At 73.1% G+C, this 44,718-nt stretch carries 41 protein-coding genes; 32 read left to right on the forward strand and 9 right to left on the reverse strand.

From position 1 onward, the window contains the following. Positions 1-69 precede the first annotated feature (69 nt). The gene (locus ACSMHG_RS15505; RefSeq protein ID WP_435746709.1) at positions 70-1,359 is read right to left on the reverse strand and encodes a citrate synthase; all 1,290 of its coding nucleotides are present in this window, start codon (positions 1,357-1,359) and stop codon (positions 70-72) included. A gap of 289 nt (positions 1,360-1,648) precedes the next feature. Between ACSMHG_RS15505 and rplM the strand changes: the two genes are divergently transcribed. Genes rplM through ACSMHG_RS15535 form a run of 6 tightly spaced genes read left to right on the forward strand, consistent with a single transcriptional unit; the run spans position 1,649 to position 6,865 of the window. Continuing rightward, a complete protein-coding gene (gene rplM / locus ACSMHG_RS15510) occupies positions 1,649-2,092 on the forward strand; it encodes a 50S ribosomal protein L13 (RefSeq protein WP_435746711.1) in 444 nt (147 codons plus the stop codon). 38 nt (positions 2,093-2,130) lie between these two features. Next, positions 2,131-2,640, forward strand: a complete 510-nt coding sequence (gene rpsI, locus ACSMHG_RS15515) for a 30S ribosomal protein S9 (protein WP_435746713.1) — start codon at positions 2,131-2,133, stop codon at positions 2,638-2,640. Positions 2,641-2,648: 8 nt separating this feature from the next. Further along, positions 2,649-4,034 carry a phosphoglucosamine mutase gene (gene glmM / locus ACSMHG_RS15520; protein WP_435746715.1) on the forward strand — a complete coding sequence of 462 codons (1,386 nt, stop codon included), beginning with the start codon at positions 2,649-2,651 and terminating at the stop codon, positions 4,032-4,034. Positions 4,035-4,045: 11 nt separating this feature from the next. Continuing rightward, positions 4,046-5,083 carry a GNAT family N-acetyltransferase gene (locus tag ACSMHG_RS15525; RefSeq protein ID WP_435746717.1) on the forward strand — a complete coding sequence of 346 codons (1,038 nt, stop codon included), beginning with the start codon at positions 4,046-4,048 and terminating at the stop codon, positions 5,081-5,083. A gap of 22 nt (positions 5,084-5,105) precedes the next feature. Continuing rightward, positions 5,106-6,071: an ABC transporter ATP-binding protein gene (locus ACSMHG_RS15530; protein ID WP_435746719.1), complete on the forward strand. Its 966-nt coding sequence runs from the start codon at positions 5,106-5,108 to the stop codon at positions 6,069-6,071. Then, entirely contained in the window at positions 6,068-6,865 is a 798-nt protein-coding gene (locus ACSMHG_RS15535) for an ABC transporter permease (protein WP_435746721.1), read from the forward strand. Before ACSMHG_RS15530 ends, ACSMHG_RS15535 begins: the two co-directional genes overlap by 4 nt. Before the next feature lie 13 nt (positions 6,866-6,878). On the opposite strand, the gene coaA is transcribed toward ACSMHG_RS15535, so the two are convergent. Continuing rightward, entirely contained in the window at positions 6,879-7,871 is a 993-nt protein-coding gene (coaA, locus tag ACSMHG_RS15540; RefSeq protein WP_435746723.1) for a type I pantothenate kinase, read from the reverse strand. 66 nt (positions 7,872-7,937) lie between these two features. Here coaA and glmS point away from each other — a divergent pair, with 66 nt between their 5' ends. The 9 genes from glmS to tsaD all read left to right on the forward strand — a co-directional run bounded on the left by glmS (position 7,938) and on the right by tsaD (position 17,077). Then, entirely contained in the window at positions 7,938-9,782 is a 1,845-nt protein-coding gene (gene glmS / locus ACSMHG_RS15545; RefSeq protein ID WP_435746725.1) for a glutamine--fructose-6-phosphate transaminase (isomerizing), read from the forward strand. Further along, on the forward strand, positions 9,783-10,136 hold the full coding sequence (locus ACSMHG_RS15550) for a holo-ACP synthase (RefSeq protein ID WP_435746726.1): 354 nt from the start codon (positions 9,783-9,785) through the stop codon (positions 10,134-10,136). It abuts the gene before it with no gap. A gap of 73 nt (positions 10,137-10,209) precedes the next feature. Beyond that, a complete protein-coding gene (locus ACSMHG_RS15555; RefSeq protein WP_435746728.1) occupies positions 10,210-11,607 on the forward strand; it encodes an NAD(P)H-hydrate dehydratase in 1,398 nt (465 codons plus the stop codon). Between the two features lie 27 nt (positions 11,608-11,634). Next, a complete protein-coding gene (alr, locus tag ACSMHG_RS15560; RefSeq protein WP_435746730.1) occupies positions 11,635-12,777 on the forward strand; it encodes an alanine racemase in 1,143 nt (380 codons plus the stop codon). Further along, the gene (locus tag ACSMHG_RS15565; RefSeq protein ID WP_435746732.1) at positions 12,774-13,901 is read left to right on the forward strand and encodes an alpha/beta fold hydrolase; all 1,128 of its coding nucleotides are present in this window, start codon (positions 12,774-12,776) and stop codon (positions 13,899-13,901) included. The genes alr and ACSMHG_RS15565 overlap by 4 nt, the downstream gene beginning before the upstream one ends. Beyond that, positions 13,898-14,827 (forward strand): tRNA (adenosine(37)-N6)-threonylcarbamoyltransferase complex ATPase subunit type 1 TsaE, encoded by a 930-nt coding sequence (tsaE, locus tag ACSMHG_RS15570; RefSeq protein WP_435746734.1) that lies wholly within the window; start codon positions 13,898-13,900, stop codon positions 14,825-14,827. The genes ACSMHG_RS15565 and tsaE overlap by 4 nt, the downstream gene beginning before the upstream one ends. A gap of 11 nt (positions 14,828-14,838) precedes the next feature. Further along, the gene (tsaB, locus tag ACSMHG_RS15575; RefSeq protein ID WP_435746736.1) at positions 14,839-15,480 is read left to right on the forward strand and encodes a tRNA (adenosine(37)-N6)-threonylcarbamoyltransferase complex dimerization subunit type 1 TsaB; all 642 of its coding nucleotides are present in this window, start codon (positions 14,839-14,841) and stop codon (positions 15,478-15,480) included. Then, on the forward strand, positions 15,477-15,953 hold the full coding sequence (locus ACSMHG_RS15580; protein ID WP_435746738.1) for a GNAT family N-acetyltransferase: 477 nt from the start codon (positions 15,477-15,479) through the stop codon (positions 15,951-15,953). The genes tsaB and ACSMHG_RS15580 overlap by 4 nt, the downstream gene beginning before the upstream one ends. A gap of 68 nt (positions 15,954-16,021) precedes the next feature. Beyond that, on the forward strand, positions 16,022-17,077 hold the full coding sequence (tsaD, locus tag ACSMHG_RS15585) for a tRNA (adenosine(37)-N6)-threonylcarbamoyltransferase complex transferase subunit TsaD (RefSeq protein ID WP_435746740.1): 1,056 nt from the start codon (positions 16,022-16,024) through the stop codon (positions 17,075-17,077). 22 nt (positions 17,078-17,099) lie between these two features. Here tsaD and ACSMHG_RS15590 read toward each other — a convergent pair whose 3' ends face one another. Genes ACSMHG_RS15590 through ACSMHG_RS15600 form a run of 3 tightly spaced genes read right to left on the reverse strand, consistent with a single transcriptional unit; the run spans position 17,100 to position 21,043 of the window. After that, entirely contained in the window at positions 17,100-19,277 is a 2,178-nt protein-coding gene (locus tag ACSMHG_RS15590; RefSeq protein ID WP_435746742.1) for an MMPL family transporter, read from the reverse strand. Positions 19,278-19,331: 54 nt separating this feature from the next. After that, positions 19,332-20,480, reverse strand: a complete 1,149-nt coding sequence (locus ACSMHG_RS15595; protein ID WP_435746744.1) for a hypothetical protein — start codon at positions 20,478-20,480, stop codon at positions 19,332-19,334. Beyond that, complete coding sequence (locus ACSMHG_RS15600) at positions 20,477-21,043, reverse strand: SigE family RNA polymerase sigma factor (protein WP_435746746.1); 567 nt, start codon at positions 21,041-21,043, stop codon at positions 20,477-20,479. The genes ACSMHG_RS15595 and ACSMHG_RS15600 overlap by 4 nt, the downstream gene beginning before the upstream one ends. Before the next feature lie 115 nt (positions 21,044-21,158). Here ACSMHG_RS15600 and ACSMHG_RS15605 point away from each other — a divergent pair, with 115 nt between their 5' ends. Next, positions 21,159-22,271 (forward strand): S-(hydroxymethyl)mycothiol dehydrogenase, encoded by a 1,113-nt coding sequence (locus tag ACSMHG_RS15605; RefSeq protein WP_435746748.1) that lies wholly within the window; start codon positions 21,159-21,161, stop codon positions 22,269-22,271. After that, complete coding sequence (locus ACSMHG_RS15610; protein ID WP_435746750.1) at positions 22,271-22,921, forward strand: MBL fold metallo-hydrolase; 651 nt, start codon at positions 22,271-22,273, stop codon at positions 22,919-22,921. Before ACSMHG_RS15605 ends, ACSMHG_RS15610 begins: the two co-directional genes overlap by 1 nt. A 101-nt stretch (positions 22,922-23,022) precedes the next feature. Here the strand turns inward: ACSMHG_RS15610 and ACSMHG_RS15615 are convergent, their stop codons facing one another. Then, on the reverse strand, positions 23,023-24,198 hold the full coding sequence (locus ACSMHG_RS15615; protein WP_435746752.1) for a class I SAM-dependent methyltransferase: 1,176 nt from the start codon (positions 24,196-24,198) through the stop codon (positions 23,023-23,025). A gap of 223 nt (positions 24,199-24,421) precedes the next feature. On the opposite strand from ACSMHG_RS15615, the gene groES reads away from it, so the two are divergent. From groES to guaA, 14 genes are all read left to right on the forward strand, one after another. Beyond that, positions 24,422-24,718: a co-chaperone GroES gene (groES, locus tag ACSMHG_RS15620; protein ID WP_166195350.1), complete on the forward strand. Its 297-nt coding sequence runs from the start codon at positions 24,422-24,424 to the stop codon at positions 24,716-24,718. A 91-nt stretch (positions 24,719-24,809) separates the two neighbouring features. Next, complete coding sequence (gene groL, locus ACSMHG_RS15625; RefSeq protein ID WP_435746754.1) at positions 24,810-26,435, forward strand: chaperonin GroEL; 1,626 nt, start codon at positions 24,810-24,812, stop codon at positions 26,433-26,435. Between the two features lie 223 nt (positions 26,436-26,658). Beyond that, positions 26,659-27,564, forward strand: a complete 906-nt coding sequence (locus ACSMHG_RS15630; protein WP_435746756.1) for a GNAT family N-acetyltransferase — start codon at positions 26,659-26,661, stop codon at positions 27,562-27,564. Between the two features lie 92 nt (positions 27,565-27,656). Beyond that, positions 27,657-29,159 carry an IMP dehydrogenase gene (guaB, locus tag ACSMHG_RS15635; RefSeq protein WP_435746758.1) on the forward strand — a complete coding sequence of 501 codons (1,503 nt, stop codon included), beginning with the start codon at positions 27,657-27,659 and terminating at the stop codon, positions 29,157-29,159. Positions 29,160-29,213: 54 nt separating this feature from the next. Then, positions 29,214-30,320, forward strand: coding sequence for a GuaB3 family IMP dehydrogenase-related protein (locus ACSMHG_RS15640; protein WP_435746760.1), 1,107 nt, complete (start codon positions 29,214-29,216; stop codon positions 30,318-30,320). A 22-nt stretch (positions 30,321-30,342) separates the two neighbouring features. Continuing rightward, positions 30,343-31,134 (forward strand): carbon-nitrogen hydrolase family protein, encoded by a 792-nt coding sequence (locus ACSMHG_RS15645; protein ID WP_435746762.1) that lies wholly within the window; start codon positions 30,343-30,345, stop codon positions 31,132-31,134. Positions 31,135-31,173: 39 nt separating this feature from the next. Further along, on the forward strand, positions 31,174-32,904 hold the full coding sequence (locus ACSMHG_RS15650) for a glycerol-3-phosphate dehydrogenase/oxidase (protein WP_435746764.1): 1,731 nt from the start codon (positions 31,174-31,176) through the stop codon (positions 32,902-32,904). 111 nt (positions 32,905-33,015) lie between these two features. Further along, positions 33,016-34,176, forward strand: coding sequence for a phosphotransferase family protein (locus tag ACSMHG_RS15655; RefSeq protein ID WP_435746766.1), 1,161 nt, complete (start codon positions 33,016-33,018; stop codon positions 34,174-34,176). Positions 34,177-34,181: 5 nt separating this feature from the next. Next, complete coding sequence (locus tag ACSMHG_RS15660; protein ID WP_435746785.1) at positions 34,182-35,294, forward strand: Rv3169 family protein; 1,113 nt, start codon at positions 34,182-34,184, stop codon at positions 35,292-35,294. A gap of 43 nt (positions 35,295-35,337) precedes the next feature. Then, a complete protein-coding gene (locus ACSMHG_RS15665) occupies positions 35,338-36,792 on the forward strand; it encodes an aldehyde dehydrogenase (RefSeq protein WP_435746768.1) in 1,455 nt (484 codons plus the stop codon). A 124-nt stretch (positions 36,793-36,916) separates the two neighbouring features. After that, complete coding sequence (locus ACSMHG_RS15670; protein ID WP_435746769.1) at positions 36,917-38,539, forward strand: succinic semialdehyde dehydrogenase; 1,623 nt, start codon at positions 36,917-36,919, stop codon at positions 38,537-38,539. Next, on the forward strand, positions 38,539-40,275 hold the full coding sequence (locus ACSMHG_RS15675; RefSeq protein WP_435746771.1) for a GMC oxidoreductase: 1,737 nt from the start codon (positions 38,539-38,541) through the stop codon (positions 40,273-40,275). The genes ACSMHG_RS15670 and ACSMHG_RS15675 overlap by 1 nt, the downstream gene beginning before the upstream one ends. Before the next feature lie 351 nt (positions 40,276-40,626). Next, positions 40,627-40,809, forward strand: coding sequence for a hypothetical protein (locus tag ACSMHG_RS15680; protein WP_435746773.1), 183 nt, complete (start codon positions 40,627-40,629; stop codon positions 40,807-40,809). A gap of 10 nt (positions 40,810-40,819) precedes the next feature. Then, positions 40,820-42,400, forward strand: a complete 1,581-nt coding sequence (gene guaA, locus ACSMHG_RS15685; protein WP_435746775.1) for a glutamine-hydrolyzing GMP synthase — start codon at positions 40,820-40,822, stop codon at positions 42,398-42,400. 103 nt (positions 42,401-42,503) lie between these two features. On the opposite strand, the gene ACSMHG_RS15690 is transcribed toward guaA, so the two are convergent. After that, entirely contained in the window at positions 42,504-42,845 is a 342-nt protein-coding gene (locus ACSMHG_RS15690) for a DUF3140 domain-containing protein (RefSeq protein ID WP_435746777.1), read from the reverse strand. A 196-nt stretch (positions 42,846-43,041) separates the two neighbouring features. On the opposite strand from ACSMHG_RS15690, the gene ACSMHG_RS15695 reads away from it, so the two are divergent. Continuing rightward, positions 43,042-43,701 carry a UdgX family uracil-DNA binding protein gene (locus ACSMHG_RS15695; RefSeq protein ID WP_435746779.1) on the forward strand — a complete coding sequence of 220 codons (660 nt, stop codon included), beginning with the start codon at positions 43,042-43,044 and terminating at the stop codon, positions 43,699-43,701. A 30-nt stretch (positions 43,702-43,731) separates the two neighbouring features. Here ACSMHG_RS15695 and ACSMHG_RS15700 read toward each other — a convergent pair whose 3' ends face one another. Beyond that, complete coding sequence (locus ACSMHG_RS15700; RefSeq protein ID WP_435746781.1) at positions 43,732-43,875, reverse strand: GPGG-motif small membrane protein; 144 nt, start codon at positions 43,873-43,875, stop codon at positions 43,732-43,734. A gap of 91 nt (positions 43,876-43,966) precedes the next feature. After that, positions 43,967-44,718, reverse strand: a 752-nt coding sequence (locus ACSMHG_RS15705; protein ID WP_435746783.1) for a hypothetical protein, incomplete at its 5' end; no start/stop codon positions are given.

Below are 44,718 nucleotides of genomic sequence, written 5' to 3' on the forward strand. Positions count from 1 at the left end.
AAGGGCGGCACGGTCGCTCACGACCGTGCCGCCCCTCGTGGTGCTCGTGACGGGATCCGGGTCAGGGAGTCAGGCCCAGCGCTCCGAGGCGGGGACGAAGTCCAGCCCGCGCTCGCCGGTGTAGACCTGCTTCGGGCGGGCGATCTTCTGCTCCTTGTCCTGGACCAGCTCCTCCCACTGCGCCAGCCAGCCGGGGGTCCGGCCGATGGCGAAGAGGACGGTGAACATCTCCGGCGGGAACTGGAGGGCCTCGTAGATCAGCCCGGAGTAGAAGTCGACGTTCGGGTAGAGCTTGCGCTTGACGAAGTACTCGTCCTCGAGCGCGATCTTCTCCAGCTCCAACGCGATGTCGAGCAGCGGGTTGGTGCCGGTGACCTCGAAGACGTCGTCGGCGGCCTTCTTGATGATCCGCGCCCGCGGGTCGTAGTTCTTGTAGACGCGGTGGCCGAAGCCCATCAGGCGCTCGTCGCCGTTCTTGACGCCCTCGATGAAGCCCGGGATGTTGTCGGTCGTGCCGATCCGGCGCAGCATCCGCAGCACGGCCTCGTTGGCCCCGCCGTGCAGCGGCCCGAAGAGCGCGCCGATGCCGGCGGAGACGGCGGAGTAGGGGTCGACCTGCGAGGAGCCGACCGAGCGCACGGCGTTGGTCGAGCAGTTCTGCTCGTGGTCGGCGTGGAGGATGAAGAGCACGTCGAGCGCCTTCACCAGCCGCGGGTCGGCGTCGTAGTTCTGCTCGCTCATCTTGAACAGCATCGACAGGAAGTTCGCCGTGTAGTCGAGCTCGTTGTCGGGGTAGATGTAGGGCTTGCCCTGCGCGTGGCGGAAGGCCCACGCGCCCAGGGTCGGCATCTTCGCGATCATGCGGACGATCTGCATGTGCCGGTTGTCGCCGTCGCTGATGTTGCGTGCGTCGGGGTAGAACGTCGACAGGGCTCCCACCGACGCCATCAGCATCCCCATCGGGTGCGCGTCGTACCGGAAGCCCTGCATGAAGCTCTTGATGTTCTCGTGCACGAACGTGTGGTAGGTGATCTCGTGCACCCACGTCTCGTACTGCTCCTTGGTGGGCAGGTCGCCGTGGATGAGCAGGTAGGCCACCTCGAGGAACGTGGACTTCTCGGCCAGCTGCTCGATGGGGTAGCCGCGGTACTCGAGGATCCCCTTGTCGCCATCGATGAAGGTGACCGCGCTGCGGCACGAGGCGGTGTTGACGAAACCGGGGTCGTAGACGGCAAGGCCGGGGTTGTCCTCCCCGGCCTTGATCTTCCCGAGGTCGGCGGCCTTGATGGTGCCGTCGGTGATCGGGACGTCGTACTCCTGTCCGGTGCGGTTGTCGCGGACGGTGAGAGAGTCAGTCACTCCTCCAACTTAGACCGCGTCCCGGTGCGCCGGTAACCGGGTGTCCCGCGACTCGGTCGGGGGGCCGTGCCGTTTTGACCCGGACCCACGCGCGCCCGTAGTCTTGCCGGTCGCGACTCCTGCCGCGCCCACTCCTCGCCGAGCCCCCTCCGGGGCCGGCGCCGGACGGGTGCAGATCCGGACGACGACCTAGGTCGGGCGAGCCGGGCAGTGTTCGTCAGAAGCCGCAGCAGCACCACCCGGTCGGGTCCTCCGCCCGGGTCCCACGAACGAAGAGAGCTGAACAGCCGTGCGTACGTACGCCCCGAAGCCCGCTGACATCCAGCGCGAGTGGCACGTGATCGACGCGACCGACATCGTCCTCGGTCGTCTCGCCGTGCAGTCCGCCAACCTCCTCCGCGGCAAGCACAAGCCGATCTTCGCGCCGAACGCCGACACCGGCGACTTCGTCATCGTGATCAACGCCGAGAAGGTCGCGCTGTCGAGCAACAAGAAGGTCACCAAGATGGCCTACCGCCACTCCGGCTACCCGGGCGGTCTCTCGGCCACCCCGGTCGGCGAGCTCCTCGAGAAGGACGCCCGCAAGGTCATCGAGAAGGCCGTGTGGGGCATGCTCCCCAAGAACCGCCTCGGTCGGCAGATGCTCAAGAAGCTCAAGGTCTACTCCGGCCCCAACCACCCGCACCAGGCCCAGAAGGCCGTCCCGTTCGAGATCAAGCAGATCTCCCAGTAATCGACTGCCGTCCTACGAAAGTCTGAGTGAGGAACACCGTGGCTGAGACCACCGACACCAACACCGAGGTCGAGGAGACCTACGAGGTCAACGCGGAGGGCGTGGCGTACAGCTCCGAGAGCGCGCCGTCCGCCGACGCACCCGAGCGCCCCGCGACGATCGCCCCCGGCGCGGCCACCGGCCGTCGCAAGGAGGCCGTCGCCCGCGTCCGGATCGTGCCGGGCACCGGCGTCTGGACCGTGAACGGCCGGACCCTGGACTCCTACTTCCCGAACAAGCTGCACCAGCAGGTCGTGAACGAGCCGTTCGCCGCCCTGCAGCTCGAGGGCCGCTTCGACGTCATCGCCCGCATCCACGGCGGCGGCATCACCGGTCAGGCCGGCGCGCTGCGCCTCGGCGTGGCCCGCTGCCTGAACGCGATCGACCTCGACGCCAACCGGCCGACCCTGAAGAAGGCCGGCCTCCTGACCCGGGACGCCCGTGTCATCGAGCGCAAGAAGGCCGGTCTGAAGAAGGCGCGCAAGGCGCCGCAGTTCAGCAAGCGCTGACGTCCCGCGTGGGTCGTCTCTTCGGCACGGACGGGGTCCGGGGCCAGGCGAACGGTGTGCTCACCGCGTCGCTGGCCCTGGACCTTTCCGTTTCCGCTGCCCGGGTCCTCGCCGAGCACGGTGACCTCGAGGGGTCGGGGAACGGGGGACGCCCGTTCGCGGTCGTCGGCCGCGACACCCGGATCTCGGGGGAGTTCCTCGAGGCCGCGGTCGTGGCGGGGCTGGCCTCCGCAGGGGTCGACGTGGTGCTGCTCGGGGTTCTCCCGACGCCGGGCGTCGCCCACCTCACCGACGCGCTCGGCGCCGACCTCGGCGTGATGCTGTCGGCGTCGCACAACCCGATGCCCGACAACGGCATCAAGTTCCTGGCCCGCGGCGGGGTGAAGCTCGACGACGCGCTCGAGGACGAGATCGAACGCCGGTACGGCGAGGTGGGCGTGCTGCCCGTCGGCGCGGCCGTGGGCCGGGTCCGCGAGGCGCACGGCTCCGCGGTCGACGACTACGTCCGCCACCTCGTGCAGACCCTCCCGGCTCCCTCGCCCGCGGGCGCCCGGCCGCTCGAAGGGCTGACCGTCGTCCTCGACTGCGCGGAGGGCGCGGCGTACGAAGCCGGGCCGAAGGCGCTGGCGGCCGCCGGCGCGCGGGTCGTGCCGATCCACGCGTCCCCGGACGGGCTGAACATCAACGACGGTTGCGGCTCCACGCACCTCGAGCCGCTCCGGGCGGCCGTGGTCGAGCACGGCGCGGACGTCGGGTTCGCCCTCGACGGCGACGCCGACCGCTGCCTGGCCGTCGACCACACCGGCGAGGTCGTCGACGGCGACCAGATCCTCGCGGTGCTGGCCGTCGGCATGGCCGAGACCGGCCGGCTCGCGCACGGGACCGTGGTCTCCACGGTGATGAGCAACCTCGGCTTCGTCCAGGCCATGGAGGCCGCGGGCATCGGGGTGCGGCAGACCAAGGTGGGCGACCGCTACGTCCTCGAGGCGATGCGCCGGTCCGGCTACACCCTCGGCGGCGAGCAGTCCGGCCACGTCATCATGAGCGAGCACGCCACGACCGGCGACGGGATCCTCACCGCGCTGCAGGTGCTCGGCCGGATGGCCGTGACCGGCTCGCCGCTGCGCGACCTGGCTTCGGTCATGACCCGGCTGCCGCAGGTGCTGGTCAACGTGCCCGGGGTCGACAAGTCCCGCGCCGACGACGACGCGGCGCTCGCCGCGGCCGTGGCCGAGGAGGAGGCTGCGCTCGGCGGGACCGGCCGGGTGCTGCTGCGCCCCTCCGGCACCGAGCCGCTGGTCCGCGTGATGGTCGAGGCGCCCACCGCGGACGGCGCCCGCGACGTCGCCGAGCGGCTCGCAAAGGTGGTGCGGGAGCGGCTGACGCTGTCGTAGCGTCGCCGTCCGTGCCCTCTGCTGCTGACATCGTCCTCTCCGTCGTCGATCCGGCCGACGAGCCCTCCCGGCACGCCTGGTGGGCCGTGGGGGAGTCGGCCAGCCGTGACCGCGCCTACGACGCCTGGCCGTCGTGGGGAGCCGCGGGGCCCGAGCTCGCCAGCCCCCGCACCGACACCGACGTGACGCTCGTGCTCGCCGTCGACGCCCAGCAGCGCCCGGTCGGTGCCGGGCGGCTGACGCTGTCGACGATGGACAACCCGCACCTGGCCGAGGTCGAGGTGTACGTCGCGCCCGACGCGCGCCGGCAGGGCGTCGGGTCGGCGGTGCTCGCCGACCTCGAGGAGCGGGCTGTGGTCGCCGGCCGGACGACGGCGCTGGGAACGACGTACGCGCCGGTCGGTGCGGAGAGCGCGGGGTCGCTGTTCTGCGCCGCTCGCGGCTACCCGGTCGCCAGCCACGAGGAGACCAAGCTGCTCGACCTGGGGACGGCGCCGGCGACCTGGCCGGCGTTGGACGACGAGGTCGCGCGCCACCTCGGCGGCTACACGGTGGTCGGCTTCGAGGACGTCGTGCCCGAGGCGTACGTCGAGGACTTCTGCGCGCTGCTGTGCACCTTCCTCACGATGATCCCGACCGGCGACGTGGACTTCGAGGACGAGGTGTGGACGCCCGAGCGGCTGCACGAGCACGAGCGGCACACGGCGGCGTCCGGGCGGACGTGGATCGTCGCCCTGGCGCTGACCCCGGAGGGGCGGGCCTGCGGCTTCACCGAGGTGGGGATCTCCCGGGCGGAGCCGCGGATGGCCTCCGTGGGCGGCACGATGGTGGCGGCCGAGCACCGTGGCCACCGGCTGGGCCTGGCGATGAAGATGCACAACCACCGTCGGCTGCTCGAGCTCTTCCCCGGCTGCCAGCACGTCGAGACCGGCAACGCCGGCGTCAACGCCGCGATGAACGCCGTCAACGAAGCCCTCGGCTACCGCGTCGTGGAGCGCTCCCTGGACGTGCAGAAGAGGCTCGCACCGGCCGGCTCGCGGCGGGTCTAGGACACGTCCTAGGGTCGGTCTCGTGACAGCTCCTGGCCCCGAGATCTCCGTCGAACGGCTGAGCAAGTCCTTCGGCTCCGTCCGCGCGGTCGACGACCTCACCTTCACCGTGCGGCCCGGTGTCGTCACCGGCTTCCTCGGCCCCAACGGGTCGGGGAAGACGACGACGCTGCGGATGCTGCTCGGCCTGACTCGCCCGAGCGGTGGCCGGGCGCTCGTCGACGGCAGGCCGTACGTCGAGCACCCCCGCCCGGCCCGCGTGGTCGGCGCCGCGCTGGAGGCGTCGAGCTTCCACCCCGGCCGCACCGGCCTGGCGCACCTGGAGGCCTACGCGCCGCAGGTCGGCGTCGGCCGGGACCGCTGCCGGGAGGTCCTCGACCTGGTCGGGATGGGGCCCGCCGGCGGCCGGAAGGTCGGCGGATACTCCATGGGCATGCGGCAGCGGCTCGGCCTCGCGACCGCCCTGCTCGGCGACCCGCCGGCCATCGTCCTCGACGAGCCGGCCAACGGCCTGGACCCCGAGGGCATCGTCTGGCTGCGCCGCCTGCTGCGCCACTTCGCGGGGGAGGGGCGCACCGTCCTGGTCTCGAGCCACGTGCTGGCCGAGGTCGAGCACAGCGTCGACGACGTCGTCATCATCGCCGGCGGCCGGCTCGTCCACGCCTCCTCGCTCGCGGGGCTCGCCGAGCTGGCCTCGCCGGAGGTGTACGTCGAGTCGCCCGACGCCCGCGCGCTGGCCGAGCTCCTCGCCCGTCGCGGGTGGGCCGGTGCCCCGCACGAGCGCGGGTTCCGGGTCGCCGACGTCACCGCCGCCACGCTCGGCGCCGCCGCCCACGCCGACCGCGTGGAGCTCCACCAGCTGGTCGACCGCGGCGCGGGCCTGGAGGAGGTCTTCCTCCGGCTGACCGCCGCCGGGCCGCCCGGCCCCGTGCAGGCCACCGATGCGCCGACCGCGCCCGCCGCGACCCCTCCGGAGGAGACCCGATGAGCGCCGCCCTGCTCGCCGAGTACCGCAAGCTCGTCTCCACCTCCACGTGGTGGTGGCTCCTGCTGGTGATGGCGGCCTACCTCGGCTTCATCGGCCTGGTCATGGGGTTCTCGATGACCGTCGAGGTGCCGGCCGAGGCGGGGGTGCCGGCGATGGACGGCGCCGCGGCCGCCACCACGACGTACTCGCTGGTGAGCGCGATCGGCTACGTCTTCCCCCTGGTGGTGGGCAGCCTCGCGATCACCGGGGAGTTCCGCCACCGGACGATCACCCAGTCGCTGCTGGTCGAGCCGCGGCGCAGCGTCCTGCTCGCCGCGAAGCTTCTCGCCACCGTGCCGCTCGGCCTGCTCTACGGCGTGGTCGGCGTCGCCGCGATCGTCGCCGGGAGCGCCCCGCTGCTCGCCTGGCGCGGCGAGGGGGCGTACCTGGCTGCGGGCGACACCTGGGAGGTGCTGCTGCTGGGGGTGCTGGTGATGGCGCTGTGGGCGGTGATCGGCGTCGCCTTCGGCAGCGTCGTCCCCAACCAGGTCGCCGCCGTGGTGGTGATCCTCGCCTTCACCCAGTTCGTCGAGCCCATCGCCCGGATCGGCCTCGGCTCGGTCGACGCGCTCGCGGGCGTGGCGCAGTTCCTCCCCGGCGCCGCGGCCGACGGCCTGATGGGTGCCAGCTTCTTCAACGAGCTCGGCACCGGCGACCTGCTGCCGCGGTGGGCCGCCCTGCTCGTGCTCCTCGGGTACGCCGTCGGGCTCGCAGCGCTCGGCCGGGTCACCACCCTGCGCCGCGACGTGGGGTGAGGCCGGCGGGCCCTCAGAGCTTCCGGAGCCGCACGTAGCGCACCGAGTGGTCGAGGTCCTTGCGCATCACCAGGGTCGCGCGGGAGCGGGTGGGCAGGATGTTCTGCACCAGGTTGGGCCCGTTGATGGTGTCCCAGATCCGCTCGGCCTCCGCGACGGCCTCCTCGTGGGTGAGGCGGGCGTAGCGGGCGAAGTAGGAGCCCGGGTCGCGGAACGCCGTCTCCCGCAGCTGGAGGAAGCGCTCGACGTACCAGCTGCGGATCTTGTCCCGGCCGGCGTCGACGTAGACGCTGAAGTCGAAGAAGTCGCTGACCGCCAGGCTGGTGCGGCCGTCCTCGCGCACCCGCGCGGGCTGCAGCACGTTGAGCCCCTCGACGATCACGATGTCGGGACGCTTGACGACGACCTTCTCGTCGGGGACGACGTCGTAGACCAGGTGGGAGTAGACCGGGGCCTCGACCTCGTCCTTGCCAGACTTGATGTCGACGACGAAGCGGAGCAGCGCCCGGCGGTCGTAGGACTCGGGGAAGCCCTTGCGGTGCAGGATGCCGCGCCGCTCGAGCTCGGCGTTGGGGTGCAGGAAGCCATCGGTCGTCACCAGCGCGACGTTGGGGTGCTCGGGCCAGTGGGCGAGCATCTGCTGCAGCACCCGCGCGGTCGTCGACTTCCCGACCGCCACCGAGCCGGCGACGCCGATCACGAACGGGGTGCGTGGCGGCGTGCGGCGGTGCAGGAAGTCCTCCTGCTTGCGGTGCAGGCGGCCGGCGGACTCGACGTACAGGCTCAGCAGGCGGCTCAGCGGCAGGTAGACCTCGCGCACCTCGTCGAGGTCCAGGGAGTCCCCGAGCCCGCGGAGCGTCCGGATCTCCTGCGCGGTGAGCGGGCTCTCGGCCTCGGCGCCGAGCGCCGCCCACGCCGAGCGGTCGAGCTCGATGTAGGGAGACGGCTCCTTCCCGGACTCCTCGTGCGAGGGGAGTCCGGTCGTGGGCGCGGGGCCGGACGGCATGGCCGCGATTGTTGCAGCCGCGCCGCGTGGCGGCCGGAGCGGTCCACCGCCGATAGAGTGGGGCCCATGTGCGGGATCGTCGGGTACGTCGGGGACAAGCAGGCCCAGGACGTCGTCATCGAGGGCCTGCGCAGGCTCGAGTACCGCGGGTACGACTCCGCCGGTATCGCCCTCGTCGACGGCGACACCATCGCCTCGGAGAAGCGCGCCGGCAAGCTGGCCAACCTCGAGAAGGCCATCGACGAGGCGCCACTGCCACGGTCGACCACCGGCATCGGGCACACCCGCTGGGCCACCCACGGCGCGCCGAACGACGTCAACGCCCACCCGCACCTCGGCTCGACCGGCCGGGTCGCCCTCGTGCACAACGGAATCATCGAGAACTTCGACGACCTCCGCGCCCGCCTGGAGGCCGACGACCACGTGCTGCGCTCGGAGACCGACACCGAGGTGGCCGCACACCTGCTCGAGCTGCAGGTCATCTCGGGTGTCGACCTCACCACCGCGATGCAGCGGGTCTGCCAGCAGCTCGAGGGAGCCTTCACCCTGGTGGCCGTCGACGGGCAGGACCCCTCCCGGGTCGTCGCCGCCCGGCGGAACTCGCCGTTGGTCGTCGGGCTCGGCGAGGGCGAGAACTTCCTCGGCTCCGACGTCGCGGCCTTCATCGAGCACACCCGTGAGGCGCTCGAGCTCGGCCAGGACCAGGTCGTGACGATCACCCGCGAGGGCGTGGAGGTGACCACCTTCGACGGCGCGCCGGCCGAGGGCACCCGCTACCACGTCGACTGGGACCTCTCGGCCGCCGAGAAGGACGGCCACGACTGGTTCATGCGCAAGGAGATCTTCGAGCAGCCCCGAGCCGTCGCCGACTCGCTGCTGGGGCGGCACAGCCGGACCGGCCAGCTGCAGCTCGACGAGATGCGCCTCTCCGACCAGGAGCTGCGCGACATCGACAAGATCATCATCATCGCGTGCGGCACCTCGTTCTACGCCGGGCTCGTGGCGAAGTACGCCATCGAGCACTGGTGCCGCGTGCCCGTGGAGGTCGAGCTGGCCTCGGAGTTCCGCTACCGCGACCCGATCCTCGACTACTCCACGCTCGTGGTCGCGATCAGCCAGTCCGGCGAGACCGCCGACACCCTCCAGGCGATCCGGCACGCGCGCCTGCAGCGCTCCAAGGTGCTCGCCCTCTGCAACACCAACGGCTCCACGATCCCGCGCGAGTCCGACGCGGTCATCTACACCCACGCCGGCCCCGAGATCGGCGTCGCCTCCACCAAGGGTTTCCTCACCCAGCTGGTGGCCTGCTACCTGCTGGCGCTCTACCTCGCCCAGGTCAAGGGCACCCGGTTCGGTGACGAGATCACCGAGATCATGCACCAGCTCGAGGAGATCCCCGGCCAGATCGAGTCGGTGCTCGAGCAGGCGGAGTCGGTCTACGACCTGGCGCGGGCCCACGTCGGCACCCGGTCGGTGCTCTTCCTCGGCCGGCACGCCGGCTACCCCGTGGCCCTCGAGGGCGCGCTGAAGCTCAAGGAGCTGGCCTACATCCACGCCGAGGGCTTCGCGGCCGGCGAGCTCAAGCACGGCCCCATCGCGCTGGTCGAGCAGGGGCTGCCGGTCCTCTGCGTCGTGCCTCCGCGTGGCCGGGACCAGCTCCACGACAAGATGATCAGCGGCATCCAGGAGGTCCGGGCGCGGGGCGCGCACACGATCTGCCTGGTCGAGGAGGGCGACGCCTCCATCGAGCCGTACGCCGACGAGCTGATCCGCCTGCCGAAGGTGCCCGTGCTGCTCCAGCCGCTGGTTGCCGTCGTACCGCTGCAGCTGTTCGCCTGCGAGCTGGCGACCGCCATGGGCCACGACGTGGACCAGCCGCGCAACCTGGCCAAGTCCGTCACCGTCGAGTAGATGCCGGTCATCGGCGTCGGCATCGACGTGGTCGACATCGAGCGCTTCGGGGAGTCCCTGGCCCGGACGCCGGCCCTCGGCGCCCGGCTCTTCACCGAGGCCGAGGCGTCCCGGCCGCTGGCCTCCCTCGCGGCCCGGTTCGCGGCGAAGGAGGCGCTCGCCAAGGCGCTCGGCGCGCCGGTGGGGATGGCCTGGCACGACGCCGAGGTGGTCTCGGAGTCCTCGGGCCGGCCGTTGTTCACGATCCGCGGGTCGGTGCGGGCGCGCGCGGACGAGCTCGGCGTCGCCTCCGTCCACCTCTCGCTCTCCCACGACGCCGGGATCGCCTCGGCGGTCGTCGTCCTCGAGTCCTGACCCCACCGCCGCGTGCTGCTGAGAGTGCGCCTGAGCGCACGCTGGGCAGCACGCGGCGGATAACGTCGCGGGCATGAGGCAGGCCCACACCGTCGCCCAGGTCCGCGCGGCCGAGGCGGAGCTGCTGGCCCGCCTGCCCGAGGGCGCACTGATGCAGCGCGCCGCGCACGGCCTCGCGACCGCGGTGGTCGACCTGCTCGGCGGGGCGTACGGCGCCCGCGTGCTGCTGCTCGTCGGCTCCGGGGACAACGGCGGCGACGCGCTGCACGCCGGCGCCCTGCTGGCCCGGCGCGGCTGCCGGGTCGAGGCGCGGCTGCTCTCCCCACGGGTGCACGAGGGCGGGCTGGCGGCCCTGCGGCGGGCCGGCGGCCGGTTGGTCGACGCGCCCGGCCGGCCCGACGTGGTCGTCGACGGCATCGTCGGCATCGGCGGACGGCCGGGCCTGCGCCCGGAGGCCGAGCAGGCGCTGGCCGGGCTCGAGGGCGTGCCGGTGGTCGCGGTCGACGTGCCGTCGGGGGTCGGCGTCGACACCGGCGAGCTGGCCGGACCGCACGTGCGGGCCGACCTGACCGTCACCTTCGGCACCCACAAGCCGGCCCACCTGGTCGACCCGGCCGCGCAGGCCTGCGGTCCGGTCCACCTCGTCGACCTCGGACTCGACCTCCCGCCCACCGACGTGGAGGCCCTGCAGGCCGGTGACGTCGCGGGGCTGCTGCCGCGGCCGGCTCCCGACGCGCACAAGTACACCCGCGGCGTCGTCGGTGTCCGTGCCGGCTCGGCGCAGTACCCGGGCGCCGCGCTGCTCTCGGTCGCGGGCGCGGCCTGCGGCCTGGCGGGCATGGTCCGCTTCGTCCCTTCGACAGGCTCAGGACGGGCGGGGGAGCCAGCGGTCGCTGACCGGGTGCGTGAGGTGCACCCCGAAGTCGTCGGCGCCGGCCGGGTGCAGGCGTGGGTGGTGGGCTCGGGCGGCGGGGACGCCGCCGGTGACGCCCTGGCGGAGGCGCTGCGCGACGAGGTGCCCACCGTGGTGGACGCCGACGCGCTGCGCCACGTACGCCCCGGCGCCGGGCGGCTGGTGCTCACGCCGCACGCGGGCGAGCTGGCCGCGGTGCTCGAGTGCGAGCGCGCGGAGGTGGAGGCCGCGCCGCTGGCCTCCGCACGCCGGGCGGCGGCCGAGCTGCGTGCGGTGGTGCTGCTCAAGGGCCGCCGCTCGGTCACCGCGCGGCCCGACGGGCGGGTCCGCGTCACCACGAGCGGTACGCCGTGGCTCGCGACCGCCGGGTCCGGCGACGTCCTCGGCGGGCTGGTCGGTGCGCTCCTCGCCGCGGGCCTCGACCCGTTCGACGCGGCGAGCGTCGGCTCGTGGCTGCACGGCGCCGCGGCCACGCTGGCCAGCGGCGGCGGGCCGATCGTCGCGGGCGACGTCGCGCGCGCCCTCCCGGCCCTGGTCAGGAGCCTGTCGACCACCTGAACGGGCGAGGTGGGAGAATCGGCCGACATGAGCTCCCTGCCGGTCGCCCGCGCCGAGGTCCTCGTCGACCTCGCGGCGCTCCGGCACAACGTCCGCACCCTCACCGAGCTCTGCGGCGTGGCGATGATGACGGTGGTCAAGGCCGACGGGTACGGCCACGGCCTGGTCGAGGTCGCCCGCGCCGCCCGCGAGGCCGGTGCCGCGTGGCTCGGCGTCGCCACGATCGAGGAGGCGCTGGCACTGCGGGCGGGCGGCGACACCGGGCGGGTGCTGTGCTGGCTGACCGTCCCGGGGGAGGACCACGGCCCTGCCGTCGCCGCCGGCGTCGACGTCACGGCGTACTCGCTGGCGGAGCTCGACGAGGTCGCCGCGGCGGTCGACCGGATCGGCACGCCCGCGCGGCTGCAGCTGAAGGTCGACACCGGCCTGTCCCGGGGTGGGGCCACCGCCGCCGACTGGCCCGCGCTCGTCGCCGCAGCCCGTCGCGGCGAGGAGCAGGGCCACTGGCGCGTCACCGGCCTCTGGTCCCACCTCGCTGCCGCCGACGAGCCCGACCACCCGGCCAACGACGCGCAGGAGCGCGCCTTCCGCGACGCGCTCGCCGTGGCCGACCAGGCCGGCCTGCGCCCCGAGGTCCGGCACCTGGCCAACAGCGCCGCCGCGGTCCTGCGTCCGAGCGCGCGCTTCGACCTCGTCCGGTGCGGCATCGCGTCGTACGGCCTCGACCCGGCGCCCGGCGCGACCCCCGACCTCGGCCTGGTGCCGGCGATGACGGTCCGCACCCGGTTGGCGATGGTCAAGCAGGTCGAGGCGGGCGCGGGCGTCTCCTACGGCCACACCTGGGTCGCCGGGGGTCCGACGACCCTGGGCCTGGTGCCGCTCGGGTACGCCGACGGTGTGCCGCGCCACGGCAGCGACGTGCTGCGGATGGCCGTCGGCGGCCGCCCGCGTCCGGTCCGTGGCCGGGTCTGCATGGACCAGGTGGTCGTCGACCTCGGGGACCAGCCGGCCCGCGCCGGTGACGACGTGGTCCTCTTCGGTCCCGGCCGGGAGGGAGAGCCGACGGCGCAGGAGTGGGCCGAGGCCTGCGGGACGATCAGCTACGAGATCGTCACCCGGATCGGCGGCCGGGCGACCCGCCGGCACGTCGACGGCGAGGTGCCGGCATGAACCTCCGTCGCGCCCTCGCCACGGCGCTCCTCGGCACCGCCGGCGTCGCCGCCGCGGGCACGGCCGTCGGCGTCAGCCGGCACCACCGCGCGCTGTCCCACCGCGTGCCGGGAGGTGACGCCCTCGACGAGGGCGTCCCGCTGGGCTCCCTGCGTGCCGAGCCCGTCACGGTCGTCGCCGACGACGGCGTGCCGCTGCACGTGGAGGTCGACGAGCCCGGGCCAGGACGGAGCGGGGGCGGCGACCTCACCGTCGTCCTCTGCCACGGCTACGCCCTGACCCTGGACTGCTGGCACTTCCAGCGCCTGCACCTGCGCCGGGCCGGGGTGCGCACCGTTCTCTACGACCAGCGCTCGCACGGCCGCTCCGGCCGCTCCGCGCGCGGCAACGCCACCATCGACCAGCTCGGCCGCGACCTGCGCCGGGTCCTCGACGAGGTCGTCCCCGAGGGACCGGTCGTCGTGGTCGGCCACTCGATGGGCGGGATGACGACCATCGCCCTGGTCGAGCAGCACCCCGAGCTCGTCGGCGACCGGGTCGTCGGCGTGGGGCTGCTGGCCACGACGGCGGGCGGGCTCGACGTCGGCCGGCTGCTGCTGCCGGTGGTCCCTGCCAAGATCGGGCTGCCGGTGGCCCAGCACGCCGTCGCGACACTGGCGCTGCAGCACCGGGCCGTCGACCGGCTCCGTCGCGTCGGCCGAGCCGTGGCGATGGCGGCGACGGACGTGTTCGCCTTCGGCGACGACGTGCCTCCGGCGTACGTGGAGTTCGTCGACTCGATGCTCTCGGCGACGCCGTACGAGGTGGTCGCGGAGTTCTTCCCCGCGTTCGGGGGCCTGGACAAGTTCGACGCGGTGGAGGTGCTGGGCCGGGTGCCCACCACGGTGCTGTGCGGCACCGCCGACCGGCTCACCTCCATCGGGCACAGCCGCCAGCTCCACGCGAGGATCGCCGGCTCACGCCTCGTCGAGGTGGAGGGAGCCGGCCACATGGTGCTCATCGAGCGTCACGAGCAGGTCGACGCCGAGCTCGACCGGCTGCTGGCCGCAGCCCGGGGCGCCGGACAGGACGCTGGACAGGACGCTGGGCAGGACCCGGCGGCCGCGAAGGGAGCGACGCGGTGAGCGACATCGAGATCGTCCGGGTCGGCCCCGAGGCCGCCGCCGCGGTGCTGCGGGTGGTCCACGAGGCGTTCGCCGCCCGTCCACCGCTCGACCCGCCGGCCGCGGCGCTGACCGAGACGGTGGAGTCGATGGCCGAGCGGCTCCGCCCGCACGGCGGCCTGCTGGCGTGCCTCGACGGGGAGCCCGTCGGGACCCTGGTGCTGGACCCGGTCGGCAACACGATGTACCTGCGCCGCTTCGGCGTCGTGCCCGCCGCCCAGGGCCACGGGATCGCCGGGCGGCTCATCGACGCGGTGGTCGACCACGCCGAGGGCTACGAGGACCTGACGGTCGTCGCCCGCGAGGAGCTGCCCGCGACGATCCGGTTCTGGGACCGCCAGGGCTTCCGCGAGATCAACCGCCGCTCGCCGCTGGTGGAGATGCGCAGGCCGCTGCGGACCGCGGTCTTCCACGTCCACACCGCCGACGCGATGCACGTGCTCGGCGCGTCCCTGGCCAAGCAGCTGCGCCCCGGCGACCTGGTCGTCCTCAGCGGGGAGCTGGGCGCCGGCAAGACCACCTTCACCCAGGGCATCGGCGTGGGACTGGGGGTGCGGGGCCAGGTCACCTCGCCGACCTTCGTGATCGCGCGCGTCCATCCCTCGCTCGTCGACGGACCCGACCTGGTCCACGTCGATGCGTACCGGCTCGGGACGATGGCGGAGCTGGACGACCTCGACCTCGACGCCGACCTCGACCACGCGGTCACGGTGGTCGAGTGGGGGGAGGGCCTCGCCGAGGGCCTCACCGACTCGCGGCTCGAGGTGCGCATCGTCCGCTCGCAGGCCGACGAGGCCGACCCCGATGCCGAGCTCGACCCGCGCCGGGTCGAGATCACCCCGGTGGGCCCACGGTGGCACGCCCTCTCCTTCCGAGGACTCGGCTGAAAGGGAATGGGATGACCCTGCTGCTCGCGCTCGACACCGCCACGCCGTACGTCACGGTCGCGCTCCACGACGACACCGACGTCGTCGCCGAGCTGGTCTCCGAGCGGCCGATGAAGCACGGCGAGCAGCTCGCCCCGCTCGTCGCCGCCGCGCTCGCGCAGGTGGGCGCGGTGCGCCAGGACCTGACCGCGGTCGCCGCCGGCGCCGGCCCGGGACCGTTCACCGGCCTCCGGGTCGGCCTGGTCACCGCGAGGACGCTCGGGTTCGTCCTCGACGTGCCGGTCTACGCCGTCTGCTCGCTCGACGTGCTCGCCGTGGAGGCCGCCGACGCCGGGATCGGCCGCGACTTCGCCGTGGCGACCGACGCCCGCCGCAAGGAGGTCTACCTCGCGACGTACGACGCCTCGGGAGCCCGTCTCGACGGGCCGGTCGTCGACCGGCCGGCCGCGCTGGCCACCGACGTCCCGGTGGTGGGCGAGGGGGCCGTGCTCTACCCCGACGCCTTCCCCGACGCCCGCGGCCCCGTCCGCCCGAGCGCCGGCTGGCTGGCGCGCGCGGTCGTGGGGGAGCGGGCCGAGCTGCTCGACCCCGAGCCGCTCTACCTGCGCCGGCCGGACGCCGAGCTGCCCGGCAAGGCCAAGCCGGTCTCGTGACGGTGCGCGCGGCGACCGCGGCGGACCTCGACGCGGTCACGGCGCTGGAGGACGAGAACCTCGGCGCGGACGCCTGGTCCCGGTCCCTGCTCCTCGAGGGGCTCGCCGGCCGGGTGCCGACCGTGACCTACCTGGTGGCCGAGCCGGGCGGGGCGGGCGGGGCGGGCGACAGCGAGCCGCCGGTCGGCCACGCCGTGGTCAGCGTCGTCGCCGACATCGCCGAGCTCCAGCGGATCGCCGTCACCCCCGCCCACCGCCGCAGCGGCCACGCCAGCGAGCTGCTCGAGGCGGTGGTCACGCTGGCGAGGGCCGGCGGCGCCGAGCGGCTGCTGCTCGAGGTGCGCGAGGACAACACCGGTGCCCTCTCCTTCTACGCCGCGCGGGGGTTCGTCGAGGTCGACCGGCGGCCGCGGTACTACCGCGACGGGGCCACCGCCGTGGTGCTGCGCCGGGCGCTGCGCCGGGGCTGCTGAAGCGCCGCGGCGGGTCGGACGGGCCCTCGACGGCGCGTTCCGACGACGGGGCGCGCACAATGGGTCCCGTGACGGACGCCCCCCTCGTGCTCGGCATCGAGACCTCCTGCGATGAGACCGGCGTCGGCATCGTGCGAGGCCACACCCTGCTCGCCGACGCCGTCGCCAGCAGCGTGGACGAGCACGCGCGGTTCGGCGGCGTCGTACCGGAGGTCGCGAGCCGTGCGCACCTCGAGGCGATGGTGCCCACCATCGAGCGGGCCTGCGAGACGGCCGGGATCCGACCCTCCGACGTCGACGCGGTCGCGGTCACCAGCGGCCCCGGCCTCGCCGGCGCCCTGCTCGTGGGCGTCGCCGCGGCGAAGGCGCTCGCCCTCGGCCTCGACAAGCCGCTCTACGGCGTCAACCACCTCGCCGCCCACGTCGCCGTGGACCAGCTCGAGCACGGGGCGCTGCCCGAGCCGTGCGTCGCGATGCTGGTGAGCGGCGGCCACTCCAGCCTGCTGCGTGTCACCGACGTGACGGGTGCCGACGGCGGCGTCGACCCGATGGGCGCGACCATCGACGACGCGGCCGGTGAGGCCTTCGACAAGGTGGCCCGGCTGCTCGGGCTGCCGTTCCCGGGTGGGCCCCACATCGACCGCGCGGCGCGCGCGGGCTCCTCGGTGCTCATCGACTTCCCCCGCGGGCTCACCTCCCGCCGCGACCTCGAGCGGCACCGGTTCGACTTCTCCTTCTCGGGCCTCAAGACCGCCGTCGCCCGGTGGGTGGAGGCCCGGGAGAGGTCGGGGGAGCCGGTCCCCGTGGCCGACGTCGCCGCGTCCTTCCAGGAGGCGGTCTGCGACGTGCTGGTCCGCAAGGCGCTGGACGCCGCGTCCTCGGAGGGCATCGAGGACCTCCTCATCGGCGGCGGTGTGGCGGCCAACTCCCGGCTGCGCCACCTGGCCGAGGAGCGGGCCGCCAAGCTCGGCATCCGCGTGCGCGTCCCGCGACCGGGGCTGTGCACCGACAACGGCGCCATGGTCGCGGCCCTCGGCGCCGAGATGGTCGCCCGCGGCCGCACCCCCTCCGCGCTCGACCTGCCTGCCGACTCCTCGCTGCCGGTCACCGAGGTCCTCGCCTGAGACATCCCCGCGCGGCGCCGGCTCAGGTGCCCGCCGACACCTCGGCCCCGCGGTCGTGGTGGTCGCCCTCGTCGTCGCGGTCCGGCCGCTTCTCGTCGCCATGGCCGGGCCACCAGGCGGCATGCCCGATGAGCGCCGTCAGCGCCGGCGTGAAGAACATCGACATCACGAACGCCGCCACCAGGATGCCGAAGGAGAGCGCGAAGCCCATCGACGTCATCAGGCTGTTGCCGCTCAGCATCAGCGAGGCGAAGGTGCCGGCCAGGATGACGCCCGCGGCGGCGATCGTGGGTCCGGCGTGCTTGACCGCCTCGGCGGCCGCCGCACGTGGGTCGCGACCCTCACGGGCCTCCTCGCGCAGCCGGGCGACCATGAGGATGTTGTAGTCGGTGCCCAGTGCGGTCACGAAGAGGTAGATGTAGATCGGCAGCATGAAGATGAGCCCGTCGTTGCCCAGGACGTGCTGGAAGACCACGACGGTCGCGCCGAGCGTGGCGGCGAAGCCGAGACCCACCGCCGCCATGAGGTACCACGGCGCCACCAGGCTGCGCAGCAGCAGCGCGAGGATCACCATGATCATGATCGCGGCGACCGGGAAGACCACCGAGTAGTCGCGGACCATCGCGTCCTGGAGGTCGGCGAAGATCGACGGGGTGCCGCCGACGTACGCCTCGGACCCCTCGGGCGCCTGCTCGTGGGCGACGTCGCGGATCGGGCCCTCCACGTCCTGCAGGGCGGCGTCGGAGTTCGGGTCCGACTCGAGCACCAGGCTGATCTGCGCGGTGGTGCCGTCCTCGGAGATCGCCGGCGGGTAGACCTGGGCGACGCCCTCGGCCTCGCCGAGCGCGGCGGCGTACGGCTCGAGCGCGGCCGCGTCCAGCGGACCGTCGTCGGACTGCACCAGGACGGGGACCGGCTCGCTGGCGCCGGCGGCGAAGTGGTCCTGGAAGGTCTCCAGCGCCTGCGTCGACTCCACGTCGTCGGGCAGGCTCGCGCTGAAGTCGAACGACGGGTTGAACTGCAGCGCGAAGACCGCCAGCGCCGCCATGACCAGTCCGGAGGCGGCGGCGAACGTGCCGGGGCGCCGGCCCAGGGCCGCGCCCGCCCGGCCGAAGCGTGCGGCCTCGGGCTCCTGGCGCCACTTCTTCGAGGGCCAGAAGAGCTTGCCGCCCAGCACGGTGACGATCGCCGGGACCAGCGTGAGCGCGGCCAGCAGCGTGACCGCCACCGCGATGGCGAGGGCCGGACCGATCGCCTGGAAGATCCCGAGCGAGCTGAGCAGCAGGGCGAGGAAGGCGACGATGACGGCGCCACCGGCGGAGGCGATCGCCTCGCCGGCGCGCTCGAGGGCGTGCACGACGGACGCCTTCGTGTCGCCGCCCTGCCGCAGCCGCTCGCGGTAGCGGAAGAGGAAGAACAGGATGTAGTCGGTGCCGATGCCGTAGAGGACGACGACCAGGATCGTCTCGATCGAGGAGTCCGCCTTGAGGTCGAAGACCTCGTTGGCCCACCCGATCAGGCCGGTCGCGATCATCGAGACCACGGTCACGACGACGACCGGGAGCAGGCAGATGATGACGCTGCGGAAGATGATGGCGAGCAGGCCGACGATGAGCACGATGGTGGCGATGCCGACGATGGCGAGCGACCGCTCGCTCGACTCCTGGGAGTCGAGTCCCTGCAGCACCGACCCGGTGGTGCCGACCTCCAGGCCGCTGTCGTCGACCAGCTCGTCGAGGTCCTCGCGCAGCGCCTCGGCGTCCTCGAACGCCTGGGGGTCGAAGCCGGTCGCTCCCTCGGCGAGCCCGACGATGCCGAGCTGGACGTAGCCGTCCTCGGAGACCTGCGGCTGGCCGTCGGGCGTCGTGGTCACGACCTGCGGGACGAAGGTCTCCGAGCCGAGCTGCGGGCCGAGCTCCTCGGCGATCCGCCCGACCTCGGCCTGGTCCTCCGGCGTGAGCGGCTCGCCGTCCGCGCGCTCGAAGACGAGGATCGCGGCCGGCGTGGTGGCGCCGGGGAACTTCTCCGTCTGCAGCTCCATCGCCTGGACCGACTCGTAGTGGTCGGGCAGGAACTCCGACTCCTCCTGGGTGGTCTCCAGGGCGGGGGCGAGGGCGTACACGACCGCAGCGAGGACGACCCACGCGGCGATGACCAACCAAGGACGACGGGACGTGAGATGACCGAGTGCTTTGAACACGGCTCTTACCGTAGTGGCCGGCAGTCGGCGCTCGCGACCCGATTCCGGTGACGCTCAGGTGACCGGGAGGAGGTACGGCGGGCGAGGCAGCGCGTTGCTGTCGAGGGTCCCCTCCGCAGGCCCGGCGACGACCTCCACCGTCCCGTCGACCCCGATCCGCTCGAGCGTGTGTCCGCCGGCGGCTCTGCGCTGGACTACTGCCAGCACGTGCTCCTCGTCCTCCCAGGCGAACCCGGCGACGGACTCCACGAGCCCGAGGTCGTGGAGGACCGCGCCGGTCCGGGCGTCGCGCAGCCGCAGCTCGCGGGGGCCGAGGCCCTCGGCGAAGGTCGTCGCCACGTGGGTGGCGCCGGGGGAGAATTCGAAGACGTTGTCCTCGCACCCCTCCCAGAGCGAGCCGGCCGCACCGGTGACCCAGACGCCGGTGCAGACGTGGATGTCGTCGGGGGCGGCCCGGTCGACACCGGCAACCAGCGAGTCGTCCGGGGCGACGGCGAGCACGAGCGGGATCTCGGTGAGGTACGGCGTGACGGTGCCGTCGGTGGAAGTGAGGTACGTGGGCCCCCAGCCCGGTGCGCCGCTCTCGCTCACCACGACGCCGCAGTCCTCAGGGCAGTCACCGACGATCCCCCGGGGGTGGAGGTCGGCGCCGTCCACCGGCGGCAGCCGCTCGACCGTGCCGGTGCTGCCGTCGAGGAGCGCGGCCTCACCCGAAGGGTGGAGCCAGGCGGCGTGGACGCCGTCGCCGTCGACCACCAACGACGACGAGGCCGGCCACGTCGCCTCGAGCGCGCCGGTGCTGTCGTGGAGCGAGACGACGCTCGCGCCCCGGCGCGTCCCCTCGGCGACGTACCCCTCGCCGAGCGGCGCGTAGGAGCGGACCTCACCGACCCCGGCGAGCGGCACCTCCGTGCCGTCGAGCAGGTGCACCACGCCGTCCTGCACGTAGCTCGGCGGTGCCGGCTCCACCACGGGTGCAGCCGGTTCGACGGCCCTCTCCGGGCCGTCGAAGACGCTGAGGCCGACCGGCACGAGCACCGCCAGGGCGGCCAGCGCGGCGCCGGCGACCGCCGCGCGCCGCCGCCGTCGGATGCGCCGCGCCGCGCCTCGCACGTCGTCGAGCGTCAGCGGGCTGTCGGCGACCAGGTCGGCCCGCTCGTGCAGCGCCTGGCCCAGCCGCTCCTCAAAGGTCTGGTCGCTCATCGCTCGTCCTCCTGGATGGTCGGGTCGATCGCCGCCGGCACGCGGGCGCGCAGCGTCGCCAACGCCCGGCTGCACTGGGACTTCACCGTGCCGACCGAGATGCCGAGCACCTCGGCGGTCTCGGCCTCGGTGAGCTGCTCGTAGTAGCGGAGCACCACCACGGCGCGGGCGCGCCGGGGCAGCGACTGGACGAGCTCCCACAGCACGCCGTCGGACCCGTCGTCGTACCGGTCGGTCCACGGTGGTGGCTCGGGCACGTCGTCGGAGACGTGCTCGCGCCGCCGCCACGGCCGCCGCCACAGCGAGGTGTTCTCGTTGACCATGATGCGGCGGGCGTAGGCGTCGACCGCCTCTCGGTCGCGCACCCGGTCCCAGGACAGGTAGAGCTTGGCCAGCGAGGTCTGCAGGAGGTCCTCGGCGGCGTGGCGGTCACCCGCCAGGAGGTACGCCGTGCGCAGCAGCGCCGGCTGCCGGACGGCGAGCCACTCCGTGAACTCCGCGTCCCGCGAGGCGCCGCCACCCATGGCGCCAGTGTCCGCCCCGGCCTCGGTCGTGATCTGCATGGTCCCTCCGTCGTCCGTCCGTGTCGCAGGCAGGGGACGCACGGGGCTCCGTGGAGGTTGCAACGGCCCTTCTAGGGTGACCGGGACAGCAGTACCGACGCAGGAGGACTGAGCAATGCAGCAGGTGAGGGCCGTGGTCGCACGCGGCAAGGGCCAACCGGTCGAGGTCACCACGATCAACGTGCCGGACCCGGGCCCCGGCGAGGCGGTGGTGAAGGTGCAGGCCTGCGGGGTCTGCCACACCGACCTGCACTACCGCGAGGGCGGCATCAACGACGAGTTCCCCTTCCTCCTGGGTCACGAGGCCGCCGGCGTCGTGGAGGCCGTCGGCCCGGACGTCACCGACGTGGCGCCCGGCGACTTCGTCGTGCTCAACTGGCGGGCCGTCTGCGGCGAGTGCCGCGCCTGCAAGCGCGGAGACCTGCAGTACTGCTTCAACACGCACAACGCCACGCAGAAGATGAGCCTGGCCGAGGGGCCCGACGCCGGCACGGAGCTGTCGCCCGCGCTGGGCATCGGCGCATTCGCCGAGAAGACGCTCGTCGCTGCCGGCCAGTGCACCAAGGTCGACGAGAGCGCCCGCCCGGCCGCGGTCGGGCTGCTGGGCTGTGGCGTGATGGCCGGCATCGGCGCCGCCATCAACACCGGCGAGGTGACCCGCGGCAGGTCCGTGGCTGTCATCGGGTGCGGCGGGGTGGGCGTGGCCGCGATCGCCGGCTCCGCGCTGGCGGGTGCCAGCCCGATCATCGCGGTCGACATCGACGCCGGGAAGCTCGAGGCCGCCAGGCGGATGGGCGCCACCCACACGGTCGACTCCTCGACGGAGGACGTCGTGGAGCGGGTCAAGGAGATCTGCGCGGCGACGTACGAGGGCGCCGAGGGCGCCGACGTGGTGGTGGAGGCCGTCGGACGGCCCGAGACCTGGAAGCAGGCGTTCTACGCCCGGGACCTGGCCGGCACCGTCGTCCTCGTCGGAGTGCCGACGCCGGACATGAAGGTCCCCGACCTGCCGCTCATCGACGTCTTCGGCCGCGGTGGGGCGCTGAAGTCCAGCTGGTACGGCGACTGCCTGCCCAGCCGCGACTTCCCGATGCTGGTCGACCTCTACCAGCAGGGCCGGCTCGACCTCGACGCGTTCGTCACCGAGGAGATCGGGATCGACGACGTGGAGGCGGCCTTCGAGAAGATGCACGGCGGCAACGTGCTGCGCAGCGTGGTGGTGCTCTGATGGCCGGCTCGGCGAACGGGGCGGTGCGGGTCGACCACGCGGTCTCCAGTGGCACCTTCACCCTCGACGGCGAGACCTTCGAGGTGGACAACAACATCTGGGTGGTGGGCGACGACGCCGAGTGCGTGGTGATCGACGCGCCGCACTCGGTCGAGGACATCCTGGCCGTGGTGGGGGACCGGACGGTCAAGGCGATCCTGCTGACCCACGCCCACGACGACCACTGCCGGGTGGCCCCGGAGCTGCGCGAGCGGGTCAACGGCGGCTCGGGTGCGCCGATCATGCTGCACCCCGACGACCGGCCGCTGTGGGAGCTCACCCACGTCCACGACGGCGAGGGCCACCTGTGGGACCTCGACCTCGCCGACGGCGTCGAGGTCGGCGTGGCCGGCACGACGCTGCGGGTGCTCCACACCCCGGGCCACGCGCCGGGCGGGGTCTGCTTCTCGGCGCCCGACCTCGGGTGCGTCTTCACCGGTGACACCCTCTTCCAAGGCGGCCCCGGCGCGACCGGGCGCTCCTACAGCGACCGGCCGACGCTCGAGGCCTCGATCCGGGCCAAGCTCTTCGCGCTTCCCGACGACACGGTGGTGCACACCGGGCACGGTGACGACACGACCATCGGCGCCGAGAAGGCCGCCCTCGGCTGAGCCGCGGCGTTCGCGCGACCGCTGCACGACGTACCGGGCCGGGCCGGGGTCCACCGAGAGGGGACCTCGGTCCTGCTCCGGTGCGTAGGCGGCCGATCCGGTCAGAGCGGCCGGACCAGCAGCGCGGTGCCGGCGCCGGCGACGCGGGTGAGGACCAGCGTCGCCTCCTCCTGGCCGGTGAGCGCGAGGCGCTTGCGCAGCTGCTCGGGGACGACCTCGACGCCCCGCTTCTTGATGGTGAGCGGGCCGACGCCCCGCTCACGCAGCGCCGCACGCAGCGCCTTCTCCCGGTACGGCAGCTCCTCGAGCACCTCGTAGCCCCGGGCGAACGGCGAAGGCCGCGCCTCGTCGCTGGTGACGTAGGCGATGTGCTCGTCGACGAGGCCGCCGGTCACCGCCGCGGCCACCGCGGTCACCAGGCCGGCGCGCACCACCGCGCCGTCGGGCTCGTAGAGGTAGCGCCCCACGGCACGCACCGCCACGCCGGCCTCGCCGAGGGGCGGCGCGTCCTCGTCGGTCAGCGTGACCAGCCCGCCGTCGCGGATCACGGTGGCGCGCCGGGCCGTCGTCGCGAGGCCGCCGGACCACAGGGCGGCCTCCTTGACCTCGCCGCGGTCGCTCACCCACTCCGCCTCGACACCCGGCGGCACCAGGTCGTGGGGGATCCCCGGTGCCACCTTGACGCAGGCGTCGCGCCGCAGCAGCCGCTCGACGAAGGCCCACGGTGGCGTCCAGTCCTCGACGTCGAAGGTGCGGCCCCGACCGGTGCGCCGCGCGGGGTCGGCGAAGGCGACGTCGAAGGGTGCCGGGTCGACGGTCGTGGCGTCGGCGACCATGACCGCGCCCGGCAGGTCGAGCGCGGCCAGGTTCGCCTCGGCGACGGCGACCCGGACCGGGTCGAGGTCGACGCCGGCGCAGGTCAGGCCGGCGCGGGCCGCGGCGAGGAGATCCCCGCCGATGCCGCACCCCAGGTCGATGACCGTCCGGGCGTCGTACGCCGCGAGCCGGGCGGCGCGGTGGGTGGCGACAGGCAGGCGGGTGGCCTGCTCGAGCCCGTCGGCGGTGAAGTACATCCGCGCCGCGAGGTCGCCGAACTTGGTGGCGGCGTGCCGACGCAGGCGGGCCTGGGTCAACGCGGCGGCGACGTGCTCGGCCGACGCGTCGCGACGCAGCGCGCCCTGGACGGCGAGCGGGTCGCCGTCGGCGACCTCCTCGGCGCGGGCCAGCAGCGCCTGGCCGGGCTCGGTGAGCAACCACCGGAAGGCGTCGAGTTCCACCCGAGGATCCTGTCAGGCCGGCCTCTCTGGCACTCCTCCGTGGTGAGTGCTAGTTTCTGTTCTGGCACTCTCCTCCCGAGTGTGCCAGCGCTTGCGAACCGTGTGCGACCCCCGCGACGGCGTGCCCGGGCCCGCAGGCACCAGACGTGCACCACCCGCTTGTTCAACCCAGCCTGTTCAACCCAAGCCTGTTCAACTGAGTGTGAAAGTGGAGGTCGACATCGTGTCGGTCAACATCAAGCCCCTCGAGGACCGCATCGTCGTCAAGCCCCTCGACGCGGAGCAGACCACGGCCTCGGGCCTGGTCATCCCGGACACCGCCAAGGAGAAGCCGCAGGAGGGCGAGGTCGTGGCCGTCGGCCCCGGCCGCTTCAACGACGACGGTGACGAGCGCGTCCCCATGGACATCTCCGTGGGCGACAAGGTCATCTACAGCAAGTACGGCGGCACCGAGGTCAAGTACTCCGGCGAGGAGTTCCTGATCCTCTCCGCCCGCGACGTGCTGGCCATCGTTTCCTGATCTCCCCGGGTCGTGTGCCTGACGACGTGCTCCCGCGCGTCCGACGGCACACGACCCGGTCCTCTTTCCGCACCACCCTGCTAGGAGAGTCATGCCCAAGATCCTGGAGTTCGACGAGTCCGCCCGTCGCGCGCTCGAGCGCGGCGTCGACGCGCTCGCCAACGCCGTCAAGGTGACGCTCGGCCCCAAGGGCCGCTACGTCGTCCTCGACAAGAAGTGGGGCGCCCCGACCATCACCAACGACGGTGTCACCGTCGCGCGTGAGATCGAGCTGGACGACCCGTTCGAGAACCTCGGTGCGCAGCTGACCAAGGAGGTCGCCACCAAGACCAACGACATCGCGGGTGACGGCACCACCACCGCCACCGTCCTGGCCCAGGCGATGGTCCACGAGGGTCTCAAGGCGGTCGCCGCCGGCGCGAACCCGATGGGCCTCAAGCGCGGCATGGACGCCGCCGCGGAGGCGGTCGGCAACGCGCTGCGCGACGCCGCCCGCGAGGTCGAGACCCGCGAGGACATGGCGTCGGTCGCCACGATCTCCTCGCGCGACAGCCACATCGGCGACCTGCTCGCGCAGGCCTTCGACAAGGTCGGCAAGGACGGTGTCATCACCGTCGAGGAGTCCAACACCATGGGCACCGAGCTCGACTTCACCGAGGGCATGCAGTTCGACAAGGGCTACATCAGCCAGTACTTCGTCACCGACCCCGAGCGGATGGAGGCCGTCCTCGACGACCCCTACATCCTGCTGCACCAGGGCAAGATCTCGGCCGTCGCCGAGCTGCTCCCGCTGCTGGAGAAGGTCATCCAGTCCGGCAAGCCGCTGTTCATCCTCGCCGAGGACGTGGAGGGCGAGGCCCTCTCGACCCTGGTGGTGAACAAGATCCGCGGCACGTTCAACGCCGTCGCGGTCAAGGCCCCGGCCTTCGGCGACCGCCGCAAGGCGATGATGCAGGACATCGCGACCCTCACCGGCGGCCAGGTCGTCGCCCCCGAGGTCGGTCTCAAGCTCGACCAGGTCGGCCTCGAGGTGCTCGGGCAGGCCCGCCGCGTCGTGGTCACCAAGGACGAGACCACGATCGTCGACGGCGCCGGTGACGCCGCCGAGGTCGAGGGCCGCGTCAACCAGATCAAGGCCGAGATCGAGAACACCGACTCCGACTGGGATCGCGAGAAGCTCCAGGAGCGCCTCGCGAAGCTCGCCGGCGGTGTCTGCGTGATCAAGGTCGGCGCCGCCACCGAGGTGGAGCTGAAGGAGAAGAAGCACCGCATCGAGGACGCCGTCTCCGCGACGCGTGCCGCGATCGAGGAGGGCATCGTGCCCGGCGGTGGTTCGGCCCTCATCCACGCCGTCTCCGTCCTGGAGGACAACCTCGGCCTCACCGGCGACGAGGCGGTCGGCGTCCGCGTCGTCCGCAAGTCCGCCGACGAGCCGCTGCGCTGGATCGCGGAGAACGGCGGCGAGAACGGCTACGTCGTGACCACCAAGGTCCGCGAGCTCGGCGTCGGCAACGGCTACAACGCGGCCACCGGCGAGTACGGCGACCTGGTCGCCCAGGGCGTCCTGGACCCGGTCAAGGTCACCCGCTCGGCGCTCGTCAACGCCACCTCGATCGCCGCGATGCTGCTGACGACCGAGACGCTGGTCGTCGAGAAGCCCGAGGAGGAGGACGAGTCCGCGGCCGCCGCCGGCCACGGGCACGGCCACGGCCACTGAGTGACCAGCCCGGTCCGAGGAACGAGGACCGGGCGTGTGGTCACGAAGGTCGAGCGAGCGCGGGCCTGAGCCCGCGAAGGCCCGACTGCGTGTCGAGACCCGGCGCCGGTCCCCGTACGGGGGCCGGCGCCGTCGGCGTACCCGGGGCTTTCCACGCGGATGTTGACGCCCCCGAAACACCACCGACCCGGACGGGCAACCCGGGTCGCCGAGACTTCGGGGCATGTGGTGGCGACTGCGGACGACCCTTCCCGACCGACCCGGCTCGCTGGCGATGCTGGCGGACCACTGCGGCCGGGCGGGGGTCAACATCCTGGCGATGCAGATCTTCCCGGGGGTGGACGGCGTGACCGACGAGCTCGTGCTCCGGACGCCCGAGGGCTGGGGCCCGGCCGAGGTGCGGCACCTGGTGGAGGGCGCGGGGGGCCGCTCGGTCGTCGTCGCGCCGTGCACGGAGGAGGCGCTGGCCGACCAGCCCACGCGCTACGTCCAGGCCGCCCGCGCCATCCTCACCCGGCCGGCGTCGTTCCCCGAGGTGGTGGCGCGGCTCTTCGACGCCGAGGCCGACCCGACCGACCCCGGCGGTCCGCCGCAGGACGTCATGGAGATGACGGTCGCCGACGTCCAGGTGCAGGTCCGCCGCGCGGCGCCGTTCACCGCCACCGAGCACGCCCGCGGGGCCGCGATGGCCGACCTGGTCAGCGACGTGCTGCAGCGCAGCCGGAGCCAGGAGGCGATGGCCGGTGCCGGGGGCAGCCGACGCATCGGCGGCGGCTCCACGCCCGAGCACGTGGTCGACGGCAGCTCGGTCTCGGCGGTCCACGAGGGCCTGGTCGTGGGGCTGGCGACGGTGCACCCGCCGCTCCCGGGCGACTCGACCGTCCGACCGGTGGTGCTGAGGGTCGATCCCGCCTGGCGGCGCCGGGGGATCGGCAGCCGCCTGCTCGTCGACGCCGCCCGGTTGGCGCAGGCGCAGGGCGCCGAGGAGATCGTGCTCCGCACGCGGTCGGACAACCAGGCGGTCCTGCCGATGGTGCTGGCCGCGGGCCTCCGCGCGCGGATCCGGATGGCTGCCGACGTGCTGACCGTCCGCGTGGCCGTGCGGGCGCTGCGCCCGCTCGACGCCTGACCTGACCTGCCGTGGTGGCGGGGTCGGTGTCCCGCAGGTCTGCGCCTGGACCGGCGGATCGGTGGCACGGTGCGCGCCGGTAGTCTGGGGTGGTGGAGCTGCCTGAGAAGTTCGCCTCGCTCGGCCTGACCTACGACGACGTCCTGCTCCTGCCCGGGTTCTCGGACCTGGCGCCTGCGGAGATCGACACGACCTCGCGGCTGACGCGCGAGATCAGCCTGAAGGTGCCGCTGGTGAGTGCCGCGATGGACACCGTCACCGAGTCGCGGATGGCCATCGCCATGGCCCGCCAGGGCGGCCTCGGCGTGCTCCACCGCAACCTCTCGATCGAGGACCAGGCCTACCAGGTCGACCTCGTCAAGCGGACCCAGACCGGGATCATCTCCAACCCGGTCACCATCGGGCCCGACGCGACGCTGGAGCAGCTCGACCAGCTCGCGGGGGAGTACCGCGTCTCCGGCTTCCCCGTCGTCGACGCCGACCACCGCCTGCTCGGTATCATCACCAACCGCGACCTGCGGTTCACCCCCGTCGCGGAATGGGCGAGCACCAAGGTGGACGAGGTGATGACGACCGAGGGCCTGGTCACCGGCCCCGCCGGCATCTCCCGCGAGGACGCCACGGTGCTCCTGCGCCGGCACAAGAAGGAGCGGCTGCCGCTCGTCGACGAGCAGGGGCGGCTGGCCGGGCTGATCACCGTGAAGGACTTCGTGAAGTCCGAGCAGTTCCCGCACGCGTCCAACGACGCCGACGGCCGGCTCATGGTCGGCGCCGCCATCGGCTACTTCGGCGACGCCTGGGAGCGGGCGACGACGCTGATCGAGGCGGGGGTGGACGTGCTCGTCGCCGACACCGCCCACGGCCACGTCCGGCTGCTGCTCGAGATGGTCGAGCGGCTCAAGACCGACCCGGCCACTCGCCACGTCCAGGTGATCGGCGGCAACGTCGCCACGCGCGACGGTGCGCAGGCCTTCGTCGACGCCGGGGCCGACGCGGTCAAGGTCGGCTTCGGGCCCGGCTCGATCTGCACCACCCGCGTGGTCACCGGCGCCGGAGTCCCGCAGGTGACGGCCGTCTACGAGGCCTCCCTCGCCTGCAAGCCCGCCGGGGTGCCGGTCATCGCCGACGGCGGCCTCCAGCAGTCCGGCGACATCGCCAAGGCCCTGGTCGCCGGGGCCGAGAGCGTGATGATCGGCTCGCTGCTGGCCGGCTGCGAGGAGTCGCCCGGCGAGCTGATCTTCGTCAACGGCAAGCAGTACAAGGCCTACCGCGGGATGGGCTCCATGGGTGCCATGTCCAGCCGCAGCAAGAAGTCCTACTCCAAGGACCGCTACTTCCAGGCCGAGGTGGCCAGCGACGACAAGATCGTCCCCGAGGGCATCGAGGGGCAGGTCGCCTACCGCGGCCCGCTGGCCGCGGTCGCCCACCAGCTCATCGGTGGCCTCACCCAGTCGATGTTCTACATCGGCGCCCGCACGGTCCCCGAGCTGCAGGAGAAGGGGAAGTTCGTCCGCATCACCTCGGCCTCCCTCAAGGAGAGCCACCCCCACGACGTGCAGATGACCGTCGAGGCTCCCAACTACATGGGCCGTTGAGCCGCGACCCCTGGGTCCCGAGCGGCTGACAGGCTCGACCACCGAAAGGCTGAGATGACCGAGATCGAGATCGGCCGGGCCAAGCGTGCCCGCCGCGCCTACTCGTTCGACGACGTGGCGATCGTCCCCTCCCGGCGTACCCGCGACCCCGAGGAGGTGAGCACCGACTGGCAGATCGACGCCTACCGCTTCGACATCCCGGTCCTCGCTGCGCCGATGGACTCGGTGATGTCGCCGGAGACCGCCATCGCCTTCGGGCGGTTCGGAGGCCTCGGGGTGCTCAACCTCGAAGGGATCTGGACCCGGTACGACGACCCGCTGCCGCTGCTGGAGGAGGTCGCCGGGCTGCAGGGCGTCGACGCGACCCGTCGCCTGCAGGAGATCTACGCCGAGCCGGTGAGGGCGGAGCTGATCACCGAGCGGCTGCGCCAGGTCCGCGAGGCCGGCGTGACGGTCGCCGGGTCGCTGTCCCCCCAGCGCACCAAGGAGTTCGCCAAGACGGTCGTCGACGCGGGCGTGGACATGTTCGTGATCCGGGGCACGACCGTCTCGGCCGAGCACGTCTCCAGCCAGGCGGAGCCGCTGAACCTCAAGGAGTTCATCTACGAGCTCGACGTGCCGGTCGTGGTGGGCGGGTGCGCCACCCACCAGGCCGCGCTGCACCTGATGCGCACCGGCGCGGCCGGCGTCCTCGTCGGGTTCGGCGGCGGCGCCGCGCACACGACGCGCACCGTGCTCGGCATCGCGGTACCGATGGCCTCGGCACTGGCCGACGTCGCCGCTGCTCGGCGCGACTACCTCGACGAGTCCGGCGGCCGGTACGTGCACGTCATCGCCGACGGGTCGATCGGCACGTCCGGGGACCTCGCCAAGGCGATCGCCTGCGGGGCCGACGCGGTGATGGTCGGATCGCCGTTCGCCCGGGCCAGCGACGCCCCCGGTGGCGGCTTCCACTGGGGCACCGAGGCGCACCACGCCGAGCTGCCGCGCGGCCAGCGGGTCGGCTTCGAGACGGTCGGCACGCTGGAGGAGATCCTCTTCGGCCCCTCCCGGGTCGCCGACGGCACGATGAACCTCATCGGCGCGCTCAAGCGCTCCATGGCGACCACCGGCTACACCGAGGTCAAGGAGTTCCAGCGGGTCGAGGTCGTGGTCGAGTGAGGCCGCGAGGACAGGACCTGCGGTGCTCGTAGCCGCCGGCCAGGCGGCCGCCGCCCCGGGCGACCTGCCCGCCAACGTCGCCACCGCCGCCCGCCTGGCCGCCCTCGCCGGCGAGCAGCGGGCGCGCGTGCTCGTCCTGCCCGAGGCCTTCCTGACCGGGTACGACGCCTCCGCGTTCGACGCCCCGCTCCCGACGGCCGCCGAGCTCGCCGGCCCGGTGCTGGACCCGGTGCGCGAGGTGGCGTCCGCCGCGGACCTCGTCGTGGTCGTCGGCACGGCGCTGCAGCGGTCGGACCGCCGGACCCTCTCCAGCGTGGTGGTGCGCCCCGACGGTGGGGTCACCGTCCCCTACGACAAGCAGCACGTCGACGCCGGCGAGCTCCCGTGGTTCGACCCGGGCGACCACGGCTGCTCCATCGCCGTCGACGGCGTGGAGCTCGGGCTGAGCATCTGCTACGACGGCTGCTTCCCCGAGCACGCCCGCGCGGCAGCCGCCGACGGGGCATTGGGCTACCTCAGCTCCGCGGCGTACTTCCCCGGTGGCGAGCACCGGCGGGACCTCTACTACGCCGCGCGGGCCGTCGAGAACTCCTTCTACGTCGTCTTCTCCGGGCTCACCGGCCGCTGCGGGGGCAGCTCCTTCGTCGGCGGCTCGGCGGTCTACGACCCCGAGGGCCGGCCGCTCGCCCGCCTCGGCGAGGAGGAGGGGCTGGCCCTCGCCGAGCTCGAGCCGGAGCTGGTGGCAGAGACCCGCGCGCGGCACCGGATGCACCACGACCACCGCCCCACCCTGGGGGGCCGGGTCCGGGCGTGACGTCACCTGCCCGTCACCTGCGGCTGTGAGACTGGCGGCATGACCCCATCGAGCGCCCTGGACCCGGCCGCCCGCGAGGCGGCGCTGGACGAGCTGGCGGGCGGTGGGGGCCACGGCGCCGAGCTGGACGTGCTGGTCGTGGGCGGTGGCGTCGTCGGCGCGGGCGTGGCCCTCGACGCCGTGACCCGCGGGCTGTCGACGGCCCTCGTCGAGCAGCGCGACCTGGCCAGCGGCACGAGCAGCCGCTCCTCGAAGCTGGTGCACGGCGGCCTGCGCTACCTCGAGATGCTCGACCTCGGCCTGGTCCGCGAGGCGCTCCACGAGCGCGGGCTGCTGCTGACCCGGCTCGCCCCGCACCTGGTGCGGCCGGTGCCGTTCCTCTACCCGCTGACCCACCGCGGCTGGGAGCGGGCGTACGTCGGCGCCGGCCTGGTGCTCTACGACTCCATGGCGGCGCTCGCGCCCGGTGGGTCGGGCGTGCCCCGGCACCGGCACCTCACCCGTCGGCAGGTCGCCCGGATCGCACCGGACCTCAGGTCGGACGCGGTGACCGGGGCGATCGAGTACCACGACTGCCAGGTCGACGACGCGCGCCTGGTCCTCACCATCGCGCGCACCGCCGCCGCCCACGGCGCACGGATCGCCACCCGCACGAAGGTCACCGGCTTCCTCCGCGAGGGCGAGCGGGTGGTCGGGGTGCGGGCCACCGACCTCGAGTCGGGCCGCGAGCTGGAGGTCCGGGCCCGGGTCGTCGTCAACGCCGCCGGCGTCTGGACCGACGAGGTGCAGGCGATGGTCGGGGGCCGCGGTGCCCTCCGCGTGCAGGCGTCCAAGGGCATCCACCTCGTCGTCCCGCGCGACCGGATCCGCTCCTCCTCGGGGTTCATCATCCGCACCGAGACGTCGGTGCTCTTCGTCATCCCGTGGGGCCGGCACTGGATCGTCGGCACCACCGACACCGAGTGGGACCTCGACAAGGCGCACCCCGCCGCCAGCCGCACCGACATCGACTACGTCCTCGGGCAGGTCAACGCGATCCTGCGCGAGCCGCTCGACCACGAGGACGTCGAGGGCGTGTACGCCGGGCTGCGGCCGCTGCTGCGCGGGGAGTCCGAGCCGACCTCGAAGATCTCGCGCGAGCACACGGTCGTGACCCCGGTGCCGGGCCTGGTGATGATCGCCGGCGGCAAGCTCACGACGTACCGGGTGATGGCGCGGGACGCCGTCGACGCCGCCGCGCACTCGCTGAGCACCAGCGCGAACCTGGTGGTGCGTCCCTCGATCACCGAGCGGGTGCGGCTGCTCGGCGCCGAGGGCTGGGAGGCGCGGACCAACCAGCGGGTGCACCTGGCCCGGCGGCACGGGCTCCACGTCGCCCGGGTCGACCACCTGCTCGGTCGCTACGGAGCGCTGATCGACGACCTGCTCGACCTGGTTGCCGCGCGCCCGGAGCTGGGCCGGCCGCTGGAGGGCGCCGAGGACCACCTGGCCGCGGAGGTCGTCTACGCGGTGACGCACGAGGGGGCACGGCACCTGGACGACGTGCTCGCCCGCCGCACGCGGATCTCGGTGGAGACCTTCGACCGGGGCACCCGGGCGGCGCCCGGGGCGGCCGCCCTGATGGCGGCCGAGCTCGGGTGGGACGAGGCGCGGACCGCCGAGGAGGTCGACCACTGGCTGCGCCGGGTCGAGGCCGAGCGGCAGAGCCAGCGCCAGCTCACCGACCAGGAGGCCGACGAGGCGCGGGTCAGCGCGCCCGACATCGTCTGAGCCCACTGGTCCGGACGACCGGGACGGCCGTTGACAACTAGAACGTGTTCCACCAATGCTGGTGGTCGTTGAGACGCGCGTCACAACGTCGCGAGCACCGAGGAGCGCCCCGTGACCCAGGCACCGCCGCCGGCCGACCTGAAGATGCAGCGGTCCAGCCGCGACCCGAGCACCTTGCCGGACCGGCTGGCGACCTGGCTGGCCGGACACCTCCCACCCGGCGCCGACCCCGAGGTGGTGCTGCACAGCGGCATCGACGCGAACGGCATGTCCTCGGAGACGCTGATCCTCGACGCGGCATGGACCGAAGGGCGGACCGAAGGAGGGACCGAGGGCGGCACCCGGCGCACGGGGGAGTACGTCGCCCGGGTGGCCCCGGCGGCCGAGGACTTCCCCGTCTTCCCCGACTACGCGCTCCAGGACCAGTACGACGCCATGCGGCTCGTGGGCGAGCTGACCGACGTGCCCGTGCCGGCCGTGCGGTGGCTGGAGCCGACCGGCGACGTGCTCGGCACGCCGTTCTTCCTCATGGACCGGGTCGAGGGGCTCGTGCCGCAGGACGTGCTGCCCTACAACTTCGGTGACAACTGGCTGCACGACGCCCCCGTGGCCGACCAGCGGCGGCTGCAGGACGCGACGGTCGGCGTCCTCGCCCGGCTGCACGCGATCCCCGACGCCGCCACGACGTTCGGGTTCCTCGACCCGCACCAGCCGGGGGAGACCCCGCTGGAGCGGAACCTCGCCCGCACCCGCGCCTGGTACGACTTCGCGGTCCGCGACATCGGCCGCTCGGCCACGGCGGAGCGGGGGCTCGCCTGGCTGGAGGCGAACCTGCCCGACGCCGCCGCGCAGGGCGACACGGTGCTGTGCTGGGGCGACTCGCGCATCGGGAACGTGCTCTACCGCGACTTCGAGCCGGTCGGCGTCCTCGACTGGGAGATGGCCGCGATTGGTCCCCGCGCCCTCGACCTGTCGTGGATGGTCTTCGCCCACCTCGTCTTCGAGTCGATCACCGGCGCGCTGGAGCTGCCCGGGATGCCCCACTTCCTCCGGGAGGAGGACGTCGTCGCGACGTACCGCGAGCTCACCGGCGTCGACGTCGGCGACCTGCACTGGTACCACGTCTACAACGCCGTCCAGTGGTGCGTGGTGTTCATGCGCACCGGCGCCCGGCAGGTCCACTTCGGGGAGATCGAGCGGCCCGAGGACCCCGACGCGCTCATGCACCACAAGCCGCTCCTCGACCGCCTCCTGGCCGAAGCGGGAGCGTGAGCGACATGGTCGGTCCGCTCGACGAGTACCCGATCCACCAGGCGCCGCTCCCGGTCACCTGGCCCGCCAGCAGCGACCGGAACTTCTACGACCGCTGCTACTTCAACGCCCACGACCGCAGCGGCGAGATCTTCGTCATCACCGGGCTGGGCTACTACGCCAACCTCGGCACCAAGGACGCCTTCATGCTCGTCGCCCGCGACGGGAAGCACACGGCGCTCCACCTCTCCGACCTGTGCGACGACGACCGGCTCAACCAGCGCGTCGGCGGCTACAGCGTCGAGGTCCTCGAGCCGCTGCAGAGCATCCGGCTGCGCGTGGAGGAGGCCGAGGGGATCAGCGCGGACCTCACCTGGCGGGGCTCCTTCCCCGTGCTGCAGGAGCTGCCCCACGTGCTGCGCTCCGGCGCCCGGGTGACGCTCGACGCCCAGCGGTTCGCCCAGGTCGGGACCTGGAGCGGGCACCTCGAGATCGACGGCGAGCGGATCGAGGTGACCCCCGACCGGTGGGTCGGGACCCGCGACCGCTCGTGGGGCATCCGCCCGGTCGGTGAGTCCGAGCCGGCGGGCGCCCCCGCCGACCCGCCGTTCGACGGCATGTGGTGGACCTACGTGCCGATGCGGTTCGAGGACTTCGCCGTCGTGCTGATCCTCCAGGAGGACCCGTCGGGCTACCGGACGCTCAACGACTGCCACCGCATCCATGCCGACGGCCGGGTCGAGCAGCTCGGCTGGCCGCAGGTGCAGGTGCACTACGCGCCGGGCGGCCGCACGCCGACCGGAGCGTCCATCGGGTGCACCACGCCGACGGGCGAGCAGCTCCGCCTCGAGGTGAGCTCGCTGCTCGCCGCGCCGCTCCACGTGGGTGGCGGCTACGGCGGCGACCCGGACTGGACCCACGGCGTCTGGCGGGGCGAGAAGTTCGCCGAGCGGGTCACCTACGACCTCGCCGACGACGCCGTCCGGGGCCGGATGATGTTCGGGTGCGTCGACCACGTGGGCCGCGCCGTGCTCCACGAGGGTGGCCGGGAGCACGAGGGCTGGGGCCTCTTCGAGCACTTCTGCATCGGCCGCCACGACCCCAGCGGCTTCGGCGACTGGTTCGCCGTCGCGCCCTGACCCCGGCTCGTCCGCCACCCCGACGTACCTCCCTGGAGAGACCATGACCCTCGACCGCGACGCCTTCTTCATCGACGGTGGCTGGGCCGCCCCGGCCACCACGGACACGCTGCAGGTCGTGTCGCCGCACACCGAGGAGGTGGTGGCGACGGTGCCGGAGGGCTCGGCCGCCGACGTCGACGCGGCCGTCGCGGCCGCGCGGCGCGCGTTCGACGAGGGGCCGTGGCCGCGGATGGCGCCCGAGGAACGGATCGAGGTGGTCCAGGCGTTCTCCGCGCTCTACGCCGGGAAACTGGCCGAGATGGCCGACCTGATCACGACCGAGATGGGCGCTCCGACGTCGTTCGCCAACCTGGCCCAGTCACCGGCGCCGTGGATGCAGATCGAGGCGTTCCTCGGCATCGCCCGCGCGTTCCCGTGGGAGGAGCGGCGGCCCGGTGCGCTCGGTCCGGAGGTCATCGTGCGGCGCGAGCCGGTCGGCGTGGTCGCGGCGATCCCGCCGTGGAACGTGCCGCAGTTCACCACGATCTCCAAGGTCGTGCCGGCCCTGCTGGCGGGCGACACCGTCGTCGTGAAGCCTGCGCCCGAGACCCCGCTGGACGCCTACCTCATGGCCGAGCTGCTGGCCGAGGCCGGCGTGCCCGCGGGCGTGGTCAACATCGTCGCGGCCGGCCGCGAGGTCGGCGCCCACCTCGTCGCGCACCCGGGCATCGACAAGGTCGCGTTCACCGGGTCGACCGCGGCGGGCCGCACGATCGCCGCGGTGTGCGGCGAGCAGCTCAAGCGGGTCAGCCTCGAGCTCGGCGGCAAGTCGGCCGCGATCGTCCTCGACGACGCCGACCTGGCCGAGACGATGGAGGGACTGAAGTTCACGGCGCTGATGAACTCCGGGCAGGCGTGCGTCGCGCAGACCCGCATCCTGGCGTCCCGCCGCAACTACGACACGGTCGTCGAGGCGCTGGCCGAGACGGTCGCGGGCATGGCCGTCGGTGACCCGGCCGACCCGGCGACCGAGGTCGGCCCGATGGTCGCGCAGCGCCAGCAGGAGCGGGTGGAGAAGTACATCGCGCTCGGCCAGGAGGAGGGCGCCCGCGTCGTCGTCGGGGGCAACGGCATGCCCGAGGGCCTGGACCGGGGCTGGTACGTCCGGCCGACCGTCTTCGCCGACGTCGACAACCGGATGCGGATCGCGCAGGAGGAGATCTTCGGACCGGTCCTCTCGGTCATCCCCTACGACGACGTCGACGACGCGGTCCGGATCGCGAACGACTCCGACTACGGGTTGGCCGGGACGGTCTGGACCAGTGACGCCGATGCGGGGCTGGACGTGGCACGCCGGGTCCGGGCGGGGACCTACGGGGTCAACACCTACACGATGGACTTCGCCGCGCCCTTCGGTGGGCACAAGGCCTCGGGTCTCGGCCGCGAGTTCGGCCCCGAGGGCCTGGCCCAGTACACCGAGCTCAAGTCCGTCTACACCTCGGCGCCGGCGATGTGACCCCCGCGTGACGTGGTGCGGGGCATGATCGGCCCGCTGGATTGACAGCCGACGGGCGTGTGTAAAGCCCCACAGAAGTGACCGAAGGGTAGTTCGGGAGACTGCGGTCACATACTCTCGGTACATGAGTGCCTCCACCCCCTCCCCGTCCGGCGGCCCGCTCGTCGAGGGGCCGCAGGACCCCGAGCACGAGCCCGGCGCGACCTACGCCCTCGAGCCCGAGTACGTCGCCTCGCTCACCCGGCGCGTGCGGGCCACCACGGGCGGGACGGACCCGGTCTACTCCCCGCTCGACGGCGCACCGCTGGCGCACGTGCCGCAGTCGACCGAGGGCGACGTGGCGGAGGCCTTCGAGCGCGCCCGCCGGGCGCAGCAGGCATGGGCGCGCACCGGTCTCGAGGAGCGCGCGGCCATGCTGCTGCGCCTCCACGACCTGGTGCTCGAGCGGCAGGACGAGATCGCCGACATGGTGGTCCGCGAGTCGGGGAAGGCCCGCAAGCACGCGTTCGACGAGATCCTGCACGTGGCGCTGACCGCCCGCTACTACGCGCGCACCGCGCACGACCACCTCGCACCCCAGCGCCGCCTCGGCGTCATCCCCGGGCTCACCCGCGTCGAGGTCAACCGGGTGCCCAAGGGCGTGGTCGGCATCATCTCGCCCTGGAACTACCCCTTCACCCTCGCGCTCTGCGACGGCCTGCCGGCGCTCCTGGCGGGCAACGCGGTCGTCACCAAGCCCGACGCGCAGACCATGCTCTCGGCGCTGCTCGGTGCCCAGCTGCTCGAGGAGGCCGGCTTCCCGACGGAGCTGTGGCAGGTCGTCGCCGGACCCGGCTCGGTGGTCGGCACCGCGATCGTCGAGCGCGCCGACTACGTGTGCTTCACCGGCTCCACGGCCACCGGACGGATCATCGCCCACGGCTGCGCGGAGCGGCTGATCGGCTGTTCGCTGGAGCTGGGCGGCAAGAACCCGATGCTGGTGCTCCGCGACGCCGACCTCGAGCGCGCGGCCGAGGGGGCGGTGCGAGCGACGTTCTCGAACGCCGGCCAGCTCTGCGTCTCGATCGAGCGGATCTTCGTGGCCGACCAGGTCTACGACCGGTTCGTCGAGCGGCTCGTCGCCCGCACCGAGGCGATGACGCTGGGTGCGACGCTGGACTGGGACAACGACATGGGCTCCCTGATCTCCCAGCAGCAGCTCGAGGCGGTCACCCACCACGTCGACGAGGCGGTGGCCAAGGGCGCCCGGGTGCTCGCCGGCGGCAAGGCCCGTCCCGACCTCGGCCCGTACTTCTACGAGCCGACCATCCTCGAGGGCGTCACCCCGGACATGGCCTGCTTCCAGGACGAGACCTTCGGCCCGGTCGTCTCCCTCTACCGGTTCCACGACGAAGCCGACGCCGTCGCCCGCGCCAACGAGGGGGAGTACGGCCTCAACGCCTCCATCTACAGCAAGAACGGCACCAGGGCCCGCGCCATCGCGCGCCACGTCAAGGCCGGCACGGTGAACATCAACGAGGCGTTCGCGGCGACGTTCGCCAGCGTCGACGCCCCGATGGGCGGCATGCGCCAGTCCGGCCTCGGCAGGCGCCAGGGCGCCGAGGGCATCCACCGCTACACCGAGACCCAGTCGGTGGCGACGCAGCGGCTGCTGCGCTTCGCGCCCGTCCTGGGCATGTCCGACGAGGGATACGCGAAGGTGATGACCGCCAACCTCCGCCTGATGAAGAAGCTGGGGCGTGCGTGATGGCCACGACGAGCGAGAGCAGTGAGGCCTTCGACTTCGACGTGCTGGTGGTGGGGTCCGGCTTCGGCGGCTCCGTCGCCGCGCTGCGGCTGACCGAGAAGGGCTACCGCGTCGGGGTCCTCGAGGCGGGGGCCCGCTTCGACGACAAGGACTTCGCCGAGACCTCCTGGGACGTCAAGAACTACCTGTTCCGCCCCGAGGTCGGCTGCTACGGCATCCAGCGCATCGACGCGCTCAAGGACTGCCTGATCGTCTCCGGAGCCGGTGTCGGCGGCGGGTCGCTGGTCTACGCCAACACCCTCTACGAGCCGCTCCCGGCCTTCTTCAACGATCCCCAGTGGAGCCACATCACCGACTGGAAGTCGGAGCTGGCGCCCTTCTACGACCAGGCCAAGCGGATGCTCGGCGTGGTCGAGAACCCGCTGCGCACGCCGGCCGACGACGTGATGGAGAAGGTCGCCGGCGAGATGGGCGTGGCCGACACCTTCCACCCGACGCCGGTGGGCGTCTTCTTCGGTGGCCCCGGCCAGGCGCAGGGCGAGACCGTCGAGGACCCGTACTTCGGAGGCGCCGGCCCGGCGCGCACGACCTGCATCGCCTGCGGCTCCTGCATGAGCGGCTGCCGCCACAACGCCAAGAACACGCTGGTCAAGAACTATCTCTACCTCGCGGAGCAGGCGGGCGCGGCGGTGCTGCCGCTGACCACCGTCACGCGGATCGTTCCGCGCGAGGGCGGCGGGTACGACGTGCACGTCCGCTACACCAAGGCCAAGACCCCCCGCCGATCGGCGACCCGAGTGCTGAGGGCGGAGCAGGTCGTGATGGCCGCCGCGGCCCTGGGCACCCAGCGGCTGCTGCACCGGATGAAGGACGAGGGGCACCTGCCGCGGATCTCCGACCGCCTCGGCTTCCTCTCCCGGACCAACTCCGAGTCGATCCTCGGCGCGATCGCGCCGGACACGAGCATCGACTACAGCCACGGCATCGCGATCACCTCGTCGTTCCACCCCGACGAGGACACCCACATCGAGCCGGTGCGCTACGGCAAGGGCAGCAACTTCATGTCGCTCATGCAGACCGTGCTCACCGACGGCGACGGACCGATGCCCCGGTGGCGCACCTGGCTGCGGGAGATGTGGAGCCAGCGGGCCAACGTCAAGGACCTCTACGACCTCAAGCACTGGTCGGAGCGGACCGTCATCGCGCTGGTCATGCAGAGCCTCGACAACTCGATCACCACCTACACCAAGCGCATCCCCGGCACCCGGAAGCGGTACCTGACCTCCCGCCAGGGCCACGGTGTGCCCAACCCGACCTGGATCCCGGTCGGCAACGCCGCAGTGCGGATGATGGCGCGGATCATGGGCGGCACGCCGGGCGGGTCGATCGGTGAGCCGTTCAACCGGCCGCTGACCGCCCACTTCATCGGCGGCTGCACGATCGGCGAGTCGGCCGAGACCGGTGTGCTCGACCCCTACCAGCGGGTCTACGGCCACCCGGGGCTGCACGTCGCCGACGGCTCGGCGATCACGGCCAACCTCGGCGTCAACCCGTCGCTGACCATCACCGCGCAGGCCGAGCGGGCGATGTCGCTGTGGCCGAACAAGGGCGAGGAGGACCGGCGTCCGCCGCTGGGTGCGGCGTACCAGCGCATCGAGCCGGTGCCTCCCCGGGCGCCGGTCGTCCCGGAGAGCGCGCCCGGCGCGCTTCGGCTGCCGATCGTCGGCGTCTCCTGAGCACCCTGAACCCCCGCTGAACCCCCGCTGACCTGGGGCGACGCGGCGAGGAACGGCCCGGTCCAGACCGGGCCGTTTTTCGTTGCCGGAACGGCGTAACCCGGCCCCGAGGGACTCGTTGAGGAAGACAGACCCGGCAGTCATGCTCCCTCCCAAGGGCCGGGTCATCAGTCCAGGCGCTGTCTACAGATGCGTGGACGATCAGGGCCCGGCCACCCTCCCTCCCCGGCCGGGCCCTGGTGCATTTCCGAGCCTTTCCGCGCGGAGCGCGGAAAGAGGCTGCGAGGAGGTTGAGGAGCGTCGGCTCACCCGAGCCTGCGAGGGGGAGCGACGCGTCTCGAAACCTGGCCCGTGGTCTCGACAAGCCCGACCACCGGGGGAGTCGTGGTCTCGACGGGCTCGACCACCGGGGGAGTCGTGGTCTCGACAAGCTCGACCACCGGGGGAGTCGTGGTCTCGACAAGCCCGACCAGCGTGGGGCTCCTGGTCTCGACGGGCTCGACCAGCGACGGGGTCGCGTCCGGCGCCGCATAGGCTTCGGCCCATGACAGAGCACGACCTGGTCCTGGTGGTCGACTTCGGCGCTCAGTACGCCCAGCTGATCGCCCGCCGCGTGCGCGAGGCGCGCGTGTACTCCGAGATCGTGCCGCACCACGTGCCGGTGGAGGAGATGCTGGCGCGCAAGCCCAAGGCGATCATCCTCTCCGGCGGTCCCTCGTCGGTGTACGCCGAGGGCGCGCCGTCGCTCGACCCGGCGCTCTTCGAGGCCGGCACGCCGGTCTTCGGCATGTGCTACGGCTTCCAGCTGATGGCCCGCGGGCTCGGCGGGGAGGTGGCGCCGACCGGCGCCCGGGAGTACGGCCGGACCGACGTGACGGTGCTCGAGCCGGGGACGCTGCTCTCCGACGTACCGTCCGCGCACCGGGTCTGGATGTCGCACGGCGACTCCGTCGTGGCCGCGCCCGAGGGCTTCTCCGTGCTGGCCTCCACGGCGGTGACGCCGGTCGCGGCGTTCGAGGACGTCGACCGCGGCCTCGCGGGCGTGCAGTGGCACCCCGAGGTGCTGCACACCGAGCACGGCCAGCAGGTGCTCGAGCACTTCCTCCACGACATCGCCGGCTGCCGGCCGACGTGGACGATGGTCAACATCGTGGAGGAGCAGATCGAGTCGATCCGCGCCCAGATCGGCGACCGCGGGCGCGCCATCTGCGGCCTGTCCGGCGGCGTCGACTCGGCCGTCGCCGCGGCGATCGTGCAGCGGGCCATCGGCGACCGGCTCACCTGCGTCTACGTCGACCACGGGCTGATGCGCCAGGGGGAGACCGAGCAGGTCGAGCGCGACTTCGTCGCCGCCACCGGCGTCGACCTGAAGGTCGTGGAGGCCGAGAAGCGGTTCCTCGACGCGCTCGCCGGGGTCTCCGAGCCCGAGGCGAAGCGGAAGATCATCGGCCGCGAGTTCATCCGGGTCTTCGAGGCCGCGCGCGCGGAGATCCTGGCCGAGTTCGCGGAGCAGAGCGCCGCCGAGGGGGAGAAGGTGGCCTTCCTCGTGCAGGGCACGCTCTACCCGGACGTCGTCGAGTCCGGCGGCGGCGCCGGGACCTCGAACATCAAGTCCCACCACAACGTCGGTGGCCTGCCCGAGGACATGGACCTCGAGCTGGTCGAGCCGCTCCGCACGCTCTTCAAGGACGAGGTCCGGCAGGTCGGCGAGCAGCTCGGCCTGCCCGCCGAGATCGTGCACCGTCAGCCGTTCCCGGGCCCGGGACTCGGCATCCGGATCATCGGGGAGGTCACCCGCGAGCGGCTGGACATCCTGCGCCAGGCCGACGCGATCGCCCGCGAGGAGATGACGCGCGCGGGCCTGGACCGGGACGTGTGGCAGATGCCGGTCGTGCTGCTGGCCGACGTGCGCTCCGTCGGGGTCCAGGGGGACGGCCGCACCTACGGCCACCCGGTCGTGCTGCGCCCGGTGACCTCGGAGGACGCCATGACCGCCGACTGGGCCCGCCTCCCGTACGACGTGCTGGAGCGGATCTCCACCCGGATCACCAACGAGGTGGCCGAGGTGAACCGGGTGACCGTCGACATCACCTCGAAGCCGCCGGGCACCATCGAGTGGGAGTGACGGGGCCGCCCGTCCCGTGACAGCTGGGAGGCCCTGACGCACCAGGTGCGTCAAGAACTCCCGGCTGCCGCGTCACCGGCCGGCCAGGGGCCGCACCGCCGGGTCAGCCCACCGGCTTCAGCGGGTCGTGTCCGATGTCCATCAGCGCGCGGCGCCAGTCGTCCTCGCCAGCGGTCGGCTCCATCTCGGTGCCGCCGCGCTCCTCGATGATGCGGGTGACGACCTGGTCCATGACCTCGACGTCGTCGGGGGTGAGGTCGGAGCGGCGCTTGCCGAGGATGGCGAGGACCTGGTGGCCGAGGGCGGAGCCGGCCTGGTCGGGGAGCGCCTCCGTCTCCTCGCCGGCACCCTCGACGGCGAGCCAGTCGCGCAGCTCGCGCGAGGTCATGTTCACCACGACGTGGAAGTCGTTCCACAGCTCGTCGCTGACGATGGTCTCGGCCACGTGTCCTCCTGCTCTCGGTCCTGCTGTTCGGTTCCGTCGTGCTGACGTGCCCGCGCCGGTACCCACCCCGCGCCGGATCACCGGCCGACGAGCGGCAGATCACGCTCCGGAATCACCCTCCGAGGTCATGCTCCGAGGTCATGCTCCGAGGTCATGCTCCGAGGTCACGCTCCGAGTCGCGGGGTACCGGCTCACCATGGCCACCGCAGACGGCGACCGCCCGGGCGCGCAGCAGTGGGTGCCCGAGGGTGCCGGTCTGCCGGCGCTGCGGGAGGCGGTGCAGGCGTGCCGTGGGTGCGAGCTCCACCGTGACGCCACCCAGGCCGTGATGGGCGAGGGGCCGGCCGAGGCCCGGCTCGTCGTGCTGGGCGAGCAGCCCGGGGAGCGCGAGGACGTCGAGGGCGAGCCTTTCGTCGGCCCGGCCGGCACGCTGCTCGACCGCGCGCTGGCCGACGTCGGCCTCGACCCTGCGCAGGTCTACCGCACGAACGTCGTCAAGCACTTCCGGTGGTCGGGCACCCGCGGCAAGCGCCGGATCCACCAGTCCCCGAAGGCCGCGCACGTGGCCGCCTGCGCGCCGTGGCTGCGTGCCGAGCTGGCCGAGCTGAGACCGGAAGGGGTGGTGCTCCTCGGTGCGACGGCGGGCAAGGCCCTGCACGGGTCGTCGTTCCGGGTCGGGAAGTCGCGGGGTCGGCTCGGGGAGTGGCCGGAGCGGATCCCGACCGAGCACCCGCCACGCTGGGTGCTGACGACCACCCACCCCGCCGCGGTGCTGCGTGCGGACGACCGCGACGCGGCGTACGACGCGCTGCTCGCCGACCTCCGCGTCGCGGCCGACGCGTTGGCCGCGGGCTGAGGTCCGGTGGAGGACTCGCCCGCGGCCCTGCTAGCTGAAGAGGCTGTAGCCCCCGGGGCCGACGGCGAAGCCGATCACGATGAGCACGATGCCCCAGAGCAGCTGGCCCTTGAAGAGCTGGAAGATGCCGGCGATCACGAGGATGACCGCGAGGATCCACAGGAGGAAAAGCATGATCTTGCTCCTTCGATAGGGGATGGAGGGAGCGCTCGCCCGTTACCCGCCTCCTCGAAGCGGCATGCCTGCCGAAGGCCCCCGGGGCGCCTCAGCGGTAGTAGAGCCGGGTGCGGGTGGTGACGCCGTCCACCGAGAGCACCCACACGCCGGAGTCGGTGGCGACGCGGAACCACTGGGGGATCCGGCCGCGACCGTCGGCGTTCACCGGGACCGGCCGGCAGCGCTCGAACTGCACGCAGAACCGGGACGCCTCCGCCGGTCGCAGCTCGGCGCGGGGCCGGCTGCCGCTGGCGAACCCGGCGACCTCGACGCCGTACCACTGGCAGGGGTAGGTGAAGCCCTGGCTGACCGTCGTGCACTCGCCCGGTGTGCGGACCAGGCGGACGGTGCGCGGCTCGGCCCGGCCGCAGCTGCGCGCCACGTCGCTGGTGGCGGTGCGGCCGTCCTCCCCGCGGACCACCGTGCGTGCGTCGAGGCAGGCCCGCTCCCCGCCCTGCTCGGTGCGCACGGCGACGGCGGACGTGCGGAGCGTGCGCCAGCCGGAGCCGTCGTCGACCTGGACGGTCGTCTGGTCCGGGGTGCGCGGCGGTCGCACGGTGAACCGGACCGACCGGTACGCCGGACGCGCGTCGGCGGTGGGCGCGTCCGGCTCGGGGAGCGGCTCGAGCGTGGGTGTCGCCGCCGCGTCGGGAGAGACGTCGGCGGAGGCCTGGTCGCTCGGCGCGGCCGCGAGCGGCTCGTCGTCGCCGGCCGAGGTGCTGACGAGGAACGCGGTGAGGGCCACCGCGGCCACCGTGGCGGCGGCGCCGACGGCGGCGAGGGCCCCACGGCGACGGCGGC

Origin of the sequence: Nocardioides ureilyticus (assembly GCF_051280745.1) — a bacterium.
Lineage (GTDB): Bacteria > Actinomycetota > Actinomycetes > Propionibacteriales > Nocardioidaceae > Nocardioides.

Excerpts from the sequence above, each read along its gene's own strand:
- ACSMHG_RS15675 (WP_435746771.1), top strand. The coding sequence starts at position 38,539 with ATGGCCACGACGAGCGAGAGCAGTGAGGCCTTCGACTTCGACGTGCTG.
- ACSMHG_RS15605 (WP_435746748.1), top strand. The coding sequence starts at position 21,159 with ATGCAGCAGGTGAGGGCCGTGGTCGCACGCGGCAAGGGCCAACCGGTC.
- ACSMHG_RS15670 (WP_435746769.1), top strand. The coding sequence starts at position 36,917 with ATGAGTGCCTCCACCCCCTCCCCGTCCGGCGGCCCGCTCGTCGAGGGG.
- guaA (WP_435746775.1), top strand. The coding sequence starts at position 40,820 with ATGACAGAGCACGACCTGGTCCTGGTGGTCGACTTCGGCGCTCAGTAC.
- ACSMHG_RS15610 (WP_435746750.1), top strand. The coding sequence starts at position 22,271 with ATGGCCGGCTCGGCGAACGGGGCGGTGCGGGTCGACCACGCGGTCTCC.
- glmS (WP_435746725.1), top strand. The coding sequence starts at position 7,938 with ATGTGCGGGATCGTCGGGTACGTCGGGGACAAGCAGGCCCAGGACGTC.
- ACSMHG_RS15555 (WP_435746728.1), top strand. The coding sequence starts at position 10,210 with ATGAGGCAGGCCCACACCGTCGCCCAGGTCCGCGCGGCCGAGGCGGAG.
- ACSMHG_RS15595 (WP_435746744.1), bottom strand. The coding sequence starts at position 20,480 with ATGAGCGACCAGACCTTTGAGGAGCGGCTGGGCCAGGCGCTGCACGAG.
- alr (WP_435746730.1), top strand. The coding sequence starts at position 11,635 with ATGAGCTCCCTGCCGGTCGCCCGCGCCGAGGTCCTCGTCGACCTCGCG.
- ACSMHG_RS15700 (WP_435746781.1), bottom strand. The coding sequence starts at position 43,875 with ATGCTTTTCCTCCTGTGGATCCTCGCGGTCATCCTCGTGATCGCCGGC.
- ACSMHG_RS15665 (WP_435746768.1), top strand. The coding sequence starts at position 35,338 with ATGACCCTCGACCGCGACGCCTTCTTCATCGACGGTGGCTGGGCCGCC.
- ACSMHG_RS15630 (WP_435746756.1), top strand. The coding sequence starts at position 26,659 with ATGTGGTGGCGACTGCGGACGACCCTTCCCGACCGACCCGGCTCGCTG.
- groL (WP_435746754.1), top strand. The coding sequence starts at position 24,810 with ATGCCCAAGATCCTGGAGTTCGACGAGTCCGCCCGTCGCGCGCTCGAG.
- tsaB (WP_435746736.1), top strand. The coding sequence starts at position 14,839 with ATGACCCTGCTGCTCGCGCTCGACACCGCCACGCCGTACGTCACGGTC.
- ACSMHG_RS15695 (WP_435746779.1), top strand. The coding sequence starts at position 43,042 with ATGGCCACCGCAGACGGCGACCGCCCGGGCGCGCAGCAGTGGGTGCCC.
- coaA (WP_435746723.1), bottom strand. The coding sequence starts at position 7,871 with ATGCCGTCCGGCCCCGCGCCCACGACCGGACTCCCCTCGCACGAGGAG.
- ACSMHG_RS15640 (WP_435746760.1), top strand. The coding sequence starts at position 29,214 with ATGACCGAGATCGAGATCGGCCGGGCCAAGCGTGCCCGCCGCGCCTAC.
- ACSMHG_RS15660 (WP_435746785.1), top strand. The coding sequence starts at position 34,182 with ATGGTCGGTCCGCTCGACGAGTACCCGATCCACCAGGCGCCGCTCCCG.
- ACSMHG_RS15650 (WP_435746764.1), top strand. The coding sequence starts at position 31,174 with ATGACCCCATCGAGCGCCCTGGACCCGGCCGCCCGCGAGGCGGCGCTG.
- ACSMHG_RS15600 (WP_435746746.1), bottom strand. The coding sequence starts at position 21,043 with ATGCAGATCACGACCGAGGCCGGGGCGGACACTGGCGCCATGGGTGGC.
- ACSMHG_RS15565 (WP_435746732.1), top strand. The coding sequence starts at position 12,774 with ATGAACCTCCGTCGCGCCCTCGCCACGGCGCTCCTCGGCACCGCCGGC.
- ACSMHG_RS15535 (WP_435746721.1), top strand. The coding sequence starts at position 6,068 with ATGAGCGCCGCCCTGCTCGCCGAGTACCGCAAGCTCGTCTCCACCTCC.
- ACSMHG_RS15550 (WP_435746726.1), top strand. The coding sequence starts at position 9,783 with ATGCCGGTCATCGGCGTCGGCATCGACGTGGTCGACATCGAGCGCTTC.